This is a genomic window from Nonomuraea sp. NPDC051191 (genome assembly GCF_044455665.1).
Lineage (GTDB): Bacteria > Actinomycetota > Actinomycetes > Streptosporangiales > Streptosporangiaceae > Nonomuraea.
Map to the genome: position 1 here is coordinate 333,776 of NZ_JBITEZ010000005.1, position 56,651 is coordinate 390,426.

The 56,651-nt window shown below is 72.2% G+C and carries 53 protein-coding genes and 1 pseudogene (2 of these 54 running past the window's edge); 40 read left to right on the forward strand and 14 right to left on the reverse strand.

All coding sequences use genetic code 11. The features are described from left to right. The 9 genes from ACIA8R_RS16455 to ACIA8R_RS16495 form a co-directional block, all read left to right on the forward strand. Positions 1-484, forward strand: partial view of a riboflavin synthase gene (locus ACIA8R_RS16455; RefSeq protein WP_357705356.1) — the 3' portion only. Its footprint begins 107 nt before the window's first position; the window shows 484 of its 591 coding nt (coding positions 108-591); its start codon lies beyond the left edge, outside the window; its stop codon occupies positions 482-484. Further along, complete coding sequence (locus ACIA8R_RS16460) at positions 481-1,125, forward strand: nicotinamide riboside transporter PnuC (protein WP_397039001.1); 645 nt, start codon at positions 481-483, stop codon at positions 1,123-1,125. The genes ACIA8R_RS16455 and ACIA8R_RS16460 overlap by 4 nt, the downstream gene beginning before the upstream one ends. Beyond that, complete coding sequence (locus ACIA8R_RS16465) at positions 1,122-2,387, forward strand: bifunctional 3,4-dihydroxy-2-butanone-4-phosphate synthase/GTP cyclohydrolase II (RefSeq protein WP_397039002.1); 1,266 nt, start codon at positions 1,122-1,124, stop codon at positions 2,385-2,387. Before ACIA8R_RS16460 ends, ACIA8R_RS16465 begins: the two co-directional genes overlap by 4 nt. After that, positions 2,384-2,851: a 6,7-dimethyl-8-ribityllumazine synthase gene (gene ribH, locus ACIA8R_RS16470; RefSeq protein WP_357705359.1), complete on the forward strand. Its 468-nt coding sequence runs from the start codon at positions 2,384-2,386 to the stop codon at positions 2,849-2,851. The genes ACIA8R_RS16465 and ribH overlap by 4 nt, the downstream gene beginning before the upstream one ends. Positions 2,852-2,870: 19 nt before the next feature. Next, positions 2,871-3,329: a PH domain-containing protein gene (locus ACIA8R_RS16475; RefSeq protein ID WP_364091177.1), complete on the forward strand. Its 459-nt coding sequence runs from the start codon at positions 2,871-2,873 to the stop codon at positions 3,327-3,329. A gap of 112 nt (positions 3,330-3,441) precedes the next feature. Continuing rightward, positions 3,442-4,308, forward strand: coding sequence for a MoxR family ATPase (locus ACIA8R_RS16480; RefSeq protein ID WP_357705361.1), 867 nt, complete (start codon positions 3,442-3,444; stop codon positions 4,306-4,308). Further along, positions 4,301-5,374, forward strand: a complete 1,074-nt coding sequence (locus tag ACIA8R_RS16485; protein ID WP_397039004.1) for a VWA domain-containing protein — start codon at positions 4,301-4,303, stop codon at positions 5,372-5,374. The genes ACIA8R_RS16480 and ACIA8R_RS16485 overlap by 8 nt, the downstream gene beginning before the upstream one ends. Then, the gene (locus ACIA8R_RS16490; protein ID WP_357705363.1) at positions 5,367-6,458 is read left to right on the forward strand and encodes an XdhC/CoxI family protein; all 1,092 of its coding nucleotides are present in this window, start codon (positions 5,367-5,369) and stop codon (positions 6,456-6,458) included. The genes ACIA8R_RS16485 and ACIA8R_RS16490 overlap by 8 nt, the downstream gene beginning before the upstream one ends. Continuing rightward, positions 6,455-7,009 carry a nucleotidyltransferase family protein gene (locus ACIA8R_RS16495; protein ID WP_357705364.1) on the forward strand — a complete coding sequence of 185 codons (555 nt, stop codon included), beginning with the start codon at positions 6,455-6,457 and terminating at the stop codon, positions 7,007-7,009. The genes ACIA8R_RS16490 and ACIA8R_RS16495 overlap by 4 nt, the downstream gene beginning before the upstream one ends. 34 nt (positions 7,010-7,043) lie before the next feature. On the opposite strand, the gene ACIA8R_RS16500 is transcribed toward ACIA8R_RS16495, so the two are convergent. Beyond that, positions 7,044-7,931, reverse strand: coding sequence for an endonuclease/exonuclease/phosphatase family protein (locus ACIA8R_RS16500; protein WP_364091170.1), 888 nt, complete (start codon positions 7,929-7,931; stop codon positions 7,044-7,046). Between the two features lie 93 nt (positions 7,932-8,024). On the opposite strand from ACIA8R_RS16500, the gene ACIA8R_RS16505 reads away from it, so the two are divergent. Both ACIA8R_RS16505 and ACIA8R_RS16510 read left to right on the forward strand, forming a co-directional pair. After that, the gene (locus tag ACIA8R_RS16505; RefSeq protein ID WP_397039006.1) at positions 8,025-9,065 is read left to right on the forward strand and encodes an LLM class F420-dependent oxidoreductase; all 1,041 of its coding nucleotides are present in this window, start codon (positions 8,025-8,027) and stop codon (positions 9,063-9,065) included. A 249-nt stretch (positions 9,066-9,314) separates the two neighbouring features. Beyond that, positions 9,315-10,613 (forward strand): dicarboxylate/amino acid:cation symporter, encoded by a 1,299-nt coding sequence (locus ACIA8R_RS16510; protein ID WP_357705367.1) that lies wholly within the window; start codon positions 9,315-9,317, stop codon positions 10,611-10,613. Positions 10,614-10,656: 43 nt separating this feature from the next. On the opposite strand, the gene ACIA8R_RS16515 is transcribed toward ACIA8R_RS16510, so the two are convergent. Both ACIA8R_RS16515 and ACIA8R_RS16520 read right to left on the reverse strand, forming a co-directional pair. Further along, positions 10,657-10,866: a helix-turn-helix domain-containing protein gene (locus ACIA8R_RS16515; protein WP_397039008.1), complete on the reverse strand. Its 210-nt coding sequence runs from the start codon at positions 10,864-10,866 to the stop codon at positions 10,657-10,659. Next, the gene (locus ACIA8R_RS16520) at positions 10,866-11,336 is read right to left on the reverse strand and encodes a hypothetical protein (RefSeq protein ID WP_397039009.1); all 471 of its coding nucleotides are present in this window, start codon (positions 11,334-11,336) and stop codon (positions 10,866-10,868) included. The genes ACIA8R_RS16515 and ACIA8R_RS16520 overlap by 1 nt, the downstream gene beginning before the upstream one ends. Before the next feature lie 176 nt (positions 11,337-11,512). Here ACIA8R_RS16520 and ACIA8R_RS16525 point away from each other — a divergent pair, with 176 nt between their 5' ends. The 8 genes and pseudogenes from ACIA8R_RS16525 to ACIA8R_RS16560 all read left to right on the forward strand — a co-directional run bounded on the left by ACIA8R_RS16525 (position 11,513) and on the right by ACIA8R_RS16560 (position 18,905). After that, on the forward strand, positions 11,513-13,195 hold the full coding sequence (locus tag ACIA8R_RS16525) for a protein kinase (protein ID WP_397039011.1): 1,683 nt from the start codon (positions 11,513-11,515) through the stop codon (positions 13,193-13,195). A 305-nt stretch (positions 13,196-13,500) separates the two neighbouring features. Beyond that, positions 13,501-14,592: a M24 family metallopeptidase gene (locus tag ACIA8R_RS16530; RefSeq protein WP_397039012.1), complete on the forward strand. Its 1,092-nt coding sequence runs from the start codon at positions 13,501-13,503 to the stop codon at positions 14,590-14,592. Positions 14,593-14,617: 25 nt separating this feature from the next. After that, positions 14,618-15,178, forward strand: coding sequence for an elongation factor P (gene efp, locus ACIA8R_RS16535; protein WP_357705372.1), 561 nt, complete (start codon positions 14,618-14,620; stop codon positions 15,176-15,178). Position 15,179: 1 nt separating this feature from the next. Then, complete coding sequence (nusB, locus tag ACIA8R_RS16540; RefSeq protein ID WP_397039014.1) at positions 15,180-15,590, forward strand: transcription antitermination factor NusB; 411 nt, start codon at positions 15,180-15,182, stop codon at positions 15,588-15,590. Between the two features lie 217 nt (positions 15,591-15,807). Then, a pseudogene (locus ACIA8R_RS16545) lies at positions 15,808-16,095 on the forward strand (MmcQ/YjbR family DNA-binding protein); the annotation flags it as partial. Positions 16,096-16,239: 144 nt separating this feature from the next. Next, positions 16,240-16,995 carry a methyltransferase domain-containing protein gene (locus ACIA8R_RS16550; RefSeq protein ID WP_357705420.1) on the forward strand — a complete coding sequence of 252 codons (756 nt, stop codon included), beginning with the start codon at positions 16,240-16,242 and terminating at the stop codon, positions 16,993-16,995. A 32-nt stretch (positions 16,996-17,027) separates the two neighbouring features. After that, positions 17,028-18,269: a DNA polymerase IV gene (gene dinB / locus ACIA8R_RS16555; protein WP_357705374.1), complete on the forward strand. Its 1,242-nt coding sequence runs from the start codon at positions 17,028-17,030 to the stop codon at positions 18,267-18,269. 240 nt (positions 18,270-18,509) lie between these two features. Further along, entirely contained in the window at positions 18,510-18,905 is a 396-nt protein-coding gene (locus ACIA8R_RS16560) for a DUF3040 domain-containing protein (RefSeq protein WP_357705375.1), read from the forward strand. Positions 18,906-18,992: 87 nt separating this feature from the next. Here the strand turns inward: ACIA8R_RS16560 and ACIA8R_RS16565 are convergent, their stop codons facing one another. From ACIA8R_RS16565 to ACIA8R_RS16575, 3 genes are read right to left on the reverse strand one after another with little or no spacing between them, the layout of a single operon-like run. After that, positions 18,993-21,419, reverse strand: coding sequence for a DUF3488 and transglutaminase-like domain-containing protein (locus tag ACIA8R_RS16565; protein WP_357705376.1), 2,427 nt, complete (start codon positions 21,417-21,419; stop codon positions 18,993-18,995). Then, entirely contained in the window at positions 21,416-22,678 is a 1,263-nt protein-coding gene (locus ACIA8R_RS16570) for a DUF58 domain-containing protein (RefSeq protein ID WP_357705377.1), read from the reverse strand. The genes ACIA8R_RS16565 and ACIA8R_RS16570 overlap by 4 nt, the downstream gene beginning before the upstream one ends. After that, positions 22,675-23,652 carry a MoxR family ATPase gene (locus tag ACIA8R_RS16575; RefSeq protein ID WP_352326975.1) on the reverse strand — a complete coding sequence of 326 codons (978 nt, stop codon included), beginning with the start codon at positions 23,650-23,652 and terminating at the stop codon, positions 22,675-22,677. The genes ACIA8R_RS16570 and ACIA8R_RS16575 overlap by 4 nt, the downstream gene beginning before the upstream one ends. A 466-nt stretch (positions 23,653-24,118) precedes the next feature. Between ACIA8R_RS16575 and mraZ the strand changes: the two genes are divergently transcribed. The 18 genes from mraZ (at position 24,119) to ACIA8R_RS16665 (ending at position 45,340) form a co-directional block, all read left to right on the forward strand. After that, complete coding sequence (gene mraZ, locus ACIA8R_RS16580; RefSeq protein WP_357705378.1) at positions 24,119-24,550, forward strand: division/cell wall cluster transcriptional repressor MraZ; 432 nt, start codon at positions 24,119-24,121, stop codon at positions 24,548-24,550. A gap of 218 nt (positions 24,551-24,768) precedes the next feature. Beyond that, positions 24,769-25,734: a 16S rRNA (cytosine(1402)-N(4))-methyltransferase RsmH gene (rsmH, locus tag ACIA8R_RS16585; RefSeq protein WP_357705379.1), complete on the forward strand. Its 966-nt coding sequence runs from the start codon at positions 24,769-24,771 to the stop codon at positions 25,732-25,734. Continuing rightward, entirely contained in the window at positions 25,724-26,215 is a 492-nt protein-coding gene (locus ACIA8R_RS16590) for a hypothetical protein (RefSeq protein ID WP_357705380.1), read from the forward strand. The genes rsmH and ACIA8R_RS16590 overlap by 11 nt, the downstream gene beginning before the upstream one ends. Continuing rightward, entirely contained in the window at positions 26,212-28,830 is a 2,619-nt protein-coding gene (locus tag ACIA8R_RS16595) for a penicillin-binding transpeptidase domain-containing protein (protein WP_397039017.1), read from the forward strand. Before ACIA8R_RS16590 ends, ACIA8R_RS16595 begins: the two co-directional genes overlap by 4 nt. 40 nt (positions 28,831-28,870) lie before the next feature. Then, positions 28,871-30,403, forward strand: coding sequence for a UDP-N-acetylmuramoyl-L-alanyl-D-glutamate--2,6-diaminopimelate ligase (locus ACIA8R_RS16600; protein ID WP_397039241.1), 1,533 nt, complete (start codon positions 28,871-28,873; stop codon positions 30,401-30,403). Next, complete coding sequence (gene murF, locus ACIA8R_RS16605) at positions 30,400-31,830, forward strand: UDP-N-acetylmuramoyl-tripeptide--D-alanyl-D-alanine ligase (RefSeq protein ID WP_397039018.1); 1,431 nt, start codon at positions 30,400-30,402, stop codon at positions 31,828-31,830. Before ACIA8R_RS16600 ends, murF begins: the two co-directional genes overlap by 4 nt. Further along, positions 31,827-32,885, forward strand: coding sequence for a phospho-N-acetylmuramoyl-pentapeptide-transferase (mraY, locus tag ACIA8R_RS16610; protein ID WP_357705384.1), 1,059 nt, complete (start codon positions 31,827-31,829; stop codon positions 32,883-32,885). The genes murF and mraY overlap by 4 nt, the downstream gene beginning before the upstream one ends. Further along, a complete protein-coding gene (gene murD / locus ACIA8R_RS16615) occupies positions 32,882-34,252 on the forward strand; it encodes a UDP-N-acetylmuramoyl-L-alanine--D-glutamate ligase (RefSeq protein ID WP_397039020.1) in 1,371 nt (456 codons plus the stop codon). The genes mraY and murD overlap by 4 nt, the downstream gene beginning before the upstream one ends. Next, positions 34,242-35,543 carry a putative lipid II flippase FtsW gene (ftsW, locus tag ACIA8R_RS16620; RefSeq protein ID WP_397039021.1) on the forward strand — a complete coding sequence of 434 codons (1,302 nt, stop codon included), beginning with the start codon at positions 34,242-34,244 and terminating at the stop codon, positions 35,541-35,543. Before murD ends, ftsW begins: the two co-directional genes overlap by 11 nt. A gap of 12 nt (positions 35,544-35,555) precedes the next feature. Then, entirely contained in the window at positions 35,556-36,632 is a 1,077-nt protein-coding gene (gene murG, locus ACIA8R_RS16625) for an undecaprenyldiphospho-muramoylpentapeptide beta-N-acetylglucosaminyltransferase (protein WP_357705386.1), read from the forward strand. Beyond that, positions 36,629-38,026, forward strand: coding sequence for a UDP-N-acetylmuramate--L-alanine ligase (gene murC / locus ACIA8R_RS16630; RefSeq protein WP_397039023.1), 1,398 nt, complete (start codon positions 36,629-36,631; stop codon positions 38,024-38,026). Before murG ends, murC begins: the two co-directional genes overlap by 4 nt. A 72-nt stretch (positions 38,027-38,098) precedes the next feature. Continuing rightward, on the forward strand, positions 38,099-38,761 hold the full coding sequence (locus tag ACIA8R_RS16635; RefSeq protein ID WP_357705388.1) for an FtsQ-type POTRA domain-containing protein: 663 nt from the start codon (positions 38,099-38,101) through the stop codon (positions 38,759-38,761). A 335-nt stretch (positions 38,762-39,096) separates the two neighbouring features. Beyond that, positions 39,097-40,605 (forward strand): cell division protein FtsZ, encoded by a 1,509-nt coding sequence (ftsZ, locus tag ACIA8R_RS16640; RefSeq protein WP_357705389.1) that lies wholly within the window; start codon positions 39,097-39,099, stop codon positions 40,603-40,605. A gap of 151 nt (positions 40,606-40,756) precedes the next feature. After that, the gene (locus tag ACIA8R_RS16645) at positions 40,757-41,449 is read left to right on the forward strand and encodes a YggS family pyridoxal phosphate-dependent enzyme (protein ID WP_397039025.1); all 693 of its coding nucleotides are present in this window, start codon (positions 40,757-40,759) and stop codon (positions 41,447-41,449) included. Positions 41,450-41,587: 138 nt separating this feature from the next. Beyond that, positions 41,588-42,088 (forward strand): cell division protein SepF, encoded by a 501-nt coding sequence (locus tag ACIA8R_RS16650; RefSeq protein ID WP_357705391.1) that lies wholly within the window; start codon positions 41,588-41,590, stop codon positions 42,086-42,088. A gap of 80 nt (positions 42,089-42,168) precedes the next feature. Further along, positions 42,169-42,462, forward strand: coding sequence for a YggT family protein (locus tag ACIA8R_RS16655; RefSeq protein ID WP_125630468.1), 294 nt, complete (start codon positions 42,169-42,171; stop codon positions 42,460-42,462). Positions 42,463-42,569: 107 nt separating this feature from the next. Continuing rightward, positions 42,570-43,445, forward strand: a complete 876-nt coding sequence (locus ACIA8R_RS16660; protein WP_357705392.1) for a DivIVA domain-containing protein — start codon at positions 42,570-42,572, stop codon at positions 43,443-43,445. Positions 43,446-43,486: 41 nt separating this feature from the next. After that, positions 43,487-45,340: a hypothetical protein gene (locus ACIA8R_RS16665; protein ID WP_397039027.1), complete on the forward strand. Its 1,854-nt coding sequence runs from the start codon at positions 43,487-43,489 to the stop codon at positions 45,338-45,340. A 160-nt stretch (positions 45,341-45,500) separates the two neighbouring features. Here the strand turns inward: ACIA8R_RS16665 and ACIA8R_RS16670 are convergent, their stop codons facing one another. After that, complete coding sequence (locus ACIA8R_RS16670; RefSeq protein ID WP_397039028.1) at positions 45,501-46,184, reverse strand: nucleotidyltransferase domain-containing protein; 684 nt, start codon at positions 46,182-46,184, stop codon at positions 45,501-45,503. Between the two features lie 76 nt (positions 46,185-46,260). Then, positions 46,261-49,401: an isoleucine--tRNA ligase gene (gene ileS, locus ACIA8R_RS16675; RefSeq protein ID WP_397039030.1), complete on the reverse strand. Its 3,141-nt coding sequence runs from the start codon at positions 49,399-49,401 to the stop codon at positions 46,261-46,263. A 449-nt stretch (positions 49,402-49,850) separates the two neighbouring features. Between ileS and ACIA8R_RS16680 the strand changes: the two genes are divergently transcribed. From ACIA8R_RS16680 to ACIA8R_RS16690, 3 genes are read left to right on the forward strand one after another with little or no spacing between them, the layout of a single operon-like run. Further along, positions 49,851-50,240, forward strand: a complete 390-nt coding sequence (locus tag ACIA8R_RS16680) for a TraR/DksA C4-type zinc finger protein (RefSeq protein ID WP_357705396.1) — start codon at positions 49,851-49,853, stop codon at positions 50,238-50,240. Beyond that, positions 50,204-50,800, forward strand: a complete 597-nt coding sequence (lspA, locus tag ACIA8R_RS16685; RefSeq protein WP_397039032.1) for a signal peptidase II — start codon at positions 50,204-50,206, stop codon at positions 50,798-50,800. Before ACIA8R_RS16680 ends, lspA begins: the two co-directional genes overlap by 37 nt. After that, positions 50,793-51,722 carry an RluA family pseudouridine synthase gene (locus tag ACIA8R_RS16690; RefSeq protein ID WP_357705397.1) on the forward strand — a complete coding sequence of 310 codons (930 nt, stop codon included), beginning with the start codon at positions 50,793-50,795 and terminating at the stop codon, positions 51,720-51,722. The genes lspA and ACIA8R_RS16690 overlap by 8 nt, the downstream gene beginning before the upstream one ends. Positions 51,723-51,733: 11 nt before the next feature. Here ACIA8R_RS16690 and ACIA8R_RS16695 read toward each other — a convergent pair whose 3' ends face one another. The 6 genes in view from ACIA8R_RS16695 to ACIA8R_RS16720 are tightly spaced (at most 10 nt apart) and all read right to left on the reverse strand, a layout consistent with a single transcriptional unit that may run on beyond the window. After that, a complete protein-coding gene (locus ACIA8R_RS16695) occupies positions 51,734-53,002 on the reverse strand; it encodes a protein kinase (RefSeq protein WP_397039034.1) in 1,269 nt (422 codons plus the stop codon). Between the two features lie 9 nt (positions 53,003-53,011). Further along, the gene (locus ACIA8R_RS16700; RefSeq protein WP_357705399.1) at positions 53,012-53,323 is read right to left on the reverse strand and encodes an AzlD domain-containing protein; all 312 of its coding nucleotides are present in this window, start codon (positions 53,321-53,323) and stop codon (positions 53,012-53,014) included. Continuing rightward, positions 53,320-53,982: an AzlC family ABC transporter permease gene (locus ACIA8R_RS16705; RefSeq protein WP_357705400.1), complete on the reverse strand. Its 663-nt coding sequence runs from the start codon at positions 53,980-53,982 to the stop codon at positions 53,320-53,322. The genes ACIA8R_RS16700 and ACIA8R_RS16705 overlap by 4 nt, the downstream gene beginning before the upstream one ends. A gap of 10 nt (positions 53,983-53,992) precedes the next feature. Then, positions 53,993-54,856: an AraC family ligand binding domain-containing protein gene (locus ACIA8R_RS16710; RefSeq protein WP_397039035.1), complete on the reverse strand. Its 864-nt coding sequence runs from the start codon at positions 54,854-54,856 to the stop codon at positions 53,993-53,995. Next, positions 54,853-56,583, reverse strand: coding sequence for a protein kinase (locus ACIA8R_RS16715; RefSeq protein ID WP_397039037.1), 1,731 nt, complete (start codon positions 56,581-56,583; stop codon positions 54,853-54,855). The genes ACIA8R_RS16710 and ACIA8R_RS16715 overlap by 4 nt, the downstream gene beginning before the upstream one ends. Before the next feature lie 10 nt (positions 56,584-56,593). Further along, a protein-coding gene (locus tag ACIA8R_RS16720) for a serine/threonine-protein kinase (RefSeq protein ID WP_397039039.1) crosses the window boundary here: on the reverse strand, positions 56,594-56,651 show its 3' portion. It continues 1,709 nt past the right edge of the window; only the last 58 of its 1,767 coding nucleotides appear in the window; the start codon falls outside the window, past its right edge; the stop codon is at positions 56,594-56,596.

Genomic DNA, 56,651 nt, shown 5'->3' on the forward strand with positions numbered 1-56,651 from the left:
CCACGGGGACTCGATCGCCGTCAACGGCGTGTGCCTGACGGTCGTCGAGGTCAAGGACGACGTGTTCACCGTCGACGTCATCAGGGAGTCGCTCGACCGCAGCTCGCTCGGCGGCCTCACCGCGGGCTCGGCGGTCAACCTCGAACGGTCGGTACGCGCCGACCAGCGCCTCGGCGGCCACATCGTCCAGGGTCACGTCGACGGCACCGCCCGCCTGCTGTCCCGCGCCCCCGGCGAGAACTGGGACGACCTGCGCTTCTCCCTCCCCGGCCCGCTCAGCCGGTACGTGGCCGAGAAGGGTTCGATCGCGATCGACGGAATCAGCCTGACCGTCACGACGGTTGACGACGACAGCTTCGGCGTGAGCCTCATCCCGACCACGCTGAAGCTGACCACCATGGGCGACCGCCAGGTGGGCGACGTGGTGAACATCGAGGTCGACGTGATCGCCAAGTATGTGGAGAGGCTGGTGGGCACCCGATGAGCTGGGTGGACGCATCGATTGACATCCTGGGTCGGCCGGTGAAGTGGACCGACCTGATCGGCAACGTGTTCGCCCTCGCCACGGTGGCGTTCGCGATGCGCAAGTCCATGTGGACCTGGCCGGTGCAGTTCACCGGCTCGGTGTTGTTGTTCCTCGCCTCGATCAGCGCGCACGTCACCGGCAACGCGCTCAAGCAGGCCCTGTTCGCCGTGCTGGCAGTCTACGGGTGGTGGAAGTGGCGGCAGGGCACCCAGGAGCAGGCCCTGGCCGTCCGGCCCGCCACGGGCGGCGAGCGGTGGCGGATGCTGGCGGCGCTCGTGGTGGGCACCGTGGTGGTGACGATCCTGTTCAAGGCGTTCGACCTGTCGTGGTACCCGGGCGCGTCGGTGGCCGTGGTGGCCTCCGACGCCTACATCTTCGTCGGCGGTGCGGTCGCCACCTGGGCGCAGGGCCGGGCGCTGGTCGACTTCTGGGTCGTCTGGGTGCTGGTCGACCTGGTGGGCGTGCCGGTCGCGTTCAAGTCCGGCCTCTACGTCTCCGGCGCCGTCTACGGCGTGTTCTTCGTCATGGTCCTCACGGGCTTCGCCAAGTGGCTGCGCGAGTACCGCGCCGCCCGTCCCGAACTGGTGGCAGCAGCATGAACGACGGCATGAACGACGGCATGGACGACATCAAGCTGGATCCGATCGAGCGCGCCATCGAGGACATCCGCCAGGGGCGTCCCGTCGTGGTCGTGGACGACGAGAACCGCGAGAACGAGGGCGACCTGATCTTCGCCGCCCAGAAGGCCACGCCGGAGCTGTGCACGTTCCTGATCCGGCACACCAGCGGCATGATCTGCGTGGCCATGGACGGCAAGGAGCTCGACCGGCTCGGCCTGCCGCTCATGGTGGCCCAGAACCGCGAACGCCTGCGCACCGCGTACACGGTCACCGTGGACGCCCGTGACGGCGTCACCACCGGCATCTCCGCCGCCGACCGCGCCAGGACCATCCGCACCCTCGCCGACTCGGCCACCGAGCCCAACGAGCTGGTCCGGCCCGGCCACGTCTTCCCGCTGCGCTACCGCGAGGGCGGCGTGCTGGCCCGGCGCGGCCACACCGAGGCGGCCGTCGACCTGGCCAGGCTCGCCGGGCTGTCGTCGGCGGGGGCGCTGGCCGAGGTGGTCAACGACGACGGCACCATGGCCAGGCTGCCCCAGCTGCGCCGCTTCGCCGACGAGCACGACCTGGCGCTGGTCTCCATCGAGCAGCTCGTCGACCACCGCCGCCGGGCCGAGAGCATGGTCACCAGGGTCGCCGAGACCCGGCTGCCCAACGCGTACGGCATGTGGCGGGCCTACGGCTACGCCAGCGCCCTCGACGGCGGCGAGCACGTCGCGCTCGTCTACGGCGACCTCGGCGGCGGCGAGAACATCCTGGTCAGGGCCCACTCCGAATGCCTGACCGGCGACGTGTTCGGCTCGCTGCGCTGCGACTGCGGCGTGCAGCTCGACCACGCCATGGGCGCCATCGCGCAGGAGGGCCGCGGCGTCGTCGTCTACCTGCGCGGCCACGAGGGCCGGGGCATCGGCCTGCTGGCCAAGCTCAAGGCCTACAGCCTCCAGGACAACGGCAGCGACACCGTCGACGCCAACGTCGAGCTGGGGCTGCCGGTGGACGCCCGCGAGTTCTCCAACGCCGGGCAGATCCTCGCCGACCTCGGGGTGCGCTCGGTGCGGCTGCTCACCAACAACCCGGCCAAGCTCAAGGGCATGGACGGCTACGGCATCAAGGTGCTCGGCCGCGAGCCCATGCCCGTGGCCCTGAACCCGCACAACGAACGGTACCTGGAGGCCAAGCGCGACCGGCTCGGCCACGACATCTCCTCCAGCGTCCCGCACGAGATCTCGGAGGCGTCATGAGTGGAGAAGGCCGTCCCGGCGTGGCCGTGGTGGACGCGGCCGGCCTGGTCGTGGGCGTGGTGGCGGCGAGCTGGCACGCCAAGATCACTGACCAGCTCGTGGCGCGGGCCGTGCAGGCGTGCGACGACAGCGGCGCCACCGCGACCGTGGTCCGCGTGGCCGGTTCGCTGGAGATCCCCGTCGTGGCGCAGGCCCTGGCCCGGCGCTGTGACGCGGTGGTCGCCCTCGGCGCGGTCATCAAGGGCGAGACCGCCCATTTCGACTACGTCTGCGACTCGGTCACCAGCGGGCTGACCCGCGTCTCGCTCGACGAGGAGACGCCCGTCGGCAACGGCGTGCTCACCTGCGAGACGATGGACCAGGCCCTCGACCGTTCCGGACTGCCCGGCAGCAAGGAGGACAAGGGTTACGAGTCGGCCATGGCCGCCCTGGAGACCGCACTCCTCCTGAGGGACCTCCACTGAGCTGCGGTAGGTTTCCCTCGTGCCCGAGCCCGTTACCCCGCCGCCCCTGCCCGTGACCTGGCGTCCCAGCCGGGGCCGGGTCGTGCCCTATGTCTTCGCCGCGCTGGTCGTGGCGGGGGCGGTCCTCATGGCGATCTTCATCGCCGACCCGTTCAAGCTGCCCGACCGGGTGGCGATCGTGGGCTTCGGCCTGGCGGTGGCGTACGTGCTCCACCTGCTGGGCCGGGTCCGGGTGGAGGCCGACGAGAAGGGCCTGACGATCGTCAACGCCCTGCGCGTCCACCGCTACACCTGGCCCGAGGTCATCGACGTGACCCTGCTGGTGGGCGACCCGTGGCCGAAGATCGACTTCTCCGACGGCCGGACGATCGGCGCCATGGGCATCCAGGGCTCGGAGAAGGCCCGCGCCCGCCGGGCCACGGCCGAGCTGGCCGCGCTGATCCGCGAACGCGGCGAGGCGGCCGAGTCCGGCGACTGAAACCCGGCGACTGAAACCTGGCGCCTGAAACCCGGCGATGAAGGCGAGCCGATATCGCCGGACCGGGGTGGCGACGTAGCCTGAAGGCGTGCTGCGGCGGACAATCAGGGCAATGGACATCGAGTCGCCGGACAAGCTCACCGAGCTGCTCGACCGGCACGACTACCTGGCCGACCGAGGGCTGGCCACGGCCGCCTTCCTGGCGCTGCGGATGGGACGCCCGCTGTTCCTCGAAGGGGAGGCGGGCGTCGGCAAGACCGAGCTGGCCAAGACCCTGGCGACGCTGCTGAAGGCCCCGCTCATCCGGCTGCAGTGCTACGAGGGCCTCGACGCGTCCCAGGCCCTGTACGACTGGGACTTCGCCCGCCAGCTCCTCCACCTCAAGGCCGCCGAGGCCGCCGGGATCACCGACGCCGCCCGGCTGGAGGGGGAGATCTACGACCGCCGTTTCCTGATCGCCCGTCCGCTGCTGAAGGCCGTGGAGACCCAGCCGAGCGTGCTGCTGGTGGACGAGATCGACCGGGCCGACGACGAGTTCGAGGCGTTCCTGCTCGAAGTGCTCTCCGACTTCACCGTCTCCATCCCCGAGCTGGGCACGATCAGGGCGAAGACGCCCCCGGTGGTCGTGGTGACCTCCAACCGCACCCGCGAGGTGCACGACGCGCTCAAGCGGCGCTGCCTCTACCACTGGCTGGAGCACCCGAGCTTCGACCGCGAGGTCGCGATCCTGCTGCGTCGCCTGCCCGGCTGCACCGAGGAGCTGGCCCTGCAGGTCGCGAAGGCGGCCGAGCGGCTGCGGCGGGCGGACCTGGTCAAGCCGCCGGGCGTGGCCGAGACGCTCGACTGGACCGAGGCGCTGCTGACGCTCGGGGCCAGGGAGCTCGACCCCGACCTGGCCGCCGCCACGCTGGGCGCGGCCCTGAAGTACCGCGAGGACGTCGCCGCCGTCCTGGGGAACGGGCTGCTGTCGCATGGATGAGCTGGTCCGGACCGTGACGGGCTTCGTCAGGACGTTGCGCGCGGCCGGGGTGGACGCCGACCACGAACGTACGCGGAGCCTGTTCCAGGCCCTCGGCCACCTCGACGTCGAGGACCGGGACGAGGTCTACTGGGCCGGCCGGCTCACTCTGTGCGCCACGCCCGACGACCTGCCCCGCTACGACCGCTGCTTCGCCGCGTACTTCGGGGGGCGGCGGGCGACGGCGGCCCGTACCGGGACGACCAGCGTCACCAGGCACCTGGCGGCCGGCGACGGCGGCGGCACGGAAGAAGGCGAGGACGGCACGGCCCCGGCCACGGCCAGCCGCGCCGAGGTGCTGCGCCACCGGGACGTGGCCCGGCTCACCGAGGCCGAACGGGCCGAGGTGCACCGCATGCTGGCCCTGCTCAGGAACGGCCGGGCCGCGCGCCGCTCACGCCGTTTCGAGCAGGCGCACCGGGGCGGGCTGGACCGGCGTCGCACGGTGCGCGAGGCGCTGCGGACCGGCGAGGTGGCCCGGCTCCGGCGCCGGCGGCACACGACCAGGCCCCGGCGGGTGGTGCTGTTCGTGGACGTCAGCGGCTCGATGGCGCCCTACGCCGAGACCCTGCTGCGCTTCGCCCACGCGCTGGTCAGGAGCGAGCCGCGGGCCACGAGGGTCTACTCGGTCGGCACCCGGCTCACCGAGGTCACCGCCGGGCTGCGCCACCGCGACCCCGGCACGGCGCTGAACGAGGTGTCGGCGGCCATCCCCGACTGGAGCGGAGGAACCAGGCTCGGTGAGGAGTTCAAGGAGTACCTGACCCGGCACAGCGCCCGGGGGGCGATCGTGGTCATCGCCTCCGACGGCTGGGAACGGGGTGACCCCGCGCTGCTGGGCGCCCAGCTCGCCAGGCTGGCCCGGCAGGCGTACCGGCTCATCTGGGTCAATCCACACAAGGGGTATGAGGACTACCAGCCGCTGACCGGGGGGATGCGGGCCGCCCTGCCGTATCTGGACGACCTGGTGGCCGGGCACAGTCTGGCCGCCTACGAGGAACTCAGCGAAAGGCTCGCCCATGCGTGACGTGCTCCCGGAGATCATGCGGTGGTGGAGGTCGGGGCTCAGGTTCGGGCTGGCGACCGTGGTGAGCACGTTCAGCAGCGCGCCGCGCCCGCCGGGGGCGGCGATGGCGGTGCGCGGTGACGAGGTGGTGGGCAGCGTGTCCGGCGGATGCGTCGAGGGCGCGGTCTTCGAGCTGGCCTCCGAGGCCGACACGCCCGTCCTGCAGCGCTACGGGGTCAGCGACGACGACGCCTTCGCCGTCGGCCTGACCTGCGGCGGCATCATCGACATCCTGGTCGAGCCGGTCTCCATCGAGACCTTCCCCGAGCTGGGCGAGATCGCCGCGTCGGTCGAGGCCCACCACCCGGTCGCCGTCGCCACGATCGTCTCCGGGCCCGGCACGATGGGCGCCCGCCGGATCGTCTGGCCCGACCGCTCCTCGGGCACCCTGGGCCTCGACCGCCTCGACGAGGCCGTGGACGACGACGCCCGCGGCATGCTCGCCCAGGGCCTGACCGGCATCAGGCACTACGGCGGCCGCGGCGAGCGGCGGCTGGACGACCTGTCGGTGTTCGTCCAGTCGTTCGCGCCGCCGCCGCGCATGCTGGTGTTCGGCGCGATCGACTTCGCCGCGGCCGTCGCCCGGGTGGGCAAGTTCCTCGGCTACCACGTCACCGTCTGCGACGCGCGGCCGGTCTTCGCCACCGCCAAGCGCTTCCCGGAGGCCGACGAGGTGGTGGTCAAGTGGCCGCACGACTACCTGGCCTCGGTGCAGGTGGACGAGCGCACGGTGATCTGCGTGCTGACCCACGACCCCAAGTTCGACGTCCCGCTGCTGGAGGTGGCCCTGCGGACGCGGGCCGGCTACATCGGCGCCATGGGCTCGCGCCGTACGCACGAGGACCGGCTGGCCCGCCTGCGCGAGTCCGGGCTCACCGAGGCCGAGCTGGCCCGGCTGAGATCGCCGATCGGCCTCGACCTGGGCGCCCGCACCCCGGAGGAGACGGCCGTGTCGATCGCCGCCGAGCTGATCCAGCTCCGGTGGGGCGGCTCGGGCCGGCCGCTGTCGCAGACCGGCGGGCGCATCCACGGGGAGTCCTCGTGATCGCCGGGCTGCTGCTCGCCGCGGGGGAGGGCGCCCGGCTGGGCACGCCCAAGGCGCTCGTGGAGTTCGGTGGCGAACGGCTGGTCGACCGCGGGGTGCGGCTGCTGGAGGAGGGCGGCTGCCATCCGGTGGTGGTCGTGCTCGGCGCGGCCACGGCGCAGGTGCGCGGGGCGGTCAGCGTGCGCAACCCGGACTGGCGCACCGGCATGGGCTCCTCGCTGCGGACCGGGCTGGCCGCGCTGCCGCCGGAGGCCGAGGCCGTGGTGGTCGCGCTGGTGGACCAGCCCCTCGTACGGGCCGGCGCGGTGCGGGCCCTGGCGGAGTCGGGGGCCGGGCTGGCGGTGGCCACGTACGGCGGGCGGCGGGCGAACCCGGTGCTGATCGCCCGCGAGCACTTCGCCGGGGTGGCGGAGCTGGCGGTGGGCGATGTGGGGGCGCGGGCGTTCATGAAGGCGCACCCCGAGCTGGTCACCGAGGTCGCCTGCGACGAGCACGGCGACCCGGCCGACATCGACACGCCGCAGGACCTGGACCTGCTGAAAGACCGCTAGACGCACGGCAGGACCCGGACCTGCTGGAAGGCCGTCAGAAGCGCAGGGAGGCGATGGCGGCGCGGTGGTCGCTGCCGGTGGCCGGCGCCACGCCCGCCTTGGTCGCCGTCATGCCCCTGAACAGGATGTGGTCGGGACGGGTGATCGGGAACTCGGCCGGCCAGGTGAAGCCGAACCCGTCGCCGGCCACGCTCTGGGCGTCGGTCAGCGGCGGGGTCAGCCCGCTCATGCCCCGGTCGGTGGTGGCGGTGTTGAGGTCGCCGAGCAGCAGGACGCGCTTGCTCGGATCGGCGTCGACGAGCTTGCGGGCGTGCGTCAGGGAGGCGTCGCGGGAGGCGGTGTGGCCGGGCCTGGCCGAGGCCAGGTGCATGACGTAGACGGTGACCTTGCCCTTGGGGGTGCTGACCACCGCGCGCAGCGCCCGCGGCCAGCCCATGCCGACGTCGAGGGGGCTGGTCTCGCTGAGCGGGTAGCGGCTCCACAGGCCGACCGTGCTGACCGGGTAGTGGTAGCGGAACATCTTGTTGAGCTGCTTGGCCGCGGGCCCGCCGGGTGTCAGCTCCTGCGCGGCCAGCAGGTCGAGGTCTTCGGCGATGGCCTTGACCGCCTCGCCGGACGCGCTGTTGCGCACGCCGACGTTGACCGTGCCGACGGCCAGGTCGCTGGGGCCGCCGGGCGACGTGGCCAGCAGCGTCGAGCCGAACATCGCCGCCCACACCAGGCCGGGCGCCAGCGCCGCGAGCGCGGCCGCCCTCGACCGCGCCAGGACGGCGAGCAGCAGCAGCAGCGGAACCGCCAGCCCCATCCACGGGAGCAGGCTCTCCAGGACGGGCGTGAACCCGCCGAGCGCCGGGATCAGCGAATGCCCCGCCAGGGCCAGGGCGACCGCTGCGGAGACGACGACGACCACCCGGCTCAGCACCCGAACCAGGCTAGTGCTTCGCCGCGCGACACGCCGACACGCTAACCTGTGGACGTCGCAACGGAACATCATTCGGTTCATCGGGAGCCCGGCATGCGCATCGGTATGGCACTCAACTACTCGGGCGGTTTCAAGGAGACGGTCGCCGAGCTGGCCGACTACGAGAAGGCGGGTCTCGACATCGTCTTCGTGGCCGAGGCGTACAGCTTCGACGCCGTCAGCCAGATGGGGTACATCGCGGCCAAGACCGAGCGGGTGCAGATCGCCTCGGGCATCCTGCCGATCTACTCCCGCACGCCGACGCTGCTCGCCATGACCGCCGCGGGCATGGACTTCGTCTCCGACGGGCGCTTCACGCTGGGCATCGGGACGTCGGGCCCGCAGGTCATCGAGGGGTTCCACGGGGTGCCGTACACCGCGCCGATCGGGCGTACCCGGGAGGTCATCGAGATCTGCCGCAAGGTCTGGCGGCGCGAGCGGCTGGAGCACGCCGGCCGCAACTACAGCGTGCCGCTGCCCGCCGGGGAGGGCACCGGCCTGGGCAAGCCGCTGAAGATCATCAACCACCCGGTGCGCCCGCGCATCCCGATCGTGGTCGCCGCCATCGGCCCCAAGAACGTGGAGATGACCGCCGAGCTGGCCGAGGGCTGGGAGCCGATCTTCTACTACCCGGAGAAGGCCGCGCAGGTGTGGGGCCCGTCGCTGGCCGCGGGCAAGGCCAGGCGCGACCCCGAGCTGGGCGAGCTGGACGTGATCGCCCAGGCGACGCTGGCCATCGGCGACGACGCGGCCGGGCTGCGCGAGTTCGGCCGGCCGATGGCGGCCCTGTACATCGGCGGCATGGGCGCCAAGGGCAAGAACTTCTACAACGACCTGGCCAGGCGCTACGGCTACGAGAAGGAGGCCGAGCAGATCCAGGACCTCTACCTGGAGGGCAAGAAGGACGAGGCCGCCGCGCTGGTCCCGGCCGAGCTGCTGGAGAACATGTCGCTGATCGGCAGCGAGGGCTTCGTGCGCGACCGGATCGCGGCGCTGAAGGAGTCGGGGGTGACGACGCTCAACGTCGCGCCGCTCGGCCGTACGCACGAGGAGCGCGTCCGCCTGCTGGAGAAGGTCAAGGAGCTGGTCGCCTGATCCACCGGGCTCCGGAAGGGGTGTGACGCACATCACAATGCAGAGCGGGAATATGCCCCGTTTCGCATGCTGTTGTACGTCCTCGTGAGGTTCTCTGTGGTTATCGTGCGGCTCGTCGAGCGTCTGCACGTGGATCTGTGCCGTCTGCACGGATCCCTCTGTCGCTGATCAGCGCGTCCCCGGACCCCCCTTCCTCACCTGCGTGCCCACCTTCGCTGTGGCATGCCTGACTTCCGGAGCCTTCCTCCCGTGAAGAGATTCACCTTCTCCCTTCAGCTTCTGCTCGGCCTCGCGGCCGGCATCGCCCTGGGGTTCGTCGCCAAGATCTGGGACGTGGCCTGGCTGGCCGAGACGCTGACCCAGGTCGGCAAGCTCTTCGTCCAGCTGCTCAAGCTGGCCGTGCCGCCGCTGGTGTTCACCGCCGTGCTGGTCAGCGTGGCCAACCTGCGCAACGTCAACGGCGCGGCCCGCCTGGCCTCCAAGACCCTGCTCTGGTTCCTGATCACCGCTTTCATCTCCGTCGCCTTCGCGATCGCGCTCGGCCTGATCATCAACCCGGGTCAGGGCGTCACCCTCGACACCGGCGCCGCCAAGGCCGTCGACATGGAGGGCGCCGGCACCTGGCTCGACTTCGTCACCGGCATCCTGCCCACCAACATCGTCACGGCCTTCACCGAGGTGAACGTCCTCCAGATCGTCTTCCTGGGTGTCGTCCTCGGCGCGGCGGCCCTGGCCGTGGGGGAGAAGGCGGAGCCGTTCCTCAACCTCAGCCGTTCGGTGCTCGAACTGGTGCAGAAGGCCCTGTGGTGGGTCATCCGCCTGGCCCCGATCGGCACCGCCGGCCTCATCGGCAAGGCCGTGTCCACCTATGGCTGGGACCTGCTGGCCCCGCTGGCCAAGTTCAGCGTCGGCGTGTACATCGGTTGCTTCATCGTCCTGCTGGCCGTCTACCCGACGCTGCTGGCGGTCTGGGGCAAGGTCAACCCGATCACGTTCTTCCGTAACGCCTGGCCCGCCATCGAGCTGGCCTTCGTCTCCCGTTCCTCGGTCGGCACGCTGCCCCTGACCCAGCGCGTCACCGTCGAGCGCAACGGCGTGGACCGCGACTACGCCTCCTTCGCGGTGCCCTTCGGCGCCACCACCAAGATGGACGGCTGCGCCTCGGTCTACCCGGCGCTCGCCGCGATCTTCGTGGCCCAGGTGTTCGGCGTGCACCTCGGGGTGGGGGACTACCTGCTGATCGCGTTCGTCTCGGTCGTCGGCTCGGCCGCCACCGCGGGCCTGACCGGCGCGATCGTCATGCTGACGCTCACGCTCAGCACGCTGGGCCTGCCGCTCGAAGGCGTCGGCCTGCTGCTCGCCATCGACCCGATCCTCGACATGATCCGCACCGCGACCAACGTCGCGGGCCAGATGGTCGTCCCGGTCCTGGTGGCCCGCTCGGAGGGCCGCCTGGACGAGGCGGTGTTCAACGCGCCGCCGCAGCCGCTCGACGACGCTCCCGCCGCGGTCCGCCCGTCGCGCGGCCCGGAGCCCGCGACGGCCTGACCGATGTCGCTTCGAGGGCGGGTGGCCGTACGGCCGCCCGCCCTCAGTCGTAGGTCAGCAGGTCTCCCGGCTGGCAGCCGAGGGCCTCGCACAGCCGGGTCAAGGTGGAGAAGCGGATGGCCTTGGCGTGGCCGTTCTTGAGTATCGACAGGTTCACGACGGTGATCTCGACCTGGTGCGACAGCTCGGTGAGCGTCATGCCGCGCTGGGCGAGCAGTTCGTCCAGGCGTACCCGGATGGCGCCTTCGGGCATCAGATCGTGGCCTCGACCTCGTCGAGCAGGACCACGCCCCGGCGGACGATCTCCGAGACCCCGAGCGCGCACAGGCCCGCCACGAGTCCTGCGGGCGGCGCGTCCGGCCGCGGGACGAAGGCCGGGCCGGTCGTCAGCAGCATGCCGGACAGTATGGCCTGCGCCGTCGTGCCGAGCGCGGCCGACACGAGCGAACCGGTGATCAGGATCCAGCCCGGCCGGCGCAGGTGCCCGGCCGTCACGGCGGAGAACAGCGCCCGGTCTCCCGACCGCGCCCTGCGCAACGCGCGGACCACGGTGTACAGCGAGAGCAGCCCGGTCGCCGTGGGCGGCGCCCATTGCAGGAGGTGGAGCAGGGCCGCCGCGGGCGAGGGTCCCCCCGGGCGGAGGGGCACGTCCGCCGCGGCACTGACGATCTCCACCCCCGGGACGGGGGCCACGGGCGGCGTCACGCCGGCGATGCTCAGCACGACCTCAAGCCGATGGATGCACTTCGTTGCCGTAACGATAATCGTAAATAACGATATTCGAGGGGTGGCCGGCGCTGTGTGGCGCGGGGTGTGAAGTGTGGATCATGGGGCGGCGGGGGCCGGAGGGCCCTATGGTTGGTCGGAAATAACCCACTTTTCGAGTTTTTGGCGGGGATATGTCCGACGCTACGCCTTCGATGGTCGCCGACCGGTACCGGCTTGACGAGCTCATCGGCAGCGGTCCGATGGGTGAGGTGTGGCGGGCCTACGACACCCGCGCCGACTGGGTCGTGGCCGTGAAGATCCTGGGCGCGGGGGCGGCCGGCGAGGCCGCCAGGGAGGCGCTGAAGCAGCACGCCCAGGCGGTGGCCAGGGTGATCCACCCCAACGTGGCCATGGTCCTCGACGTGGGCGACCAGGACGGCGCCCCCTTCCTCGTGACCGAGTTCCTCACCGGGACCAGCCTGGGTGAGGACCTGGCGGCCGAGGGGCCCCTGCGGATCGTCGAGGTCTGCGACCTGGTCGGCCAGGCCGCCGCCGGGCTGGACGCCGCCCACCGCGCCGGGGTCTTCCACGGGCAGATCGACTCCGGCAGCTTCCGGCGGGCGGCCAGCGGGGTGCTGAAGGTCGTCGGGTTCGGGCTCCCGGACGAGGAGCCGTCCCAGGCCGAACGCCGCTACCTGGCCCCCGAACGGGCCTCCGGCCGTCCCGCCACGGCCGCCGCCGACCTGTACGCCCTCGGCGCCGTCTGCTACGAACTCCTCTGCGGCCGCCCGCCCGGTTCCACCCCTGACCTGCCGGTAACCGGCATGCGGGCCCTCCCCGGCCAGACCCCCGGAACCACGGGCCCCGGCAGCCCGGCACCCGGAAGCACGACCCCCGGGACTGCGGGTCCCGAGACTTCGGGCCCGGGAAGCACGGCGCCAGGGAGTGCGGGTCCCGGGGGTGCGGGGCCCGGGAGTGGCGGGCACGGCGTCGTCCCGCCCAGTGCGCTCCGGCCCGAGATCCCCGCTGAGCTGGACCGGCTCGTCCTCGCCATGCTCGCGCCCGACCCCGCCAGGCGTCCCTCCGGCGGCGAGGCCATCCGCCGGGCCCTGGCCGCCATCGCCCGCCCCGGCGCGGCCCCGGGCGCGGCCCCCGCTGCCGGAAACGCCGCCGGAAGCCCTGTCGGCGCCCCGGCCGGCGCGCAGGCGGGACGGCCGGGCGACACCCAGGTGTACGACTTCAACGGCGTCCCGCGCGCCGGCGACACCGCCGTCTACGAGTCCGCCGACCTGGACCCCGCACCTCCGCGCACCGGCAACAAGCTGCTGGTCCAGATGGGGATCGCTGTCGCGGTCATCGCCGTCGTGACCGTCGGCATGGTGATGTGGCTGGGCTCCGGCAAGGAGACCCCGGCGGCCGAGCCGAGCGCGAGCACGCCGCCCACGGCCGTCCTGTCCCCGGCCATCACCTTCACCGCCGGTCCGGCCCCCGAGGAGCCCGACCCCACGCCCACCGACCTCGCCCCCACCGACCTCACCCCGGGCGACATCGCCACCGGCCTGGTCCAGACCGTCGGCCCCAAGACGACCCTGAGCGCCGACCGGCCCCCGGCGGGCGGCTGGGACTACTGGCTGATCAAGTTCGACCAGACGCTGACCTCCCAGGAGAAGATCGGCGACATCGACCCCAAGGTCGCCGAGAAGGCCCACGACAAGCTCAGGAAGGCCGCCAGGAAGCTCCAGGAGGGCCAGTTCAAGCCCGCCCGCAACGAGATCGCCCACGTCTACGAGGACCTACGCCGCGCCCAGAGCAAGGGCGAGGCCCCCTTGTCAGGCCCGCTCGCCTCGTTCCTGAACGACTTCGCCCTCAACTGACCACCCCCACCCGACCACCCCCACCCGACCACCCCCACCCGACCACCCCCACCCGACCACCCCCACCCGACCACCCCCACCCGACCACCCCCCACCCGACCACCCCCACCCGACCACCCCCCACCCGACCACCCCCACCCGACCACCCCCACCCGACCACCCCCACCCGACCACCCCCACCCGACCGCCCACACCTGACCGCCCACGCCCGGACGGGCCCTCCGGTCCAGCCTCTCCCGAGCGGGCTCCTGATCGGGTTCTCGGCCGGGGTGGGGGAGGGGCGGGGGCGCGCGTACATTGGCGGGATGACCATCGACTACCCGGCGCGCCGCGCACGCCTGGCCGCGGCGCTGCCGGCGCACGAGGTGCCCGCGCTCCTCGTCACCTCCCCCGTCAACGTCCGCTACCTCACCGGGCTGGTCAGCTCGAACGCGGCCGTCCTGGTCAGGGCCGACGGCTCGGCGCTGCTGGCGACCGACAACCGCTACATCGACATGACCCGCGCCCTGGACGTCACCGCGGTCGAGGCCCCCGACGTGGCCGGCAGGCTCGCCGAGCCGGGCGCGGGCATCGAGGCCGCCGCCATGAGCGTGGCCACCTTCCGCCGCCTGAACGCGGGTCTGAACGCGGGCCTGAACGCGGGTCTGAACGCGGGCGGAGGCGAGGGCGGGGGCCTGGTGCCGCTCGGCCCGCTGGTCGAGGAACTGCGCGCGGTCAAGGACGAGGCGGAACTGGAGCTCATCCGCACCGCCTGCGCCCTGACCGACCAGGCCTTCGCCGACGTGCTCCCGCTGATCGCGCCGGGCCTCACCGAACGCGCCGTGGCCCGCCTGCTCGACAACCGCATGACCGAGCTGGGCGCCGACAAGCCCGCGTTCGACACGATCGTCGCCGCCGGCGAGAACGGCGCGATCCCGCACCACGCCCCCACCGACCGCGAGCTGCGCGCCGGCGACCTGGTCACCATGGACTTCGGCGCCCGATACCACGGCTACCACGCCGACATGACCAGGACGGTCTGCCTCGGCGAGCCCGCGGACTGGCAGCGCGACCTCTACGACCTGGTCAGACGCGCCCAGCGGGCCGGCCGCCACGCCCTGACCCCGGGAGCCGAGGCCAAGGACGTCGACGCCGCCGCACGCGGCCTGATCGCGGCCGCCGGGCACGGCGACCACTTCCGGCACGGCCTGGGCCACGGCGTCGGCCTGGAGATCCACGAGGACCCGTTCCTGGGCCCCTCCAGGACCGGTAGACTAGAGGATCGAGTTCCGATCACCGTCGAGCCGGGGATCTACCTCCCCGAGCGGGGCGGGGTTCGCATCGAGGACACCCTCGTGACACGTGAGGGCGGTCCGGAACTTTTCACCAAGACGACCAAGGAGCTGCTCGTCCTTTAGAGCGGCCACACGCGGGAGAGAACGAGTGGCGACGACCAACGACCTCAAGAACGGCATGGTGCTGAAGCTCGAGGGCGGTGAGCTCTGGAGCGTTGTCGAGTTCCAGCACGTCAAGCCGGGCAAGGGCGGCGCGTTCGTGCGTACCAAGCTCAAGAACGTGCTCTCCGGCAAGGTCGTCGACAAGACCTTCAACGCCGGCGTGAAGGTCGACGTGGCCAACGTCGACAAGCGCGAGATGCAGTACTCCTACAAGGACGGCGACGACTTCGTGTTCATGGACACCGAGACCTACGACATGGTCAACGTGCCCGCCCGCACCGTCGGCACCGCCGCCAACTACATGCTGGAGAACACCCTCGCCACGATCGCCTTCAACGAGGGCTCCGCGCTCTACGTCGACCTGGCCGCCGCCGTCGAGCTGACGATCTCCAACACCGAGCCCGGCCTGCAGGGCGACCGCTCGACCGGCGGCACCAAGCCCGCCACGCTGGAGACCGGCGCCGAGATCAAGGTGCCGCTGTTCATCACGACCGGCGAGAAGGTCAAGGTCGACACCCGTAGCGGCGAATACCTCGGCCGGGCCTGAGGTGTCTGCACGCGGCAAAGCACGCAGGCGCGCCCTTGACATCCTCTTCGAGGCCGAGCTGCGCTCGGAGGACCCGCTGCGGATCCTCGCCGAGCGCGTGGAGCGGCAGGAGCCGCCGGTCAACGAGTACACCTCGACCATCGTCGAGGGCGTCGCCCGCCACCACGTCCGCATCGACGAGCTGATCACCACCTACTCCGAGGGCTGGACGCTCGACCGCATGCCCGCGGTCGACCGCAACCTGCTGCGCGGTGGCACGTACGAGCTGCTGTGGATGCCCGACGTGCCGGAGGGCGTGGTCATCAGCGAGTGGGTGCACCTGGCGGGTGAGCTGTCGACCGACGAGTCGCCGCAGTTCATCAACGGGCTGCTGGCCCGGTTCAAGCAACTCAAGCCAAGCCTCACCCTTTAGACAAAGGCCGCGAAGGCCGTTTTGAGGTACGTTCCACTCACGTGGCCCGTACGGCTCGCGAGAGACGAGGGAAGGCGCGCCGTCGTGGGGTCGGGCCGCCTTCCGGGCGAGGCCCCCGGCCTGTCCGCGGGCCCCGAGCCGGTCCGGGGAAGTGGCGCGTCACCAGCCGCGACGCGCCCTTTTCCGGCCCCCGTCCGCCCGTGGCAGCATCAGGTCCATGGTGACCGAAGACGAGGCGCGCGCCCTGGCCCTGGCGCTCCCCGAGACCGCCGAGAAGCCCATGTACGGCACGCCCGGCTTCTACGTGCGCAGCCGGTGGTTCGCGCGGATCACGGAGGAGGGCGGCGTGCTCGTCGTGCCCGTGGGCGGCGAGGAACTCAAGCACGAGCTGATCGCCGCCGCCCCCGGCACGTTCTTCACCACGTCCCCCTACGACGGGCACGCCGCGGTGCTGGTGCGCCTGGCGGCCGTGGCGACCGGCGAGCCGGCCGAGCTGCTGACCGACGCCTGGCGGCTGAGGGCGCCCAAGAGGGTGGCGGCGGCGTTCGACGGTCAGGTCCGGCCTGCGGGCGACGGCGCGTACGGCGTAGGCTGGGCCCGTCCGCACAGGGCGAGGGCCGCCCGCGGAGGAGAGAGAGGCGAGCCGACGTTGCGAGCAGAAGGCGTCACCACGAAGACCCCGGCGGTGCGCACCGCCGTCGTCTGGGGCGCGTTGCGCTCGGTGCTGGCCGAGCGGGCCCAGGCCGTCGGCCGTGACGCGCTCGACATCGTCGACGCCGGCGGGGGCACCGGAGGGTTCGCCGTGCCGCTGGCCGAGCTGGGCCACACCGTCACCGTCGTCGACCCCAGCCCCGACTCGCTGGCCGCGCTGGAGCGCCGGGCCAAGGAGAAGGGCGTGGGCGTGCGCGGCCTGCAGGGCGACACCGCCGACCTCGGCGACCTGCTCGACCGCGACAGCGCCGACCTGGTCCTGTGCCACAGCGTCCTGGAGTACGTCGACGACCCGACCGCCGCGCTGGCCGCCGTGGCCGGGCTGCTGCGTCCGGGCGGCGCCGTCAGCGTCCTGGCCGCCAACCCCGTCGCCAGCGCGATCCACCGGGCGCTGGCCGGGCAGTTCGACGAGGCGAGGGCCGTCCTGGCCGACCCGCGCGGCACGTGGGGCGACCGCGACCCCACGCCCAGGCGCTTCACCGCCGAGACCCTGTCGCAGCTGCTGACCGCCACGGGCTTCACCGTCGGCGCGGTCCACGGGGTGCGGGTCTTCGCCGACCTGGTGCCCAGCAGGCTCGTCGACGGCGAGCCCGGGGCGGCCGACGCGCTCGTGGCTCTGGAGCAGGCCGCCGCCGTCCACCCCGTGCTGCGGGACGTCGCCACGCAGGTGCACGTCCTCGGCCGCCGCCCCTAGTCTGGAACGTCTGTTCGGATAGAATCGACGGCGTGTCCCGCAAGCAGATCACAGGCATCGGCCCCGCGCCGCGGACCGGGGCCGATGACAGCGGCTGCCCGATTCTCCACGTCGACATGGACGCCTTCTTCGCCAGCGTCGAGTTGCTCGACCGGCCGGAGCTGCGGGGCCGCCCGGTGATCGTCGGCTCGCCGGCCGGGCGCGGCGTCGTGCTCAGCGCCACCTACGAGGCCAGGGCCGTCGGCGTCCACTCGGCGATGCCGATGAGCCGGGCGCGCCGGCTGTGCCCGCAGGCCACGATCATCCCGCCCAGCCACGGCAAGTACTCCGAGGTCTCCCGGGGCGTCATGGAGATCTTCCACTCGATCACCCCGCTGGTCGAGCCGATCGCCTCCGACGAGGCGTTCCTCGACGTCGGCGGCGCCCGGCGGCGGCTCGGCCCGCCCGCGGCGATCGCCGCCATGATCAGGGAACAGGTCCTCGACCGCTACGGCATCACCTGCTCGGTGGGGGTGGCCGGCAGCAAATTCGTGGCAAAGCTGGCCTCCAAGCAGTGCAAGCCCGACGGGTTGCTGGTGGTGCCCGAGGGTGAGGTGGTCGACTTCCTCCATCCGCTGCCAGTCTCGGCGCTGTGGGGCGTGGGGGAGCGCACCGAGCAGTCCCTCGTACGGCTCGGCATCCGCACGGTCGGCGACCTGGCCAGGGTGCCCCTGAACACGCTCCAGCGCGAGCTCGGGCAGGCCGTCGGCGGCCACCTGGCGACGCTGGCCTGGGGGCGCGACGAGCGTCCGGTGACCGCGCACGTGCCCGACAAGAGCATCGGCAACGAGGAGACCTTCGCGGCCGACGTCGACGACCCCGAGGTGATCCGGCGCGAGCTGTTGCGCCTGGCCGAGCGCGTGGCGGCCCGCATGCGTAAGGGCGGACACGTGGGCAGAACTGTAAGTGTGAAGCTGCGCCGGGCCGATTTCACCACGATCACCAGGTCGCGCACCCTGCGGGAGCCGACCGACGTGGCCCAGGTGATCTACGCCACCGCCTGCGAGCTGTTCGAGGCCGCCGGTCTCCAGCGCGTGCGCCTGCGCCTGGTCGGGGTCCGGATGGAGAACCTCCGCCCGGCCGGCGAGGCCACCCACCAACTCGGTCTGGGCGAGCGCGAGACCGGCTGGCGCGAGGCCGAACAGGCGATGGACAAGGCGATCCGGAGATTTGGGCCCGATGCGGTGCTCCCGGCGTCGCTGGTACGTGGCAAGCTTGATGAAATAGAGACATGACGCCCATGTCCTACTCGATCGGTCAGTCGGGTAGGAGAAGGATGTCGCGATTTTGGGGAGAGGGGTGAGAGATGGTCCACAATGGAGCCATGACGTCACCTCCGGTTTGGTCTGCGTTGGACGTTTGCTTTCGCCTACGTCTACAGCCTCGTATTCTGGGGATAACCGACCGCGAGGTTCGGACACCCCGTGTCGTCCGTTGCCGTCTTCCCCGTCCTGGGGCTGTCCTTGGGAGGCGCCGTGCCGCTCTCTGAGCACGAGCAGCGCTTGCTCGACCAGATCGAGCAGGCCCTCTACGCCGAGGACCCGAAGTGGGCCAACACCGTACGGATCAGTGACCCGCGCAGCCATTACAAGCGTCGCCTGATCAAAGCCTCCATCGGCTTTGCCCTCGGCGTCGTCATCATGATGGTCGGCGTGGTCATGAGTCAGATCCCGCTCGGCGTCGGCGGTTTCGTGGTCATGCTCGCCGCGTGTCTGTGGGGTCTGTCCAGCTGGAAGCGCATGAACGGATTCGGCGACTCCCCGCCGGCTCCGGGCGCGGGCGCCCCGGGCAGGCAGCCCCGGCGCGCCAACCGGGGCACCTTCATGGAGCGCATGGAGGAGCGCTGGCGCCGTCGTCACGACGAGCGCTGATCGCCTCCGCGAACTTCCGGGCACAGACGAACGTGCGGCCGTTCCCCTTCCGGGGAGCGACCGCACGTCCGGTCCTGGACGAGCGGCTCAGGCGCCCTTCGACGCCGCCGTCCGCCGCAGCCTGATGTTCTCCAGCAGGTCGAACCCGTCGAGCAGGCGCTCGCCCAGCGCCCGCAGCCGCCGCAGCGTCGAGGGCGGCAGCAGCACCGCCCGGATCCGCCGTCCCCGCGACACCGTCGCCGCCAGGGCCTGCCGCACCTTGCGCAGGTCCTTTCTCATGGGCCCGATCGTGCCCGGGTCCCTGGCGAACAGCACCCGCTCGACCGTCGTCGCGATGGCCGTCATGGCCGCCGTCGAGTCGGCGTCGAATTCGTACTGCTCGCTCAGCCGCCTGGCCAGCGCCCTCGGGGTCTCGCTGACGCCGCGGGCCATGCCGTAGTCGTGGAGCACGTCGTCCAGTTCGGCCCACACGGCCGCGATCGACGGGTGGTGAGCGGTCGCGATCCTGGCCGTCAGATCGTCGGCCGGTCGCGAGACCTTCCAGCCCAGCGCGCGCACCCGCCGGTTCCTGGTGAGCAGCCGCAGCGCCGCCGGGACGAGCAGGAGCAGCAGCAGCGCGCCCGCGCCGATGCCGATCTTGCCGATCAGCGGCATCGAGTCGTCCGGCGGCAGGCCGCCCGTCGCGATCAGGCCCTCACGGTCGAGCTCGCGCGGGTTGCGCCGGGTGGAGGGGTTGATCGGGTCGTCGGCGCCGGAGTCGGTCGCCCCGCTGGTCGGCGAGGTGGACGGCGTCGTCGAGGGCGCCGGCGGGACCGTGTAGTCCGGCACCCGCGCGCTGCCCTGCCCCAGCGACCCGGACGGCGTCGGCTCGAACGGCAGCCAGCCCACACCCTCGAAGTACAGCTCGGGCCAGGAGTGGGAGTCAGCCGTCGTGACCGTCCAGTTGTCGCCGGCCTTCGTGCCGCCGGTGTAGCCGATCGCCACCCGCGACGGGATGCCGACGATCCTGGCCAGCACCGCCATCGAGGCCGCGAACTGCTCGCAGTAGCCCGTACGGTCGCGCAGCAGGAAGTCCTGGAGCGCGGAGTTGCCGTGCCCCTGCGTCCTGAGGTCGTAGCGGAAGTCGCCGTCCTTGGTGAAGAACTGCTGGAGCTTCACCGCGGCCTCGTAGCTGGAGTTGGTCTGCGCCGTCAGCGAACGCGCCAGCCGGACGATCTCCGGCGGCAGGTTGTCCGGCAGCTTCAGGTACCGCCGGTCCACGCTCGGCTGGACGCCCTCCAGCGACTCCAGCAGCTCGGGCGTGGCGGCCGGCTCGCCGGTGGCGACCTCGTACTCCAGCCCGGCGGCCTCGTCGGGGATGGAGAAGACCATCAGCGTGGCGACGTCGGCGCGCCAGTCGCCGTCCACCCGGATCTGCCGCGGCGGGTACGGAAGCGGCAGGAACTGCAGCTTCTCGATCTCGTCGCTCATCCGGATCCTGGTCACCACGTTGGTGACCTTCGTGCTCGCGCTCAGCCCGGGAGGCGGCGGCAGCGGGCCGTTCTCCGTCCTGTTGTCCGGCGAGCCCTCCGGCTTGGTCATGCCGAACTGCTGGCCGTCGAAGGTGTCCAGCGCGTAGATCCGCAGATACCTGGGCTTGTCGTCGTTGTTGTTGTACGTGAGCACCACGCGCCGCTCGGGCAGTTCGAGCTGGCCCCTCAGGCTGGCGATCGGGTTCGCGATGCTGATCGAGTTGCCCTTGCCGCCCCCGCGTCCGCCCACGCCGAACTGGAAGAAGGAGACCGGCTCCATCACCGGCAGCGCGGCGGGCAGCAGGATGGCCAGCGCGATGGCGGCGAACCCGATGCGCTTGCCCGACAACCTCAGGCCGCTCGTGTCGGCCCTGGCGCCGTCGTTGTCCGGGCGCGGCCCGGTCGCCACCCGGGTCCGGCGGACGAGCACCGCCCGGCCCCAGTGCCCCACCCGCTCGCGGCCGTCGGCGATCAGCAGGCTGACGAAGCCGAGCGCGGCGATGATGAAGGCGGGCCAGCTGATCGGCTCGGCCAGGATCGTCGCCGGGACGGTGGCCAGCGCCAGCAGCGGCAGCCCGGCCAGCGCCGCCCGCCGCAGCCGCGCGGCGAGCAGGTCCACGGCGACGGCGATGACGCCCACGCCGCCCGCGGTCAGCAGCGTGATGCCGTCCGTGGGCGGTACGGGAGCGGCGTAGCGCTGGATGTCGGCCCAGCCGACGCCGAGCAGCCTGCCCAGCTCCCACACCGACTCCTTGGTCGGGACCACCAGCGCCCACGCCTTGCCGGAGGCGAAGACCACGGTCAGGAAGATCCACAGCGCGGCCAGCCCCACCAGCGGCGCGGCCCAGGCGGGCAGCGACAGGCGGGAGCTGAACAGCCCGGCGGCCGTCACGGCCAGCACCGCGCCGAGGGACGTCCAGAACCAGGCGCCGCCCTGGAAGAGCGGATAGAGCAGGATCGCCGCGGCGAACGCGGCCACGCCCGAGGCGCCCGTCAGCCTCATGCCGCACCTCCCGTGGGGTTGAGCGCGTACCTGCCACGGTTGGCGGCGTCCGGCCAGACCGAGGCGATGGAGGTGCCGGCGGGCAGGCGGACGATCCGCCAGCCGTAACCGGCCAGTACGCCCTGCACGGCGTCGAAGTTCTCATGCGAGCCCCGGCCGGCGCCCTCCCAGGTGCCGGCGTCCAGCAGGACCGCGACGCCGGTGACGCCGCTGTGCCGTAACCGGGCCAGTTCCCTGGCCTCCTCGGGGTCGAGCGCGCCGAGCACGGCCACGATCAGGCCGTCGCCGCCGCCCTGGCGCAGGGCCGAGACGCCCATCTCCAGCGAGCGGGCCGAGCTGTGCCGCACCACGGCGAGCGTGTCGAGCAGCGAGTGGCTGAGCCCCTGGTCCGTCAGGTGCTCGGCGCCCTGGTCGGTGACCAGCCGCAGGCCCAGCCCCTCGTGGGCGAGGTGCACGCCGATCGAGGCCGCGGCCGAGACCGCCACCTCGAAGGAGGAACGCGGGCCCTCGCCGCGGTGGGCGTGCCTGCGGGTGTCGAGCAGGAGCGCGCCGCGGCTCTGCCACTGCTGCTCCTCGCGGCGCACCATCAGCTCGCCGTACCGGGCGGTCGAGCGCCAGTGCACCCGGCGCAGGTCGTCGCCCTGCCGGTACTCGCGCGGCGCCACGTCGTCGTCGCCCGCGGCGGCCACGCTCCGGGTACGGCTGTCGCCACCGCCCGTCCACTCGCCCGACAGCCGTACGTGCGGCAACGCCACCACCTGCGGCGTCACCACGAGCGTGTCACTGATCGTGAACGCCCGGGTCAGCTCCACCAGCCCGAACGGGTCGGCGATGCGCACCGACAGCGGCCCGATCGTGTACCTGCCGCGCAGGTCGGACCGGACCCGGTAGTCGATCTCGCGCACGCCCTTGGACTCGACCCGGTCGAGCACGAACCGCGGCCGCACGCCCAGCGCGTACGGCACGGTGTCCTCGATCAGCAGCAGCCCGGTCGGCAGCCTGGTCACGTTCTCCAGGCGCAACGTCACCGTGGCCTCCCCGCCCACCTCCGCCCGGGGCGGGTCCAGCCTCCGCGCGCAGCTCAGCCGGTACCTGGTACGTGCCACCACCAGCGCGGCCAGCAGCGGCAGCGCGGTGACCAGCACGCCGATCCTGAACAGGTCGTTCTCGCCCAGGAGCAGGGCCATCAGCAGCGCCGCGATCCCCGAGGCCAGGAACGACCTGCCGCGGGAGGTCAGCGCCCGCAGTCCGGCCCTCACGACGCTCGCGTCTCCGGCACCGGCACACGCCTGACGAGGTCGGTCACCACCTGCTCGGGCAGGCGGCGCTGGCCCTGGGCCTCGACGCTGGGCAGCAGCCGGTGCGCCAGCACGGGCACCGCCAGGTCCTGGAGGTCGTCGGGGATGACGTAGTCGCGCCCGGCCAGCGCCGCGTGCGCCCTGGCCGCGCGGACGAGCTGCAGCGTGGACCGGGGCGAGGCGCCCAGCCGCAGGTCGGGGGAGTGGCGGGTGGCCACGACGAGGTCGATGGCGTACTTCTTGACCGGCTGCGAGACGTACACGCCGCGCACGGCCTCGATCAGGGCGCGCACCTCGGCGGTCGTGGCGACCGGCTCCAGCTTGTCCAGCGGCGAGGTGCTGCCGTGCACGTCGAGCATCTCCAGCTCGGCCGTCGGCTCCGGGTAGCCCATGGCGACCCTGGCGGTGAACCGGTCGCGCTGGGCCTCGGGGAGGGGATAGGTGCCCTCCATCTCGATGGGGTTCTGGGTGGCGATCACCATGAAGGGGGCGTCAAGGGGGTACGTCACGCCGTCCACCGTGACCTGGTGCTCCTCCATGCACTCCAGCAACGCCGACTGGGTCTTGGGCGAGGCGCGGTTGATCTCGTCGCCCACGACGATGTTGGCGAACACCGGGCCGGGCTTGAACTCGAACTCACGCGTCTGCTGGTTGTAGGCGCTGACGCCGGTGATGTCACTGGGCAACAGGTCGGGCGTGAACTGCACGCGGCGCACCGGGCAGTCGATGGACCGCGCCAGCGCCTTGGCGAGCATCGTCTTGCCGACGCCCGGCACGTCCTCGATCAAAAGGTGGCCTTCGGCGAGCAGGACGGTCAGCGTGAGGCGGACGGCGTCGCTCTTTCCCTCGATCACCGACTCGATGGCCTGCCGGATGCGGTGGGCGGTGGAGACCAGCTCGTCGAGCTGGGGAGGGACGTCATGGGTTAGTGCCACCAGGCCTCCATAGTGCGACGGCTGTCCCGCACTGTGCCATTACGGGAGCCATGCCATTCCTTTTCCATTGTCTGTACGACCCTACGACGCTGTGGGTTCTTCAGCGACATTTGTGGATATTCCAGGAGACCTCGCTGATGTTCCTGTTCTTGTCGCATAGCAGTGCGAATCCCGTGACACTGTCCCCCTCGGCCGCCCCACTTTCCTCCACCCGGCCTTCGCGTCCGCTCGCGAGCCCCTATACCGCCGGACTTCGCAACCCTCGACACGCCCATGAGGGTTGCGCCGCCCCCCTGGCGCCCCCCATCCCGCTCCACCGCTCTGACCTGCGGTAACGCAACGGAAACGAATGGCGAAGACGGTTCAGATCAGTTGACGGTGGGGAGAAGTGGAGTATGGTGGTGCGCAGTGGAGGGCCCGGTGCGCCAGCGCTGAGCGCTTCGCTGAGGCACGGGAGGTGGCGCCGATGTTCCTCGGCACCCACCAACCGCGTCTTGACGACAAGGGACGGCTGTTCCTGCCGGCTAAGTACCGTGAGGAGCTGGCGGAGGGTCTTGTGATCACCAAAGGCCAGGAGCGATGCCTCTACGTCTTTCCAGTAGAGGAGTTCCAGCGCATTACCGAGGCTCTCAGCACCGCCCCGGTCACCGCCAAGGCGGTGCGTGACTACAGCCGCGTCTTCTTCGCCAGCGCGTCCGACGAGAAACCAGACAAGCAGGGACGCATCACGATCCCGCAGAGCCTGCGTCAATACGCCGGCCTCGACCGTGACTGCGTCGTCATCGGGGCCAACACCCGCCTGGAGATCTGGGACTCGCAGGCTTGGGACACCTATCTCAACGCGCAGGAGCAGGCGTTCGCCGATCTGTCGGAGGAGGTGCTGCCAGGGATCTTGTAGTGACCACGGTCGATCCGTCGGTGAGGTCGTTCGGCGAGGTCTCCACCCGCAACCACTGTCCGTCAACTGATGCACCTTCCCCGGTGTCAGAGGACGGACTCCACGAAGAGGGTGCGGATGGGGACCTGGCCGGACGGCGCCGGGTGGGGACCCAGGAATGACTGACGATTGACCGAATACGCGTCATCCGCGAGCAGGACGCGAGAGGGGGGTTGGAGATGGACGACAACGTAGGCACGAGCGGTCACGTTCCGGTGATGCTCGACCGCGTGCTGGAACTGCTGGGCCCGGCGCTGGCGGGGCCGGAGCCGGTCGTCGTCGACGCCAACCTCGGGCTGGGCGGCCACTCCGAGGCCCTGCTCGCCACCTTCCCCAAGCTGCACCTCATCGGGATCGACCGCGACCCGTTCGCGATCGACTTCTCCACCCGCAGGCTCGCCCCCTACGCCGGGCGCACCACGCTGGTCCACGCCTCCTCCGGCGACCTGGCGCAGATCGTCGCCGACGCCGGGCGTCCCGCCCTCGACGGCGTGCTGTTCGACCTCGGGGTCTCCTCGCCGCAGCTCGACGAGGCCGAGCGCGGCTTCGCCTACTCCTACGACGCCCCGCTCGACATGCGCATGGACACCGAGCAGGAGCTGACGGCCGAGCGCGTGGTCAACACCTATCCGGGCGCTGACCTGGTACGAATCCTGCGCGACTACGGCGAGGAACGTTTCGCGCCGAGGGTCGCGGGGCTTATCGTCAAGGAACGCGCCAAGGAGCCCATCACCTCCACCAAGAGACTCGCCGACATCGTGCGCGACGCGATCCCCGCGGCGACCAGGCGCACCGGCGGCAACCCCGCCAAGAGGACTTTCCAGGCGCTGCGCATCGAGGTCAACGCGGAGCTGTCCGCCCTGGAGGCGGCGCTGCCCGCGGCACTCGACGCGCTGGTGCTGGGTGGGCGGGTCGTCGTGCTCTCCTACCACTCCCTTGAGGACCGGCTCACCAAGCAGGCCCTCACGGCGCGAACCAAGGACACCAGCCCGCCGGGGCTGCCTGTTCCGCTACCGGCACACCAGCCGAGGTTCCGCCTGCTGACGAGGGGAGCCGAGCTCCCCAGCGATGAAGAGCTCGCCCGCAATCCGCGGGCGGCCTCGGCCCGGCTACGGGCGGCAGAGAGGATCCGCGTTGACGATTGAGCAGGAGACCGGCCGGGTCACGCCCGTCCGCCGTGCCGTGCCCAAGCCGGGCACGCGCAGGCCGGGCGCCTCGCACCAGACCAAGCCGCGGCCGCGTCCTGACACCGACGTCCGGCGGCCGGCCGCCGCGCGCCCCGGCGAGCCCGCCGCGTCCGCGCGTCGTCCCGCCGCGCGGCGACCCTCGACCAAGCGGCAGCGGGCGCCGTTCGTGCTGCTCGTCGTCGGGTTGATGTGCGGTGGGCTGGTGAGCCTGCTGCTGCTCAACATCATGCTCAACCGCGACGCCATCACCGACGCCAAGCTGCGCGAGGAGATCGCGGCTGCCCAGCAGGAGAAGGAAGCGCTCCGGCTGGAGTACGAGCGCAAGATGCAGCCCCAGAACCTCGCGGACCGCGCCGAGGCGCAGGGCTACCACCTGGACAAGAACCTGCGGCCCTGGGACAAGGGCGAGCCGAGTGTCCCGGCGGTCCCGGAGCGGTGAGGGATTCAGGCGGCAGGGGACAGGGTCCCGGCCGCGGCGCAGGCGGCGCCGGCTCTCCTGGAGGGCCCGGCGCCGCTCGTCGTACGCCGGGCGGTCCGGGGCGGGCAGGGCGAGGAGGCTCTGCCCGTTCTGAGGGGGCGGGCCGCCCGGCGTCGCCGGACGACCCGCCGCGCAAGCGACCTCCGGACCCGTTCGACCTGCCGTTCGACGACGACCTGAGGGGGCGCCGGCCCCAGGACCCCGGCGACGACGCGCGAGACAGCGCCCGCCGCGACTCCGCGGGCGGCTCCCGCGGCCGGCAGCGCCGCGACGACGGCGACCGCGCGCGGCCCCGCGACGACGACGAGGGCACACGCTCGCGCCGCGACCCGGGCGACGGCCCCCGCCGCCGACCCCGCGACGACTCCGGCGGCTCCCGTGGCCGCGCCGCCTCCCAGGGGCGCGACGACGACCGCCCGCGCGGGCGCACCCCCCAGAGCCGCGACGACGACCGCCGGCGTGGCCGCGCTCCCCAGGGGCGCGAGGAGAACGACCGGGCGCGCGGACGCGCGTCCCAGGAACGGGACGAGGGCGCCAGGGGCAGGACGCCGCAGGAACGGCCGCGCAGGCGTGGCGACGGCCCCGGCCCCGACCAGGCCCGCGGCTCCGGAGCGGACCAGCCACGCGGCTCCCGGTCCGATCAGTCAGGCGGCTCCCGGCCGGAGCAGTCGCGCGGCTCCAGGCCCGGCCGGACGCGCGGTTCCGCGTCCGGCCAGCCCCGCACGTCCGGGCTGGACCAGGCGCGGGGGCGTGAGCACGGCGTGCTGCGCCGGGGCGCGGACGTGCCGCCCCCCAGGGGCCCGCGCCGCCCGCCCACCCCGCCGCGCCCGCCGAGACCCCCGCTGATTCTGCGCCTGGGCAGCCCGCGCAGGCGCATCAACATCGGCCTCATCGGCATGACGTTCGTCCTGTCGATCTTCGCCGGGCGGCTGATCCAGATGCAGGGCCTCGACTCCAAGGTCTACGAGGCCGCCGCGGTCGGCCAGCGCCAGCACGTCGAGGAGATCCCCGCCAAGCGCGGCGCGATCACCGACGTCAACGGCAACGCGCTGGCCCGTACGTCGGAGGCCCGCGAGGTGTCCATCGACCCCTCCAAGGTCCCGGCGGACGTCCGCGCCAACGTGGCCACGATCCTGGCCAGGCAGCTCGGCAAGACCGTGGAGGAGATGACCGCCAAGCTGTCCAGGACCGAGAGCCGCTACCAGCTCCTGGCCAGAGACGTCGACCCGGTCGTGGCCACGCGCCTGCTCCAGGCCCGCGTGCCCGCCCTCAGCACGAAGAAGACCTACCGCCGCGACTACCCGGCCGGCGACCTGGCCGGCAGCCTCATCGGCTTCGTCGGCGACGAGGGCAACGGCCTGGGCGGCATGGAACAGGCCAAGAACCGCATCCTGGCCGGCCGCGACGGCAAGCAGCGCGTCGAGACGGGCCGCGACGGCCTGCGCATCCCCATGACCAGCAGCGAGCGCACCGCGCCCGTCAACGGCCAGGACGTACGGCTGACCATCGACCGCGACATCCAGTGGGCCGCCCAGAAGTCGGTCGCCGACCAGGTGCGCGAGTCGGGCGCCAGCAGCGGCGCGGTCATCGTCATGGACGTGCGCACCGCCCAGATCGTCGCCATGGCCAACGCGCCCGAGCTCGACCTGGGCAACTGGCGCAGGGCCCCCGCGTCCTCCTACGTCAACAAGGCCGCCGCCGACGTGTTCGAGCCCGGCAGCACCAACAAGGTGATCACCGCCGCCGCCGCGCTGGAGGCCAAGGAGGTCACCCCCGACACGGTGTTCCAGGTGCCCGACAACATCAAGTGCGCCGACCGGGTGCTGCGTGACGCCCACCCCCACAAGCCCGAGGCGATGACGTTCCGGCAGGCCATGGCCCAGTCCAGCAACGTGGCCACGATCATGGCCGCCCGCAAGGTCGGCAGCGAGCGCCTGTACACGATGCTCAGGGCGTTCGGGTTCGGCACGACCCCGGCGGGCGGCGTGCCGAACGCCGAGGCGGGCCTGCTGCCCAACTACAAGAACTGGTCGGGCAGCCAGAGCTGCACGGTCGCCTACGGCCAGGGCGTGTCGGTGACCGCCCTGCAGACGGCCAGCGTCTACCAGACCATCGCCAACGGCGGCGTACGCGTCGATCCGCAGATCGTGGCCGGCACCACCGACGCGACCGGCAGGTTCGTCCCGGCTCCCGCGGGCAGGCAGACCAGAGTGGTGAGCGAGACGACCGCCAAGGAGATCACGACCATGCTGGAGACCGCGGTGAGCGCCGAGGGCACCGGCGCGCTGGCCGCCATCCCCGGTTACCGGGTGGCGGGCAAGACCGGCACGGCCGACCGCTACGACGCCGAGCTGGGCCGCTACGACGGCTACACGGCCTCCTTCGTCGGGTTCGCGCCCGCGGACGCGCCCCGGCTGGTGGTGCTCTCGGTGCTCCAGAACCCCAAGAACGGCCATTTCGGCGGCCAGCTCGCGGCCCCCGTGTTCAAGGATGTGATGACGTTCGCCATCAAGAGCAGGAAGATTCCTCCCACAGGCTCGGACGTGCCCCCGGTGCGTACACGCGCGGGACAGTGAGCAGGGAAGGTACGCTCTCGCCGTGCGTCCCCCGTCGTCTATGCGTCCCAAGACCAGCCCGCCCCGTCCGCTGACCGGGCTCGCGACCATGCTCGACGCCGATTCCGGCACGTCGAGGTCGCCTCACGCCGCCCTGACCGGCGTCACCATCGATTCCCGTGCCGTGCAGCGCGGCGATCTCTACGTGGCGCTGCCGGGCAACCGCGTGCACGGCGCGACCTTCGCCGCCGAGGCGATGGCGCGCGGAGCCGTGGCCGTCCTCACCGATCCGGCCGGGCGGGAGGCGTCCGTGGCCACCGGCCTGCCGGTGCTGATCGTGCCCGATCCGCGCGCGCTGCTCGGGCAGGTCTCCTCCTGGGTCTACGGCCAGCCGGCCCACGACGTCCAGGTGATCGGGGTGACCGGCACCAGCGGCAAGTCCACCACCACGTTCATGCTGGAGGCCGGGCTGAAGGCGGCGGGCCACACGACGGGCCTGGTCGGCGGCGTCGAGATCCACGCCGGAGACATCGGCTTCGAGCCCACCCTGACCACGCCCGAGGCCCCGCAGCTGCACGCGCTGTTCGCGCTGATGCGCGAGCAGGGGGTCACCGCGGCCACCATGGAGGTCTCCAGCCACGCGCTGGCGCTCGGCCGGGTCGACGGCGTCTTCTACGACGTCGCGCTGTTCACCAACCTCTCCCAGGACCACCTCGACTTCCACAAGGACTTCGAGGACTACTTCGCCACCAAGGTCAGGCTGTTCCAGCCCGAGCTGAGCCGCGTCGGCGTGACCAACATCGACGACCCGCACGGCCGGGAGCTGCTGCACCGGGCCAAGGTGCCGATGACCACGTTCTCGGCGCTCGGCGACCCGGAGGCGGAGTGGCGGGCGCTGGAGGTCAGGCTCGGCGCCGACGGCAGCGCGTTCCGGGTGGCCGGCCCCGGCGGGGTCGAGGCCGACGCGCAGATCTCGCTGCCGGGGCCCTTCAACGTCGCCAACGCGCTCGGCGCGATCGTCTGCCTGGTGGAGTCGGGGGTGCCGCTCCAGACCGCCGTGCACGGCGTGGGGACCCTCACGGGGGTGCCCGGGCGCATGCAGCGCATCACCTCCGCCGAGGAGGAGTTCCAGGCGCTCGTCGACTACTCCCACAAGCCGGGCGCCGTGGAGTCGGTGCTGCGCTCGCTGCGGGAGGTGACCGCGGGCACGCTGACGATCGTCCTCGGCTGCGGCGGCGACCGCGACACCGGCAAACGCCCGCTCATGGGCGAGATCGCCGCCCGGCTGGCCGATGTGGCCATTTTCACCAACGACAACCCACGCTCGGAGGATCCGCTCGCCATCCTGGCCGCGATGATGGAGGGAGCGCTCGGCGTTCCGCCCCGCGACCGCGCTCATGTGATCATTGAGCCCGACCGCGCGGCCGCGATCGACCTGGCCGTCGGCCGGGCCGGCCGCGGCGACGTGATCGTCGTGGCGGGCAAGGGTCACGAGCAGGGCCAGTACGTCTCAGGCGAAGTGATCCCGTTCGACGACCGCGAAGTGGTCGCCGAAGCGATCGACGCACGCAAGGAAAGCAGGAAGCACCGATGATCCCGTTGCCTCTGGCCAGGATCGCCGAGATAACCTCGGGCGCCCTGTCGGGCATGGCAGACCCCCGCGCCGTGGTGCGCGGGCCCGTAGTGATCGACTCACGCGCGGTGGAACCGGGATCGCTGTTCGTCGCCCTCGCCGGGGAGCGGGTCGACGGCCATGACTACGCCGCGCAGGCGATCCGGGCCGGAGCGGTGGCCGTCCTGGCCTCCAGGCCGGTCGACGCGCCGGCGGTGATCGTCCCCGACGCCGCGGCCGCGCTGGCCGCGCTGGCCGCCGCGCAGACCGCGGCGCTGCCCCAGGCCACCGTGATCGGCGTGACCGGCTCGGCCGGCAAGACCAGCACCAAGGACCTGCTGGCCAGGCTGGCCGGCCGGATGGGGCCGACCATCGCGCCGGTGGGCAGCTTCAACAACGAGCTCGGGCATCCGCTGACCGTGCTGCGCGCCGACGTCGACACCCGGTTCATGGTGCTCGAACTGGCCGCCCGCAACATCGGCCACATCAAGGACCTCACCCGCATCGCGCCGCCCAGGATCGGCGTGGTGCTCAACGTCGGCACCGCGCACCTCGGCGTGTTCGGCGGCAAGGAGGCCATCGCCAAGGCCAAGGGCGAGCTGGTGGAGGCGCTGCCGCGCACCGGCGTGGCGGTGCTCAACGCCGACGACCCGCTGGTGGCGGAGATGGCCTCGCGCACCGAGGCGCGGGTGACGTACTTCGGGCGCGGCGAGGGCGCGGCCATCCGGGCCGAGGAGGAGACGGTCGACGCGCGCGGGCGGGCGTCGTTCCTGTTGCGCACGCCGTCCGGGGCCGCGCCGGTCACGCTCCAGCTCTACGGCGCGCACGCCGTGGAGAACGCCCTGGCCGCCGCCGCCGCGGCCTACGAGCTGGGCCTGCCGGTCGCCACGATCGCCGAGGAGCTGTCGGAGGCCACGCCGCGCAGCCGCTGGCGGATGGAGGTCACCGACCGCCCCGACGGCGTCACGGTGGTCAACGACGCCTACAACGCCAACCCCGACTCGATGCGGGCCGCGTTCGACATGTTCGGCGTGATGGGACGCGAGCGGCGGCGGTACGCGGTCATCGCGGCCCTGCGCGAGCTGGGCGACGAGAGCGCGGCGCTCAACGCCGAGCTGGGGCGGCTGGCGGGCGGTTCGGGCCTGACGGGCCTGGTCGTCGTCGGGCCGGACGCGGGCCCGGTGCTGGAGGGCGCGAACGAGGCGGTGTCGGCCGCCGCGGGACCGCCGGGTGGCGGAGGGCCATATGCTCCCCAGATGACCCGGATCGTACACGTCCCTGACGCCGAGGCAGCGGCGGCCGCACTGGCCGGCCTGCTGCGCCCCGGCGACGCGGTGCTCGTCAAGGGCCCCCGCGCGATGGGCCTGGAACGCACGGCGGAGCTCCTTCTCGGAGGTGCCGCTCAGTGATCAACATCGTCATCGCCGGCGCGGTGGGCCTGGTCCTGTCGATGCTGGGGACCCCCTTGGCGATCAGGCTGTTCTCCCGGCGCGGCTACGGCCAGGAGATCCGCGAGGAGGGCGTGCAGGCCCACCTCGGCAAGCGGGGCACCCCCACCATGGGCGGCATCGTCTTCGTGCTGGCCGCGCTGCTGGCCTACGGCGGTTCCCATCTGGCCACGCTCACGCCGCCGACGGTGTCGGGCATGCTCGTGCTGTTCCTGATGACCGGCCTCGGCGCGGTCGGGTTCCTCGACGACTTCATCAAGATCTACAAGCAGCGCAGCCTGGGCCTGCGCAGCGGCGCCAAGGCCCTCGGCCAGCTCGTCGTCGGCGCCGTGTTCGCCGTGCTGATCACCCGCCAGCCCAACGTCTACGGCATCACCCCCGCCGAGACCCGGCTGTCGTTCCTGCGCGACATCGGCCCCTCGATCGGCATCGTCGGCTTCACCATCTGGGTGCTGTTCATGATCGTCGGATTCTCCAACGCCGTGAACCTCACCGACGGCCTCGACGGCCTGGCCAGCGGCGCGACCGGCGTCGTGCTCGGCGCGTACGTGCTGATCGGCAACTGGCAGCTGCGCAACAACTGCATCGACCAGCTCGGCCCCAACTGCTACTGGGTGCGAGATCCACTCGACCTGTCGGTGGTGGCCGCCGCCGTGCTGGGGGCGCTGGTCGGGTTCCTGTGGTGGAACGCGCCGCCGGCGAAGATCTTCATGGGCGACACCGGCTCGCTGGCCCTGGGCGGCGTGCTGGCCGGGCTGGCCATCGCCACCCGCACGCAGCTCCTGCTGATCATCCTGGCCGGGCTCTGCGTGATCATCACGGCGTCCGTCATCATCCAGGTCGGGTTCTTCAAGATGACCGGTAAACGGGTGTTCAGGATGGCGCCGCTGCAACACCACTTCGAGCTGAAGGGCTGGGCCGAGACCACGATCGTGGTGCGGTTCTGGCTGATCGCCGGGCTCTGCGCGGCGCTCGGGCTCGGGCTGTTCTACGTCGAGTGGATGCCCAAGTCATGACCTTCACGTGCGTGGCCGGGCTCGGCGTCTCCGGCACCGCGGTGGCCGAGGTGCTGGCCGAGCGCGGCGAGCGGGTCGTGGTCGTGGAGGCCGTGGAGGGCGAGCGGCAGCTCGCCGCCGCGGCCGCCCTGGCCAGGGCCGGGGTCGAGACCAGGTTCGGCGAGATGGCCCTGCCCGAGGGCGTGACCAGGCTCGTCACCACCGGCTGGGCGCCGCACCACCCGCTGATCGCCGCCGCGCTGGCCGCCGGCGTCGAGGTCGTGGGGGAGGTGGAGCTGGCCTGGCGGCTGCGCCCGCCGCACGCGGCCCCCTGGCTCGCGCTGACCGGCACCAACGGCAAGACCACCGCCGTACGCATGCTCACCTCGATCCTGGTGGCCGCCGGGCGCAACGCCCTGGCCGTGGGGAACGTGGGCGTCCCGGTCGTACGCGCCGTCGCCGAGCCGTACGACGCCCTGGCCGTCGAGCTGTCCAGCTTCCAGCTCCACTGGTCCAGCACCCTGGCCCCGCACGCGGCGGCGATCCTCAACATCGCCCCCGACCACCTCGACTGGCACGGCTCGATGGCCGAGTACGCCGCCGCCAAAGGCCGCATCTACGAACGCGCCGGCACCGTGATCTACAACGCCGACGACCCCGAGTGCGCCCGCCTGGCCGAGCCCTACGAGGGCGCCGTCGGCTTCACGCTGCGGGTGCCGCGCAGTGGCCAGATCGGCGTGGTCGAGGACCTGCTGGTCGACCGGGCGTTCGTGGACGACCCGGTGGAGGCGGCCGAAGAGCTGGCCACGCTGGCCGACATCCGGCCCCTGGCCCCCCACAACGTGGCCGACGCCCTGGCCGCCGCCGCCCTGGCCCGCTCGCTCGGCGTCCCGTCGGAGGCCGTACGCCTGGGGCTGCGCGCCTTCAAGCCCGACCCCCACCGCCTGTCCCACGTCGACCGGGTCGGCGACGTCGACTACGTCGACGACTCCAAGGCCACCAACCCGCACGCCGCCGCCGCCGCGCTGAGCGCCTACCCGTCGATCGTGTGGGTGGCCGGCGGTCAGCTCAAGGGCGCCGACGTCGACGACCTGGTCCGGCGGGCCGCGCCCCGGTTGCGCGGCGCGGTGCTGCTGGGCGCCGACCGCGCGGCGATCGCCGAAGCACTCGCGCGACACGCGCCGAATGTCCCCGTCGTGGACATCCCGGGCCAAGACACTGGTGTGATGGACACCGTCGTCACCGAAGCCGCGCGCCTGGCCTCGCCAGGGGACACCGTGCTGCTCTCCCCCGCGGGCGCCTCACTCGACATGTTCCCCGGCTACCCGGCGCGAGGGGAGGCCTTCGCCCGTGCCGTCCACGAGCTGAGGCGGCGGCGTGAGCAGTAGCACCGGGACCGCAGGCACCCGTCCGGCCGCGGGTCAGGGCAAGGCGCAGGAGAGCCCGGCGAGCTGGTTCCGCGAGCAGCGCGCCGTGCTGAAGGAACTGCTCGACAAGCCCCTGACGACCTACTACCTGATCATCATGTGCAGCGCGCTGCTGCTCGCGCTCGGGCTGATGATGGTGCTGTCGGCCTCCGCGATCGAGGCGCAGCAGAAGACCGGCAACCCGTTCTCGTGGTTCATCAAGCAGTCGCTGTCGGCCGGCGTCGGCGTGCCGGTGATGTACGCCTGCTCACGCCTGCCGCCGAAGTTCTTCCGCTGGGCGGGCTACCCGCTCATGGCGCTGGCGGTGCTGGCACTGGTCATGGTGCTGTTCATCGGCGAGTCCGAGCTGGGCGCGCAGCGGTGGATCTACCTCGGCCCGTTCACCCTCCAGCCGTCCGAGCCGGCCAAGCTGGCGCTCGTGCTGTGGGGGGCCGACCTGCTGGCCAGACGGGCCAGGCAGGGCCGGATCGAGTGGCGGCAGATGCTGATCCCGCTCATGCCCGGCACCGCGATCCTGGTCGTCATGGTCCTGCTCGGTCGCGACCTCGGCACCACCCTCGTGCTCTTCATGATCTTCCTGGCGCTGCTGTGGGTGGTGGGGGCGCCGGTCAAGCTGTTCGGCGGCATCCTCGCGCTGGCGGTGCTGGCCGCGGTCATCATGATCAAGGTCGAGCCCTACCGGATGAAGCGCATCGGGGCCTTCCTCGACCCGTGGGCCGACGCCCAGGGCGCCGGCTACCAGGCCGTCCAGGGGCAGATCGCGATGGGCTCGGGCGGCTGGTTCGGGCTCGGGCTCGGCAGCAGCCGCCAGAAGTGGAGCTGGCTGCCCCACGGCGAGAGCGACTTCATCTTCGCCATCCTCGGCGAGGAGCTGGGGCTGATGGGCACGCTGATCGTGGTGGCGCTGTTCGGCCTGCTCGGCTACGCGGGGCTGCGGGTGGCGGTCCGGGTCAACGACGGCTTCGTACGCCTGGCCGCGGCCGCCATGGTGGCCTGGATCGTCGGGCAGGCGACCGTCAACATGGGCGCGGTGCTCGGCGTCCTGCCCATTACCGGAATCCCGCTGCCGCTGGTCTCCTACGGCGGATCGTCCCTGCTCCCCACGCTCGCGGCGCTGGGCATCCTGCTGTCGTTCGCCAAACGCGAGCCCGGCGCGCGCGAAGCCTTGGCCGCGCGTGGCCCCGGACCCGCCGCACGGGGCCTAAGCTGGCTTGGCCTGGGGGGTACGTCCAGAGGCCGAGTGAGACGTTAGGGAGTGACCGAGATGAGGGTGGTCCTCGCCGGTGGGGGGACGGCCGGGCACATCGAGCCCGCGCTCGCCCTTGCGGACGCGCTGCGCCATCTTGACCGGAGCGTCGGCATCACCTGCGTGGGCACCGAGCGCGGCCTGGAGACGCGGCTCGTGCCCGCCAGGGGCTACGATCTCGAACTGGTGCCGGCCGTGCCGCTGCCCAGGGCGATCACCCCGAGCCTGCTGACCGTGCCGGGCCGGCTGGCCGGGGCGATCAACGCCGTCTCCGGCGTGCTCGACCGGGTCGGCGCCGACATCCTGGTCGGCTTCGGCGGCTACGTCGCCACGCCGGCCTACCTGGCGGCCAAGCGCAAGGGCCTGCCGATCGTCGTCCACGAGGCCAACCCCCGTCCCGGCCTGGCCAACCGGCTGGGCGCCCGGCTGACCGACCACGTCTTCACCGGCTTCCCCGACGCCTCCCTGCCCAAGGCCGAGTTCATCGGCACCCCGCTGCGCCGCGAGATCGTCACGCTCGACCGGCTGTCCACCGGCGACAAGGCGCGCTCCTGGTTCGGGCTGGAGAACGACCGGCCCACGCTGCTGGTGTTCGGCGGCTCCCAGGGCGCCAGGTCGCTCAACGAGGCCGCGCTGGCCGCCGCGCCGGTGCTGCGCGGGGCCGGCATCCAGGTGCTCCACGTGCTCGGACTGAAGAACACCGTCGAGCACGAGCCGCCGCCCGGCGACCCTCAATACGTGCTGCTGCCCTACGTCGACCGCATGGACCTCGCCTATGCCGCCGCCGACGTCGCGCTGTGCCGCAGCGGGGCGCTCACCTGCGCCGAGCTGACGGCCGTGGGGCTGCCGGCCGCGTACGTGCCGCTGCCCCACGGCAACGGCGAGCAGACCGTCAACGCCGAGCGCGTCGTGCGGGGCGGCGGCGGCCTGATGGTCGACGACTCCGACCTGTCACCCGATTGGATCATCCAGAACGTGCTGCCCATCCTCCGCGACCCCGAGCGGGTCGTCGTCATGTCGGAGGCCGCCTCCCGACTGGGGCGCAAGGACGCCGATATCATGCTTGCCAGGAAAGTGTTGGAGATAGCCCGATGAGTCTCGTCAAGCTGGTCGATCCCGTAGCCGTCGAAGAGCTCGGCCGCGTGCACTTCATCGGCATCGGCGGGGCGGGCATGTCGGGCATCGCCCGCATCCTGCTCAAGCGCGGCGTCCGCGTCACCGGAAGCGACGCGCGCAGCTCCGAGCTGGTGACCGAGCTGCGCGAGCTGGGCGCGACCGTGCACATCGGGCACGCCGCCTCCCACATCCGCGACGTCGACACCGTGGTCGTCTCCACCGCCATCCGCGACTCCAACCCCGAGCTGGGCGAGGCGCTCAAGCAGGGCCTGCGGATCATCCCGCGGGCCGCCGCGCTGGCCTCGGTGATGGCCGGCCGCACCGGCGTGGCCATCGCCGGCACCCACGGCAAGACCACGACCACCTCCATGCTGACCGTGGCGCTGCAGAAGTGCGGCGCCGAGCCGTCCTACTGCGTGGGCGGCCAGCTCGTCACCACCGGGCTCGGCGCCGACGAGGGCACGGGCGGGGTGTTCGTGGCCGAGGCCGACGAGAGCGACGGCTCCTTCCTCATGCTGGCCCCCGACATCGCCGTGGTGACCAACGTCGAGGCCGACCACCTCGACAACTACGGCGACCCGCGCGCGGTGCACGACAGCTTCGCCCGCTTCGCCGACCGGGTGGGCTCGCTGCTCATCCTGTGCGCCGACGACCCGGGGGCCGCCGAGCTGGCCGGGCGGGCGCGCGAGCGCGGGCTGCGGGTCAGGACCTACGGGGAGAGCGGCGACGACTACCGGGTGACCGGCGTGCGGCCCGACGGCTTCGGCACGGTCTTCTCCATCGAGGGCAGGGGAGACGTGCGCCTGGCCGTCCCCGGGGCGCACAACGCCCTCAACGCCACCGCCGCCATCGCCGTGGCCGACGAGCTGGGGCTGGCCTTCGAGGAGATCAGAGACGGCCTGGCGGCCTTCACGGGGGCCAAGCGGCGCTTCGAGGCCAAGGGCGAGGCGGGCGGCGTCGCGGTGTTCGACAGCTACGCCCACCACCCGACCGAGCTGGCCGCCGACCTGCGGGCCGCGCGCGACGTCGTGGCCTCCTACTCGGGCACGGGCCGGGTCATCGCGATCTTCCAGCCCCACCTCTACTCGCGCACCCGCTTCTTCGCCGACGACTTCGGCGCCGCGCTCGCGCTGGCCGACGAGGTCATCGTGCTCGACGTCTACGGCGCGCGGGAGGATCCCGAGCCCGGCGTGTCCGGCGCGATGGTGGCCGGGCGCGTGCCGCTGCCGGCCGAGCGGGTGGCCTACGCCCCCGACCGGGCGGCGGTGCCCGACCTGGTGGCCGGGCGGGCGCGTCCCGGCGACATCGTGCTCACGATGGGCGCGGGCGACGTGACCGAGCTCGGGCCGCAGCTCGTGGCGCGCCTGTCCTGAGCCGTACGGGCGTGGCGGGCGGGTGCCGGGCGGCCCGTGGCGTACGTTCGTAGCCGGCGTGCGAGGAGGGCGATGAAGGCGCGTAACGCGTTCCTGGTGCTGTTGACGGCCGGGGTGGTCGGCTCGGCCGCCTGGCTGGTGTTCTTCTCGCCGGTGCTGGGCGTGCGGTCGATCGAGATCGTGGGAAATCTCACAGTCACCAGCGAGCACATCAAGCAGCAGGCGGCCGTGCCCGACCTGCATCCGCTGGCCACGGTCGACCTGGCCGACGTCCAGACGCGGGTGCTCGGCATCCGGCAGCTCGCCACGGCGAAGGTCGACCGGGTGTGGCCCGGCACGCTCAAGATCGAGGTGGTCGAGCGCGAGCCCGTCGCCGCGATCCCCGCGGGCGGCCGGTTCGCGGTCGTCGACAAGCAGGGCGTGGTGATCGAGGTCAAGGACACGTTGCCGTTCATGCTGCCGTTGCTCAAGGTCGACCGGCCGGCGGCGGGCGATCCGGCCACCATGGCGGCGCTTCAGGTCGTCCAGGCGCTGCCGCCGGTGGTGGCGGGCAAGGTCCGGCAGGTGCGCGCCGCCTCGGCCGAGGGCGTGACGCTGGAGCTGTCCGACGGCCGGACCGTCCTGTGGGGCGGCGCCGACAGGCCGGAGGAGAAAGGCCGCATCCTGGTCTCGCTCCTGGGCCGCAAGGCCACCCTGTACGACGTCAGCTCTCCCGACGTCGTCACCTTGAAGTGATCACGAGTGTCAGGGTCTGGCAACTCCGTGGCAAGGGCATCGCGTGCCTGTGCGAGGTGGGGGTCGCGGCGTGAGAGCCTGTAGATCGGACCTTCGGAAGAGGAAGGCCCCGACCAGGCGCGACTTCGGAGCGAATCGGACAGCCCGCGACACGCCGGACGCGCTTGCGGCGCGGTTAGTTGACCCGCCTGGTAGGGGACTCCTACTGTCCGTATCAATCCTCAGGTTGACATAAATCTAAATCTCAACCTGAGGTTGAGAGTTACGAAAACTGAGAAAAAGCGGAGACGATCCGCACCGAAATGGCAAGTCAACGAGCGGAAAGGCCCCTCGTCGTGGCAGCACCGCAGAACTACCTCGCGGTCATCAAGGTCGTCGGCATCGGCGGCGGCGGAGTGAACGCCGTCAACCGGATGATCGAAGAGGGACTCAAGGGCGTCGAGTTCATCGCCATAAACACCGACGCCCAGGCGCTGCTGATGAGTGACGCCGATGTGAAACTCGACGTGGGCCGCGAGCTCACGCGCGGACTGGGCGCCGGAGCCAACCCCGACGTGGGGCGCAAGGCGGCCGAAGACCACCGTGAGGAGATCGAGGAGGTCCTCAAGGGGGCCGACATGGTCTTCGTCACGGCCGGCGAGGGCGGTGGCACGGGCACCGGCGGCGCGCCGGTCGTGGCCAACATCGCCCGGTCGCTCGGCGCGCTGACGATCGGCGTGGTGACCCGGCCCTTCAGCTTCGAGGGGCGGCGTCGCGCCTCGCAGGCCGAGGCCGGCATAGAGACACTGCGCGACGAGGTCGACACCCTCATCGTGATCCCCAACGACCGTCTGCTGTCGATCTCCGACCGGCAGGTGAGCGTGCTCGACGCGTTCAAGGCGGCCGACCAGGTGCTGCTGTCCGGTGTCCAGGGCATCACCGACCTGATCACCACGCCTGGCCTGATCAACCTCGACTTCGCCGACGTCAAGTCGGTCATGTCGGGCGCGGGCTCGGCGCTCATGGGCATCGGCCACGCGCGCGGCGACGACCGGTCGGTCGCCGCCGCCGAGATGGCGGTCTCCAGCCCGCTGCTGGAGGCGAGCATCGACGGCGCCCACGGCGTGCTGCTGTCGATCGCGGGCGGCTCCGACCTCGGCCTGTTCGAGATCAACGAGGCGGCCCAGCTCGTGTCGATGGCCGCCGCGCCCGACGCCAACATCATCTTCGGCACGGTCATCGACGACGCCCTCGGCGACGAGGTGCGGGTCACGGTGATCGCGGCGGGCTTCGACGACGTGCCGCCGCCGGTGGAGAAGCCGCTGCCCAGGCCCGCGGCCCGTCCGGCCGCGCAGCCCGCGGCGCCGGTGTCCTCCTCGGCCCTGCGGCCCGGCGTCCCGGCCTCGCCCAGTGTGAAGTCGGAGCCGCCCGCGCCGCGTCCTGAGCCGCGTCCCGAACCGCGTGCCGAGCTTCGGTCGGAGCCCCGCCAGGAGTTCCGCGCCGAGCCCAGGCCGGAGGCGCGTCCCGAGCCGCGCCAGGAGTTCAGGCCGGAGCCCCGGCAGGAGTTCCGGCCGGAGGCGCGGCCCGAGCCGCGCGAGTTCAGGCCGGAGCCGCGTCCTGAGCCCCGCCTTGAGGCGCGTCCGGAGCCCGTGCGCCCGGTGGAGCCGGTCCAGCCCGCCGAGCCCGTCGCCGCCGCACTCGGCGACGACGAGCCGCAGGCCCCCGTCTCGATCCCGAGGCCCACGCCCGAACCGGCCAATCCGCCCACGCCCATCACCTCCCGCATGTCGGAGCCTCCCAAACGTCCTCGGGTGATCTTCGAGGAGCAGGAGGAGGAGCTCGACGTCCCCGACTTCCTCAAGTAGCTCACCACCCACCGCCGCTCCCCGCAGGCATACGGGAGCGGCGCCGTCGTGTGTGCCGGGAACCGACCCGCGGCACGGAAAGGGGGCCATCGTGGCGTACGGCGTACAGGCCGAACTGCGGGACGATGGAGGCAGGGAGAGGGAGACAGGCGTGCGAAGGGACGAGATCGCGGCCGGCCTCGCCGAGGTCGAGACCCGCATCGGCGAGGCCTGCCACGCGGTGGGCCGCGACCGCGGCGAGGTCACCATGATCGCGGTCACCAAGACCAGACCGGCCGACGACGTGCGCATCCTGTGCGAGCTGGGTGTGCGCGACGTCGGCGAGAACCGTGACCAGGAGGCCGCGTCCAAGGCGCACGAGCTGGCCGGCCTGCCGCTCACCTGGCACTTCGTGGGCCAGCTCCAGACCAACAAGGTGCGGTCCGTCGTCGGGTACGCCGACGTGATCCACTCGCTCGACCGCCTCCGGCTGCTGGAGGCGATCAGCAAGGAGTCCATGCGGCAGGGCCGCAACGTCGGCTGCCTGATCCAGGTGGCGCTCGACGACGACCCCAGCAGGGGCGGCGCCCGGCCCGCCGACGTGCTCGCGCTGGCCGACGAGGTGGCGCTGGCCGAGGGCGTGTGGCTGGGCGGCGTCATGGCGGTCGCCCCGCTGGGGGAGGAGCCCGCCCGGGCCTTCGCCGTCCTGCGCGATGTCGCCACCCGCGTCCAGGAGCAGCATCCGCGGGCCACGATGGTCTCCGCGGGCATGAGCCAGGACCTCGACGAAGCGGTCGCGTACGGTGCGACACACGTGCGGATCGGTACGGCGTTGCTCGGTCGTCGCAGGCCCTTCGTCAGGTAATGTCCCCTCAAGTGGGTCTTCAGGCCCATGATCAAGTAGAGGTCGATCCGCGGTGAGCTCCAAGGGGGTACGGCTGCCGCCTCGGCCCCGGCGACGGGTCCGAGCGAGTGCGACCATGAGCAGGAGGACGACTTAGCGATGGCCGGCGCGATGCGCAAGATGGCGGTCTACCTCGGTCTCGTGGAGGACGACCGCTACGAGAGGTACGAGACCTACACCGACGAGTACGCCTACGACGACGATGTCCAGCGGACCGGCGAGGAACGGCCCGTGGCGGTCCAGGACCGCGACGAGGAGGCCGAATCCGGGGTCCCCGCGCCCAGGCCCGCCACGACGATCCTGGAGCGCCGTACGACCGACCTGGCGCGCATCACGACCCTCCATCCCCGGACCTACAACGAGGCCCGAACCATCGGAGAGCACTTCCGCGACGGCACCCCGGTCATCATGAATCTGACCGAAATGGTTGACAGCGACGCGAAGCGGCTCGTGGATTTCGCGGCAGGTCTGGTCTTCGGGCTACATGGAAGCATTGAACGTGTTACCAACAAGGTGTTCCTGTTGTCCCCTGCCAATGTCGAGGTGACCGCCGAGGACAAGGCCCGAATCGCGGAACGCGGGTTCTTCAATCAGAGTTAGAGTCTCTGTATGTCCATCGCACCCAACCGGGTCCACGCGCGGCCGGGAGGGCACACCAGAAGTGGAGGCGCGGCCGGGCCGTGGAGATCGTGAGTGGGATCTTGGTCGTAGTCCTGTCTCTGTATTTGGTTCTGCTCATCGGCAGGATGATCTTTGAGACGGTACAGGCGTTCGCCCGGCAGTGGCGGCCTTCCGGGGTCGTGCTGGTGCTGGCGGAGGCGACATACACCGCGACCGACCCGCCTCTCAAGTTCCTCCGCCGTTTCATTCCCCCGCTCCGGTTGGGTACGGTGGCCTTTGACCTAAGCTTCACTGTCCTTTTCATCGTCGTCCTGATCTTGATCCAGATCGCTGGGTCACTGGGCGGCCGGTGAGGCGGGCTGGTGGGGTGCCGGTCGTGATCCAACTCGTGTCCGCGCTGAAGTGATTCGGGTTCACCGTCCCTCCGGACAGACTCCAAGCGCGCCAAGGAGACCAAAAAATGCCGCTGACGCCCGCTGATGTGCGGAACAAGCAGTTCAGTACCACCCGGCTGCGGCCGGGCTACGACGAGGAGGAGGTCGATGCCTTCCTCGACGAGGTGGAGGCTGAGCTCGACCGCCTGATCCAAGAGAACGAGGAGCTACGCGCCAAACTGGCCGAGTGCCTGCGTGGGAAGGTGCCGGGCGGCATGGGCATGCCCATGGCCTCCGCTCCCGTCCAGGAGCAGCCCAAGCCGGAGATGATGGCGCCGCCGCAGCCGGAGCCCATGCGGGCCCCCGAGCCGCAGCCGATGCGAGCCCCCGAGCCGCAGCCCGTGGCCATGAGCATGCCTCCCGCCGAGGACAACATGGACACCGCGGCCCGCGTGCTGGCCCTCGCCCAGCAGACCGCCGACCAGGCGATCTCCGACGCCCGCCGGGAGGCGGACGAGACGGTGACCCGCGCCCGCCGTGAGGCCGACGAGATCCTCACCAAGGCCCGCCGCCAGGCCGAGCAGGTCATCGGCGACGCCCGTGCCCGCGCCGAGACGCTTGAGCGCGACGCGCAGGAGCGCCACCGCCAGGCGATGGGCTCGCTGGTGCAGACCCGCGACGAGCTCGAGCGCAAGGTCGAGGAACTGCGCAGCTTCGAGCGCGAGTACCGCAGTCGCCTCAAGCTCTACCTGGAGAACCAGCTCGCCGAGCTCAACGTCTCCGCCGAGGGCAGCGGTGGGTTCCCGGTCATGTCCGGTCCGCAGGGGCAGGCTCCCGCCATGTCGCATGCGGTTCCCCAGGGTGGCCAGCAGCCTCTTCCCGGTGGTCCCAACCCGTTCGGCGGCGAGGCTCCGCAGGGCGCCTTCCCCGGCAGCGACGGCCCGCACAACGACCGCCGGTAAAGTAACGGGTCACTAGGACCTGTCACTCGAAAGAGCCCCCTGTGATCCTTATCAGTGCTGGTTTGGTGCTCGCGGCGGTCGTGCTGCTGATCGCGGGCTTCGTACTGGCTAAGCCGTTCCTGATCATGTGGTCCATCGTGGTCAGCGTGCTGTCCGCGCTGTTCCTGGTGATCGGGGCGCTGCTGCGGCGTCACGAGCTGTTTCCCGGTGGTGGGCGGGCCGCTGCGCCGGCCACCCCTCCGGCCCCGCTCCCGCCGCCTGGCCTGCCGTACAACCAGACCGGTCCTGCCGGGCCCCAGCCGCACCCGCGGCCACAGCCCCACCCGCACCCGCAGACGCCTCAGCGGACCGCCGTTCCGGCCTCCGCGCCTCGCCGCCCCGCGGCGAGCGGCATCTCGCCGGACGCGATCGTGCTGGTGATCCCGGGCCGCAGGAGATACCACGTGCCAGGCTGCCGCCAGCTGGCCGGACGGGATCACGAGGAGCTCACCCACGAGGAGGCACGTGAAGAGGGCTTCACGCCCTGCACGACGTGCCTTCCAGACGCAGCGCTCGGCGGACGGCAGTTGCCGCCTGCCGCCGACCCCGAGCCCGTCGTCACGCCCGGCCCCGGCGCCACCCCCTCCAAAGTGGCGGACAACCGGGCCGAGGCCTCCGCGGAGACCCGGGACCTGCGCCCGCCGGTCGCACCGCCGAAGCCCGACGCGAAGGCTTCCACCCCCACCCCGGAGCCCGCCGCCTCCCGCGAGGAGGGCACCACCGGGTGGTTCGGGCGTCCGGCCGCCGCCGCGCAGGCGGGCGACCAGGCCAAACCCTCTTCTTCCTCCTCCGCTGTCGCGCCTGACGCCGATGACGAGCAGGGGGACATCCAGACTTCGTACTTCCGGCCGCCGTCGGAGCGCGAGCGGCCCACGCGGTCTTCCTCCTCCGAGGACGACGCCAAGGGGGCGTCGGCCGCCGCTCAGAGCGCTCCCGCCTCGTCGAAGAGCCCGTCCGCCCCGGCCAAGAGCCCTTCGACTCCGGCCAAGGAGGCGTCTGGGCCCGCCAAGGGATCTTCGGGTTCGGCTTCGGCCGAGGGCGAAGGCGCGGTCCCGGCGTCCAAGGGCGCGGCGCCGGCATCGAAGGGTGCGGCGCCGGCGTCCAAGGGCGCGGCTGCGGCGTCCGTCGAGCGGCCCGCGTCGGCGGGCAAGCCGGGAGCCGGTGCGGCTTCCTCGGGCGGGACGGGCGCCGATGCGGCGACTTCGGGCGGGACGGGCGCCGATGCGGCGACTTCGGGCAAGTCGGTCGAGAGCGCGCCGGGCAAGCCGTCTACGGCGGCCCGGCCGTCGCCCACCGACCAGCCCGCACGACCCGCCGGTTCACCCGCACGGCCCGCCGACGGGACTGCACGGCCTGCCGATTCGCCCGCACGGCCCGCTAAGCCCGCCGAACCGGCCGCGCGGCCTGCCGATGAGGACGATTCCTCGGATCCCGACACGGCTCCGCAGCCTCGCGTGACGGCCTCCGGGCTACCCGTTCAGCCGGAACCCTCGGGTGGGGCTGCTGGGGCGTCCGAGCGGCTTTCTGGGGCTGCGCCGGCCTCTTCTGGTGGCCCTGCGGCCCCGAAGGCGGAGGGCGCCAAGGCGCCCACCGCCCCTGCGAAGGGCGGCTCGGCCGGCGCCGGCAAGAAGGGCGAGGCGCCGGAGGGCGGCTCCGGAGACGGGCCCGCGCGAGCGGGTGAGCGTTCCGCGACGGTCAAGGTCATCGTCGGCACGCGCCGCTACCACGGCACCGCCTGCCCGCTGATCAGAGGCGCGGGGGACACGGGCGTGGAGACCATGACGGTCGCCGAGGCCGAGGCCGCCGGTCTCACCAGCTGCTCGGTGTGCCGGAACGACCGCGAGACGACCGACTGAAGAACTCCGCCGCCCCCGGCCCCGGCCCCGGCCCCGCTCCCGGCCCCGGCCCCGGCCCCGCTCCCGGCCCGGAAGGCTCTCCAGGCGACCGGGGTAGGGGGTGACTGGCGAAGGGGCCGTCCGCGAGGTCAGGGGCCCCCGAGACCAGGGGAGCCGGAGGCTAGGAGCCCCGAAGGTCAGGGGCCCAGGGGGCAGAGGCTCTGGTGAGGGGCCCCTGGTCAGGGCGCCCGGAGGTCAGGGGGAGTAGGTGGGGGAGCCAGGGGTGGAGGGTGTGGTCGGTTCGGAGGGCTGTGGCCAGCCAGTGACGTTGGGCGTCGTTCAGTAGGGGCAGGACGGTGGCGAAGTCGATCTCGTCCTTCGGGCGGCGATCCTTGGACTTGTAGAGCAGTTGCACTTCCGGGACGACGTACCGGAAGCCGTCCCGCCCGATGGTCAGGTCTGTCAAGGGACGGTGGATGCGCGGGTCGCGCCGGTAGATCCACTCGTCTGCCGCGGACTCGTCGAGCATGAGCTGGAAACGCCAGGGGCCGCCGGGGTGTTCGCGGACCCAGATGTCGTGGGCGGAGCCGGGGAGCGGTTCGTCCACGGGCCAGGGGCTGAGGGTGCCGGGGGTGATCGCGGCGTGGACGTCCCAGCCGGTCAGGAGGCGCCGGGCGGCGAGCTGGTCGCGGCGCAGGAGGGCGATGTCGACGTCCGCGTGCTCGCGGTACGCGCGTCCGGCGGTCAGCTGCAGCGCGTGGCCGCCGGCCACCCACCAGGGCGCGGCCAGTCCGCGCATCAGCGCGACGACCTCGTCCAGGGGCAGGGCCTCCCAAGGGCCCCACGGGGTCTCGATCCTCGTCATACGACCGATTGTCGCCGTTTCAGAGGAAGGCCCGGAGGGCCCCCGCGTCGGAGCGGGGGCCCAGGGCGGCGCGGTGTCAGGCGCGGCGGAGGTGGAAGGTCAGGCCCAGGTCCTCGTCGTGGTGGGCCGGGAGGTCTTCCCCGGGTCCCTCGGTGAGGGACGTGGCCAGCACCTCGTCGGCGACCGTCCCGCCGTCGGCGCGCAGGGCGGCGGCCAGGTCGGGGGAGGAGGCGGTCCACCACAGGTCGATGCGGTCGGTGATCGACAGGCCGGAGGACTTGCGGGCCTCCTGGACCAGGCGGATCACCTCGCGCAGCAGGCCCGCGCGGCGCAGCTCGTCGGACAGCTCCAGGTCGAGGGCGACGGTCTCGCCGGTGCCGGTGCCGATGGCGCCGCTCTCCACGGCCCAGCCCGCGCGCGGCTGCTCGGTGACGATCACCTCGTCGGGGCCGAGCATGATCTCGCCGAGCTCGTCCGCCTCGATCATGACGGGGGTGCCGCCACGCAGCGTACGGGCCACGCGGGTGGCGTCGGCGGCGGTCACCGCGGCGGCCACCAGCTTGGTACGCGACCCGAACCGCTTGCCGAGCGCCCGGAAGTTCGGCTTCACCGTGTACGACACGAGATCGGAGTCGAACCCGGACATGTCCTCAAGAGCCTGGACGTTGAGCTCGTCCGCCACCAGCCCGCGCAGCTCGGCGGGCAGCGACGGCCACCCGTGCGCGCCCACCAGCGCCCGGCGCAGCGGCTGCCGCGTCTTCACGCCGGAGGAGGCACGGGCCGAGCGGCCCAGCTCGACCAGGCGGCGGACCAGCGCCATCTGGTCCGACAGCGCCGGGTTGAGCAGGTCCTCGCGCACCTGCGGCCAGGAGGCCAGGTGGACGGAGGAGGGCGCGCCGGGCGCGCGCAGCACGTCCCAGAGGTAGTCGGTGACGAACGGCGTGATCGGCGCCATCAGCCGGGTGACCGTCTCCAGGCACTCGTACAGGGTGGCGAACGCGTCGCGCGAGCCCTGCCAGAAGCGGCGGCGGGAGCGGCGGACGTACCAGTTGGACAGGTCGTCGAGGAAGTCGGCCAGGCGGCGGCCGGCGCGCTGGGTGTCGTACTCGTCCAGGGACGCGGTGACCTCGGCGACCGTCCGGTGCAGCTCGGCCAGCACCCAGCGGTCCAGCAGCGGACGCTCGGCGGCCGGGGGAGCGGGCTCGGCCGGCGTCCAGGACTCGGCGTTGGCGTACAGGGTGAAGAAGGAGGAGGTGTTCCACAGGGTCAGCAGGACCTTGCGGACGATCTCCTCCAGGGTGTTGTGTCCCACCCGGCGGGCCGACCACGGTGATCCGGAGCAGGCCATGAACCAGCGCAGGGCGTCGGCGCCGTGCTGGTCCATCAGCGGGATCGGCTCCAGGATGTTGCCCAGGTGCTTGCTCATCTTGCGGCCGTCCTCGGCCAGGATGAGGCCGAGGCAGAGCACGTTCTCGTAGGAGGACTGGCCGAAGACCAGCGTGCCGACCGCCATCAGCGAGTAGAACCAGCCGCGGGTCTGGTCGGTGGCCTCGCAGATGAACTGCGCGGGGTAGACGCCCTCGGGCTTGCCGCGCGCGCCCCACTGCGCGAACGGCATCGAGCCCGAGTCGTACCAGGCGTCGATGACGTCGGGCACGCGGGTGGCCGGCGCGCCGCAGGAGGGGCAGTCGAAGGTCACGTCGTCGACGTACGGGCGGTGCGGGTCGAGCGCGGAGACGTCCTGGCCGGCCAGGGTGCCCAGCTCTTCGAGCGAGCCGACGCACGTGACGTGGCTCTCGTCCTCCGAGCACACCCACAGCGGCAGCGGCGTGCCCCAGTAGCGCGAGCGCGACAGCGACCAGTCGACGTTGTTGCGCAGCCACTCGCCGAACCGGCCCCACTTGATGGTCTCGGGGAACCAGTTGGTGCCGGCGTTCTCCGACAACATCTGGTCCTTGACCGCGGTGGTGCGGATGTACCAGGACGGCAGCGCGTAGTACAGCAGCGCGGTGTGGCAGCGCCAGCAGTGGGGGTAGGAGTGCTCGAAGTGGCTGCCGCGGAACAGCAGGCCGCGCCGGCGCAGGTCCTCGGTGAGCTCCTCGTCGGCGTCCTTGAAGAAGCGGCCGCCGACCATGGGCACGTCGTCGAGGAAGCGGCCGTCGGGGCCGATCGGGTTGACGATGGGCATGTCGTACCGCTTGATGACGGCCATGTCGTCGGCGCCGAAGGCGGGGGCCTGGTGGACCAGGCCGGTGCCGTCCTCGACGGTGACGTAGTCGCCGAGCACGACGTAGTGGGCGCCGGGGATGTCGACCAGGTCGAAGGGGCGGCTGTAGCGGGTGCGCTCCAGCTCGCGGCCGGTGCAGCGGGCCACCTCGGTGACGTCCTCGCCGAGGACGGACAGCAGCGGCTCGGCCACCACCAGCACCTCGCCGTCGGCGGTCCTGGCCGCGACGTAGGTGACGTCGGGGTGCACGGCGACGGCCGTGTTGGACACCAGCGTCCAGGGCGTGGTCGTCCAGATGAGCAGCGCGGCGCCCAGCTCGGCCAGCGGCCCGGACGTGACGGGCATGCGCACGTAGACCGACGGGCTGGAGACGTTCTCGTAGCCGCCGGGCTGGCCCAGCTCGTGGTCGGACAGGCCGGTGCCGCAGCGCGGGCAGTACGGCGTGATGCGGAAGTCGCGGAACAGCAGCCCCTTGTCGAAGACGACCTTCAGCGACCACCAGACCGACTCGATGTAGGACGGGTCCATCGTCCGGTACGCCTGGGACAGGTCGATCCAGTAGCCCATGCGCTCGGTCATCTGCTCGAACGCGTCGACGTGCCGCAGCACCGACTCGCGGCACTTGGCGTTGAACTCGGCGATGCCGTATTCCTCGATGTCCTTCTTGCCGGTCAGGCCCAGCTCACGCTCGATGCCGACCTCGACGGGCAGGCCGTGGCAGTCCCAGCCGGCCTTGCGCGGGACGCTGAAGCCGCGCATCGACTTGTAGCGCGGGAACAGGTCCTTGAACACCCGGGCCTCGACGTGGTGCACGCCGGGCAGGCCGTTGGCGGTGGGCGGGCCCTCGTAGAAGACCCAGGAGGGGTTGCCGGCGTTCTGCTCGACGGACCGCTCGAAGATCTTCCCGTCCCGCCAGCGGTCGAGGACCTCGCGCTCGAGCGCGGGCAGGTCGACCTGCGCGGGAAGAGAGCGGAAAGATGGGGAAGACATGTCGGGCAGGACCTCCACGCGTCAGCGGCCGGTTGTGGCTTGCGTGAAGGGACGAAGCCTCGCGGCTCCGCGGTACCACCCTTCTTGGCCTCGGGAGAGGCCCTCTTCATTCGCCTGCTGCCGGGTCTAGTGAGCTCTGCCGAGCCGTTCTTCCGGCGGCTCCGGGGTGATATCCCTCACAGCGGGCCCCATCAACGCCTTGCAGTCTCAAACCATAACGCAGAGCGGGGCCGAAGACTTCCAGAGCCCCCGGACGCCCGCCGCGCCGGCACACCGCGTTGGTACACGGGGAGGAAATTTGTGGGAATGGACGTGCCTGGGCAGGAGTTGAACGGGCGAGGCGGGATAGTACGGGTGAGGTAAACCATCCGGCGGGTCGTTTGCCGTTCCGTTATGAGGATCCTAAGCTGCCCGCACCATTCACGGCCTTGATCAGCATGGAGGCAGCCATGGCGGCAGTCACGCAGACCGCTACACCGTCGATGTGGTCGGAAGAGGAGCTGGCCGAGGTACGCGGCAGGCTGCGGACCGAGATCGACGAGCTGGAGGCCGACATCCTCCGCCACGAGTCGGAGATAGCCTCGGGTGACGTCACCCAGGGCGCGGGCGACGACCAGGCGGACGCCGGCGCCAAGACGTACGAGCGCGAACGCGAGATCGCCCTTACCCTGAATGCGCGCGATCTGGTCGCGCAGAACGAACGTGCGATCGCCAGGATCGACGCAGGGACCTATGGAGTGTGCGAATCGTGCCACAAGCCGATCGGCAAGGAACGCCTTCAGGCGTTCCCGAGGGCGACGCTGTGCGTGGCCTGCAAGCAGAAGGAGGAACGCCGGTAGGCAGACCGCGCGGACGTCTCCTCGCGATCCTCACCGCGCTGGCGGTCGTCGTCTACGCGGCCGACCTGATCAGCAAGACGATCGTGTTGCGCACGCTCGAAGGCAAGGCGCCCCTCGTCGTCCTCCAGGACGTCCTGCAGTTCCGGGTGATCTTCAACTCGGGCGCCGCGTTCAGCATCGGCACGGGGATGACGTTCGTGTTCACGTTCATCGCGGCGGGCGTGGTGGTGGCGATCGTGCGCACCGCGCGCAAGCTCCGCAGCCTGCCGTGGGCGATCACCCTCGGGCTGCTCCTCGGCGGGGCGCTCGGCAACCTGACCGACAGGCTGCTGCGCTACCCGTCGGGGTTCGGCCGGTCGTCGCAGCTGCAGGGGCACGTCGTCGACTTCATCGAGGTGCTGCCCGGTCACTTCCCGGTGATCGACTACTTCCCGGTGTTCAACGTCGCCGACTCGGCGATCGTCTGCGGCGGCATCCTGGCGGTGCTGCTGGCCTGGCGCAACGTGCAGATCGACGGCACCAGGGAGACCACGACCGGGAAGGAGGCCCAGGATGACTGAGCGGCGCAGCCTGCCCGTTCCCGACGGGCTGGAGGGCGAGCGGGTCGACGCGGCCATCTCGCGGCTGTTCGGCTTCTCCCGCACCCGCGCGGCCGAGCTGATCGCCGCCGGCGAGGTGCAGGTCGACGGCGGGCAGCCGGCCAAGTCCGACCGCGTGCACGCCGGCGCCTGGCTGGAGGTGACGCTGCCGCCGCCGGTCACCACGCCGATGCCGGTGGCCGAGCCGGTGCCGGGCATGACGATCGTCTACGAGGACGACGACATCATCGTGGTCAACAAGCCGATCGGGGTGGCCGCCCACCCGACCGTCGGCTGGACCGGCCCGACCGTGATCGGCGGCCTGCTCGGCGCCGGGCACACGATCGCCACCAGCGGTGCGGCCGAGCGGCAGGGCATCGTCCACCGGCTCGACGCCAACACCACGGGTGCGATGGTCGTGGCCAAGAGCGAGCACGCGTACTCGGCGCTGAAGCGGGCCTTCAAGGAGCGCACGGTCGACAAGCGCTACCACGCGCTGGTCCAGGGCCACCCCGACCCGTTCAGGGGCACCGTCGACGCGCCCATCGACCGCCATCCCTCGGGCGAGGGCAAGTTCGCCGTCGTCGCGGGCGGCAAGCCGTCGGTCACCCACTACGACACGATCGAGGCGTTCCGGGCGGCCTCGCTGCTCGACATCAAGCTGGAGACCGGCCGTACGCACCAGATCCGCGTGCACATGTCGGCCCTGCGCCACCCCTGCGTCGGCGACATGCTCTACGGCGCCGACCCCACGCTCGCGGCCCGGCTGGGCGTCACCCGGCAGTGGCTGCACGCGGTCGCGCTCGGCTTCGAGCACCCGGCCACCGGCGACTGGATGTCCTTCAGCACCGACTACCCCGAGGACCTGCAGAAGGCGCTCGACGCCGTCGCCGCCGACTCCTGAGCGGACGCGCGCTACTCCTCGCCGTCCTGTGACGGGTCGATCTGGCCCGGGGACCTGGAGGGGGCGTCGTCCTGCTTCTGCCGCTGCTCGTCCTTCTCGGTCGCGGACCTGGTGGGCGTCGGCTTCTTCGCGGGGGCGCTGGTCCGGTCGCCGCGCGGCGAGGGGTCGGCCGATCGTGCGGGATGCGAGGTGGCGGGGGGCGGCTGCGAGCCGGTGACCGTGTCCTTCGGCGTGGTCTTCGGCGTGTCCTTGGGCGCGTCGCTGACGGGTGGGGTGACGAGCGCCGGGATCGTCGGGGCGCGGCCCTGCACCGGCCGGTCCGACTGCTTCGTCCACCAGGCCGCGCCGCCGGTGACCAGGCCCACCAGCAGCGCGCCCGCCGCGACGGCCAGGATCGGCGTCCTGCGGGGGCGGCGCACGGCCATCGGGGGCACCGGGACCGGGCCGGTCTGCTCCAGCGGCCCGCCGGTCAGGATCAGCCTCAGCCGTTGCTCGGCCTCCTCCAGCGACATGCGTTGCGAGGGGTTCTTGCGCAGCAGCCCGATGAGCACGGGGGCCAGCACGCCCGCGCGGGCCAGCGGTTCGGGCTCGGCGTGCATGACCGCGCCGAGCGTGGCCAGCGCGTTGTCCCGGTGGAAGGGGGAATGGCCCTCGACCGCCATGTACAGCGTCACGCCCAGCGACCACAGGTCCGAGGCGGGCCTGGCCTGGCCGCCGGCCGCCCGTTCGGGGGCCATGAAGGCGGGGGTGCCGATGAGGATGCCGGTCCTGGTGACGGGGGCCTCGTCCTCGGTGGTGGCGATGCCGAAGTCGGTGAGCACCGCCCGTCCGTCCTCGGTCAGCAGCACGTTGTCGGGCTTGACGTCACGGTGCAGCACGCCCGCCGCGTGCGCGGCGCGCAGCGCCTCCAGCAGTTGCATCCCGATGGCGGCGACCTTGCCCGGCGGCAGCGGGCCGCCGGTACGGATGATCTCGCCCAGGGTGCGGGAGTGCACGAGTTGCATGACGATCCACGGGTGCCCGCCTTCCTCCAGCACGTCGTAGACGGCCGCCACCCCCGGGTGCGCCACCCGGCCGGCCGCCCGCGCCTCGCGGAACGTGCGTACGGCGAACACCTCGCGTTCGGGGCCGCTCAGGTCGGGAGGCGGGAGCACCTCCTTGACGGCCACGTCACGGCCGAGCACCTCGTCGTGGGCCTGCCACACGGTTCCCATACCGCCCTGGCCGATCGTCCTGAGCAGCCGGTAGCGGCCCCCGACCATCCCCGCAGAATCGGACATGCACGCCGACTACCCGAGAAACATCCGGGCAAGCGCGGTGACGACGGCCGCCGCCGCCAGGATGACGAGGAACGGCGCCCGCAGCAGCAGGGCGACCACGGCCGCCGCCAGCCCGGCCGTACGCGCCGGGTCGAAGGCGGGCCTGCCGTCCTCGGTGAACATCTGCACCGCGATCAGGGCCGCCAGCAGCGCCACCGGCACGAGTTCGGCGAACCTGCGCACCGCCGGATGGTCCAGCACCCGGCGCGGCGCGGCCAGCCCGGCCAGCTTGAGCGCGTAGCAGCCGAGGCCGACCGCGACGACCGCCCACCACACCGTCATCGCACCATCACCACCAGCACCGCCACCGCCGACAGCAGCACCGGCACGCCGGGCGGGAAGAACGGGCTGGCCGCCAGCGCGACCGCGGCCCCGGCCACGGCCAGCACCCGCAGCCGCCCGCTGGCGGCCAGCCGCGGCCACAGGATGGCCAGGAACGTGGCCGGGCCCACGGCGTCGAGCCCGAGGACGCGCGGGTCGCCCAGGAAGGACGTGCCGACCGCGCCGGCGAGGGTGGTGAGGTTCCAGGCGACGTACAGGCTGGCGAAGGTGGTGAGGAATCCGGTGCGCGCCGACGGCTCGTCCGGCTGGGCGAGCGTGACGGCCGTGGTCTCGTCGATCACGCCGTGGGCGGCCAGCAGGCGGCGCGGGCCGCGGACGTTCAGCAGGTCGGCCAGGCGCAGGCCGTAGAGGGTGTTGCGGCCGCCGAGCAGCAGCGCGCCCGCGGACGCCGCCACCAGGTCACCGCCAGCACCGATGGCCCCGGCCAGCGCGAACTGCGAGGCCCCGGTGAAGGCCAGCAGGCTCAGCACGCACGCCTGGGGCACGCTGAGCCCGGCGGTGACCGCCGCCGCGCCGAACGCGAGGCCGGACAGCCCCACGGCCAGCCCCACACCCAGGCCGTCCCGCACCGCGGCGGACCGGCGAGTTGTCTGTTCCATGAAGAAAAGTTTATGAACTGGGCAAATGTCCGGTCTTGTACGTTCCTGCGGCCCGTTGGTAGGCGGCGGGCGGCACGCCCACGACGCGTTTGAAATGCCGGTTCAGGTGGGCCTGGTCGGTGAAGCCGACGTCCGCGGCCACCTGCGCCGGGCGTACCCCCGCCAGGAGCAGCCGGCGCGCCTGCCGGATGCGCAGCGAGGTGAGGTAGGCGTGCGGCGGCAGGCCCGTCACGGCCTTGAACGCGCGCAGCAGCGGGAACGGCCGCACCCCCACCGCCTCCGCCAGCGCCTCCAGCGTCGGCGGGTCGAGCAGGCTCTCGTGCAGCAGCGCCATGGCCTCGCGCACCGCCTGCCGGCCCGCGCCCGGCGGTGCCGCGTCCGGCCGGGGCGCGGCGTGCCTGGTCAGCAGCCGGGCGAACAGCGTGCGCGACAGGGTGGAGGCGGCCAGCGCGTCGCCGCGCTCGGCCGCCTGGTGCGCCCGTTCGAGCAGCGCCGCCATCTCCGGGTCGCGCACCACCTGCTCGGGGAAGTACGGGGTGGCGAGCGGCGCGTCGAGCTCGGCCGCGATCCCGGCCACCGCCTCCACCGACGGATAGAGCATCCGGTACGCCCACCCGCCGGGCGTGCCCGCCTGACCGGTGTGCACCGAGTCCGGGTTGACCAGCACCAGCTCGCCCGCGCCCGCCCGATGCAGCGTGCCGCGGTAGTCGAACTCCTCCACGCCCGCCACGATCAGCCCGATGGCGTACCCGTCGTGGACGTGCCGGGAGAAACGATGGGTGACGTAGCGGGCCTTGAGCAGGTCGGTCCCGGGGACCGCCGGATGCCGCCAGAACCGGGCCCGTTCGCGCGCGCCGTCGTGCTCCGGCGTCATTCCGGGCGGAAGGTCTTGACGAAGGTGTCGAACCAGCGCCGGTCGGTGGACCAGCGGGAGTCGAGGGTCTCCCAGTACAGGGCGTACGGGCGGCCGGCGGCGGTGTGGAAGCCGCGGTTGATCACGTGGATGAGCTCGCCCTCGCGCATGCGGGTGAACTCCCAGTCGGCGGCGCGCAGGCCGAGGTAGTCGGTGGGGGTGATGCCGATCCGGGTGTAGCGGTCGAACTCGCCCTTGGCCTTGATCTCCTTCTCCAGGCCGATCCAGTGCTGCTCCGGGTCCTTCCAGGGGATGTCGGGGACGGTCCACTCGACGATCAGCACGCCCGGGGTGCCGGGGCCGGAGATGCGGATGCTGTCCCTGGTCGGGTTCTTGGCGGCCTGCCAGGTCCTGGGGACGGCCATGGAGAAGTGGCCGGTGGCGCTGGTGAGGGGGCGCCAGCCGGCGGGGACGTGCGGGGCTGTGGTGGTGGGCTCGTCCGTCGGCTTCTCGGTGGGGTCACCGGAGGGGGTGGGCGTCGGTTCCTTCGACGGCGGCGTCGAGGGGGTGGGGGTGGGGACGTCGGTGGCGGGCGGCTGGGCGCCGATCGTCGGGGTGGGCGTGGAGGGGCCCGACAACTGCTGGTAGAGCAGCACGCCGCCGCCGCCCAGGAGCGCCAGGACGGCCACCGCGGCCGGCACCGCGATCCACGCCGACCGGCCGCGCCGCCGCGGGGCTCCGGGGACCGTCCGGTGCGGCGGGCGCCCGTCATCGGTGACGGGCCTTGAGCCCTGCGGTGCGGGGTAGGGGCCGCCCGGCATGGGCTGGGGGCCGCTCGGAGCGGCGTGGGGGTTGTTCGGAGTGGCGTGGGGGTTGTGCGGGGCGGGGGCCGGGGGCGCGAAGGGGGCCGACCACATCGGGGTCTGGTCGGCCATCAGGGGTTGCCCGGTCGCCACCTGGTGGAGCAGGCGCGCGGCCTCCCCCGCGGGCATCCTGGCCGCCGGGTCACGCTGCAGCAGCCCCATGATGACCGGCCGCAACGCCGCCGAATGCACGGGCGGCTCGGGCTCGTCGCGCAGCACCGCCGCCACCGTCGCGGCCCACGAGTCGCGCTTGAACGGCGGCCGCCCCTCCACCGCCGCGTACAGGGTGGCGCCCAGCGCCCACAGGTCGGACTCGGGACGGGCGGGCTCGCCGTTGAGCCGCTCCGGCGGCATGTACGCCGGGGTGCCCACCAGCCCGCCGGTCGCCGTCAGCCCGGACTCGGCCTCCAGGGCGGCGATGCCGAAGTCGGTGAGCACGACCCTGCCGTCGTCGGCCAGCAGCACGTTCTCGGGTTTGACGTCACGGTGGAGCACCCCGGTGGCGTGGGCGGCCCGCAGCGCGTCGAGCACCCGGCCGCCGACCATCGCCACCAGCGCCTCCGGGAGCGGGCCGCGCTCGCCGATCACCTCGGCCAGGGAACGGGACCGGACGAGCTGCATGACGATCCACGGCCGGCCGTCCTCCTCGACGACGTCGTGGATGACGATCACCGACGGGTGGTCGAGGCGGCCCGCCGCCCTGGCCTCCCTGATGGTCCTGCGGTTGAGGTCGGCCCGCTGGGCGTCACCGACGCCCGTGTAGCGGACCTCCTTGATCGCCACCGTACGGTCGAGCAGCTCGTCGTAGGCACGCCAGACCACCCCCATGCCGCCCTCGCCGAGGGGCTCGATGAGGCGATACCGGTTGCTGACCTGCCTTTCCACGCAGGGAAGCCTACTTCGCGGGTTTGAAGGTCGCGGCGAAGCCCTCGAAGAAGTGGTAGTCCTTCTTC

Coding starts and splice junctions, on each gene's coding strand:
- ACIA8R_RS16460 (WP_397039001.1), top strand. CDS start 481: ATGAGCTGGGTGGACGCATCGATTGACATCCTGGGTCGGCCGGTGAAG.
- ACIA8R_RS16465 (WP_397039002.1), top strand. CDS start 1,122: ATGAACGACGGCATGAACGACGGCATGGACGACATCAAGCTGGATCCG.
- ribH (WP_357705359.1), top strand. CDS start 2,384: ATGAGTGGAGAAGGCCGTCCCGGCGTGGCCGTGGTGGACGCGGCCGGC.
- ACIA8R_RS16480 (WP_357705361.1), top strand. CDS start 3,442: ATGGACATCGAGTCGCCGGACAAGCTCACCGAGCTGCTCGACCGGCAC.
- ACIA8R_RS16485 (WP_397039004.1), top strand. CDS start 4,301: ATGGATGAGCTGGTCCGGACCGTGACGGGCTTCGTCAGGACGTTGCGC.
- ACIA8R_RS16490 (WP_357705363.1), top strand. CDS start 5,367: ATGCGTGACGTGCTCCCGGAGATCATGCGGTGGTGGAGGTCGGGGCTC.
- ACIA8R_RS16505 (WP_397039006.1), top strand. CDS start 8,025: ATGCGCATCGGTATGGCACTCAACTACTCGGGCGGTTTCAAGGAGACG.
- ACIA8R_RS16515 (WP_397039008.1), bottom strand. CDS start 10,866: ATGCCCGAAGGCGCCATCCGGGTACGCCTGGACGAACTGCTCGCCCAG.
- ACIA8R_RS16525 (WP_397039011.1), top strand. CDS start 11,513: ATGTCCGACGCTACGCCTTCGATGGTCGCCGACCGGTACCGGCTTGAC.
- ACIA8R_RS16530 (WP_397039012.1), top strand. CDS start 13,501: ATGACCATCGACTACCCGGCGCGCCGCGCACGCCTGGCCGCGGCGCTG.
- ACIA8R_RS16565 (WP_357705376.1), bottom strand. CDS start 21,419: ATGAGGCTGACGGGCGCCTCGGGCGTGGCCGCGTTCGCCGCGGCGATC.
- mraZ (WP_357705378.1), top strand. CDS start 24,119: ATGTTCCTCGGCACCCACCAACCGCGTCTTGACGACAAGGGACGGCTG.
- rsmH (WP_357705379.1), top strand. CDS start 24,769: ATGGACGACAACGTAGGCACGAGCGGTCACGTTCCGGTGATGCTCGAC.
- ACIA8R_RS16600 (WP_397039241.1), top strand. CDS start 28,871: ATGCGTCCCAAGACCAGCCCGCCCCGTCCGCTGACCGGGCTCGCGACC.
- murF (WP_397039018.1), top strand. CDS start 30,400: ATGATCCCGTTGCCTCTGGCCAGGATCGCCGAGATAACCTCGGGCGCC.
- murD (WP_397039020.1), top strand. CDS start 32,882: ATGACCTTCACGTGCGTGGCCGGGCTCGGCGTCTCCGGCACCGCGGTG.
- murG (WP_357705386.1), top strand. CDS start 35,556: ATGAGGGTGGTCCTCGCCGGTGGGGGGACGGCCGGGCACATCGAGCCC.
- murC (WP_397039023.1), top strand. CDS start 36,629: ATGAGTCTCGTCAAGCTGGTCGATCCCGTAGCCGTCGAAGAGCTCGGC.
- ACIA8R_RS16635 (WP_357705388.1), top strand. CDS start 38,099: ATGAAGGCGCGTAACGCGTTCCTGGTGCTGTTGACGGCCGGGGTGGTC.
- ACIA8R_RS16650 (WP_357705391.1), top strand. CDS start 41,588: ATGGCCGGCGCGATGCGCAAGATGGCGGTCTACCTCGGTCTCGTGGAG.
- ACIA8R_RS16660 (WP_357705392.1), top strand. CDS start 42,570: ATGCCGCTGACGCCCGCTGATGTGCGGAACAAGCAGTTCAGTACCACC.
- ACIA8R_RS16670 (WP_397039028.1), bottom strand. CDS start 46,184: ATGACGAGGATCGAGACCCCGTGGGGCCCTTGGGAGGCCCTGCCCCTG.
- ileS (WP_397039030.1), bottom strand. CDS start 49,401: ATGTCTTCCCCATCTTTCCGCTCTCTTCCCGCGCAGGTCGACCTGCCC.
- ACIA8R_RS16680 (WP_357705396.1), top strand. CDS start 49,851: ATGGCGGCAGTCACGCAGACCGCTACACCGTCGATGTGGTCGGAAGAG.
- ACIA8R_RS16690 (WP_357705397.1), top strand. CDS start 50,793: ATGACTGAGCGGCGCAGCCTGCCCGTTCCCGACGGGCTGGAGGGCGAG.
- ACIA8R_RS16695 (WP_397039034.1), bottom strand. CDS start 53,002: ATGTCCGATTCTGCGGGGATGGTCGGGGGCCGCTACCGGCTGCTCAGG.
- ACIA8R_RS16700 (WP_357705399.1), bottom strand. CDS start 53,323: ATGACGGTGTGGTGGGCGGTCGTCGCGGTCGGCCTCGGCTGCTACGCG.
- ACIA8R_RS16705 (WP_357705400.1), bottom strand. CDS start 53,982: ATGGAACAGACAACTCGCCGGTCCGCCGCGGTGCGGGACGGCCTGGGT.
- ACIA8R_RS16710 (WP_397039035.1), bottom strand. CDS start 54,856: ATGACGCCGGAGCACGACGGCGCGCGCGAACGGGCCCGGTTCTGGCGG.